The sequence below is a fragment of the Paracoccus zhouxuedongae genome (genome assembly GCF_041927815.1).
Taxonomy (GTDB): domain Bacteria; phylum Pseudomonadota; class Alphaproteobacteria; order Rhodobacterales; family Rhodobacteraceae; genus Paracoccus.
Genome location: NZ_JBHFHM010000004.1, coordinates 1 through 56773, shown reverse-complemented (window position 1 = coordinate 56773; position 56773 = coordinate 1). Strand labels below are relative to the sequence as shown.

The following is a 56773-nucleotide window of genomic DNA, read 5'->3' as shown; positions in this document are numbered from 1 at the left end:
GCCGCATTGCTGGTGAATTGCAGCAGCGCGCAACCGGCGGCACGGGCGCGGGATTCGGCATCACCCATCAGCGCCGCACCATGGCCCTGGCCGCGCAAGGCGCGGGCGACGCGCACCCCCTCGATCTGGGCGCGGCGGGCGGCACTCAGCGACAGGCCCGAGATGAAGGTGATCTGATAGCAGGCCACCACCTGCCCGGCCTGCTCACCGACGATCAGATGGTTCGCGCCCGCGTCCTGCATGGCGTCGAAGGCGGCAAGGTAGGGGGCGGGGTCGGCGGCCTCGCGCGTGGCACCCAGCACGTCGTCGGCCAGCAGCGCGATGACGGCGGGGATATCGGCGCGGGTGGCAGGGCGAAAGGCGATCATGCGCGGGCGGCGGCGATGAAATCCGCGATACGGGTGGCGTCCTTGACGCCCGGCGCGGTTTCGACGCCGGATGACACGTCGAGCTGGCGCGCGCCGGTCAGGCGGATCGCCTCGGCGACATTGGCGGGGGTCAGGCCGCCAGCCAGCATCCAGGGGCGCAGGAAGCGGCGGTTGGCGATCAGCCGCCAGTCAAAACTGACGCCATTGCCGCCGGGCAGATCGGCGCCCGGCGCGGGCTTGGCGTCGATCAGCAACTGGTCGGCGACGGTGCCGTAATCGATCAGGCGCGGCAGATCGTCCGGCCCGGCGATGCCCACCGCCTTCATCACGGGCAGGCCGAAGCGGGCGCGGACCTCGGCCACGCGGGCGGGCGTTTCGGTGCCGTGCAGTTGCAGCATGTCAATGGCGACGTGATCAGTGATCGCGGCCAGCGTCGCGTCATCGGCATTCACCGTCAGCGCGACCTTGATGACGCCGGGCGGCACCATCAGCGCCAGATCGCGCGCAAGATCCGGGCTGACGTGGCGGGGGGATTTGGCAAAGAAGACAAAGCCCAGATAGCTGGCCCCGGCCTCGACCGCCGCGCGAAGGGTGGTGGGGTCGGTCAGCCCGCAGATCTTGACGCGCACCGGCCCGGCATCGACCGGGCGCGTGACGAAGGCCGAAGCCGGCCTGCGATCACCGCTCATTCAGCAGGGCCAGGATGTCGTCGCGGCTTTTCTGCTCGGCAGGCAGGGTGTTGCGCGTCTCGGCCAGTTGCTGACGGGTGCGCTGCAACTCGGCCTGGGTGCGCGCCGCCTCGGCCCGCTGGCCGTATTCGCGCAGCCATTCCCAGACGAGGCCGATGACGAGGCCCAGCAGAACCGACATCAGGATGACCAGGAACAAGGGCATCCGCACCGACCAGTCAACGCCGATCCAAGCGGCCAAGGTGGCCGGCATCGCCTCCAGCAGGACCATCTCGCGGTTGGCGAAGGCCATGCCCAGAAGGACGATCAGCAAGGCCCCCAGAATCACCAGGTTCAACACACGCAGCATCGGGGTCTGTCCTTTCGGCGGTCGGCTATTCGGCGTTCAAACGGTCGCGCAAGAGCTTGCCGGTCTTGAAGAACGGCACATGCTTTTCGTCCACCGGAACGCTTTCGCCGGTGCGCGGGTTCCGCCCGGTGCGGGCATCGCGGCGCTTCACGGAAAACGCGCCAAAGCCGCGCAATTCGACCCGTTCGCCGCGCGCCAGGGCCTCGGTGATTTCATCGAAGATCGTGGCGACGATCCGTTCCACATCGCGCTGGAACAGATGCGGATTGGCTTCGGCGACTTTCTGGATCAGTTCGGATCGGATCATGGTCTTCCCTGTCGCAACGGTGACGGCCCTTGTGGCCGGGCCAAAGTGTCCACAAAAGGTATAAATAGCCTCTTGCGGCGCAAAGACAACTAGCATGACGCCGGGTTTCGGCCAAGAAAAACCCCGCCCCGGACACGCCGGGACGGGGAAAAAAGTTTGGTCAGGCCAAAATCCGCTTAGCGGTTCTTCAGCGCCGCACCCAGGATGTCGCCCAGCGAGGCACCGGCATCCGAGGAACCATACTGTTCCACGGCTTCCTTTTCCTCGGCGATTTCGCGCGCCTTGATCGACAGGCCCAGACGGCGGGTCTTGGTGTCGATATTGGTGACGCGGGCGTCAACGTGATCGCCGACCTGGAAACGCTCGGGGCGCTGATCCTGACGGTCGCGGGCCAGATCGCTGCGGCGGATGAACGACTTGGCGCCGTTGTATTCCACCTCGATGCCGCCATCCTCGATCGCCGTCACGGTGACGGTGATGACCGAGCCGCGCTTCACGCCCTCGACGGCCTCGGCCATCTGGTCGTTTTCCAGCGCCTTGATCGACAGGCTGATGCGCTCTTTCTCGACATCGACTTCGGTGACGACGGCTTTCACCATGTCGCCCTTGCGATAGTCCTGGATGGCTTCCTCACCGCGACGATCCCACGACAGATCCGACAGGTGGACCATGCCGTCGATGTCCTGGTCGAGGCCGACGAACAGACCGAATTCGGTGATGTTCTTGACTTCGCCTTCGATGACGGTGCCTTCCGGGTGGGTTTCGGCAAAGACTTCCCACGGGTTGCGCATGGTCTGCTTCAGACCCAGCGACACGCGGCGCTTGGCTTCGTCGATTTCCAGAACCATGACGTCGACTTCCTGGCTGGTCGAGACGATCTTGCCGGGATGGACGTTCTTCTTGGTCCAGGACATTTCCGAAACGTGAACCAGACCTTCGACACCGGCTTCCAGTTCGACGAACGCGCCGTAATCGGTGATGTTGGTCACGCGGCCCTTGTGCACCGATTCAATCGGGAACTTGGCAGCGACCGAATCCCACGGGTCGTTCTGAAGCTGCTTCATGCCCAGCGAAATGCGGTGGGTTTCCTTGTTGATCTTGACGACCTGAACCTTGACGGTCTCGCCGATCGACAGGATTTCCGACGGGTGGTTGACGCGGCGCCAGGCCATGTCGGTGACGTGCAGCAGGCCGTCGACGCCGCCCAGGTCAACGAAGGCACCGTATTCGGTGATGTTCTTGACCACGCCGTCGACGATCTGACCCTCGGTCAGGTTGCCGATGACTTCGGCGCGCTGTTCGGCGCGGCTTTCTTCCAGGATGGCGCGGCGCGACACGACGATGTTGCCACGGCGGCGGTCCATCTTCAGGATCTGGAACGGCTGCTTCAAACCCATCAGCGGGCCGGCGTCACGCACCGGGCGGACGTCAACCTGGCTGCCGGGCAGGAATGCCACGGCGCCGCCCAGATCGACGGTGAAGCCACCCTTGACGCGGCCGAAGATGGCGCCGTCGACGCGCTCTTCTTTCGCATAGGCCTGCTCCAGGCGATCCCAGGCTTCTTCGCGGCGGGCTTTCTCGCGCGAGATGACAGCTTCGCCACGGGCGTTTTCAACGCGGTCCAGATAGACTTCAACCTCATCGCCAACGGCGATCGAGGGCGTCTCGCCGGGGCCGGCGAATTCTTTCAGATCAACGCGGCCTTCCATCTTGTAGCCCACGTCGATGATGGCCTGGCCCGCCTCGATGGCGATGACCTTGCCCTTGACGACCGAACCCTCATCGGGGGTGTCGATCTCGAAGCTCTCGGCAAGAAGGGCTTCGAATTCTTCCATAGTCGCTTTGGCGCACATGCGGTTCAGTTTCCTTTGTCAGCGATTTTTCGGGCCATGCGGTTGGCTCCGCCGGTCTTTCGTTGCAAAAACCAAGCCGACCGCGGCGGGTGCCCGGTTGACAAGGTTGGCGGTGCTATAGGGGCAAAAGCCCGGCCCCGCAAGCGATTTGCAGGGCCGGGGAACGGACTGCCATCAATCCAGACGGGTGACCAGCCGGTCCAGCGGGCGGCGGACCTTGCGCAGGTCTTTCAGCCAGTCGCCCTGATCGGCGCGGTGCCCCAGCGGCAGCAGGACGACCGAGCGCAGGCCCAGCTCGCGCAGGGCCAGGATCTCATCGACGGCGGCGGGGTCGAACCCCTCCATCGGGGTGGCATCGACGCCTTCCTCGGCGGCGGCGATCAGCGCGGTGCCAAGCGAGATATAGGCCTGACGCGCGGCATGTTCGTAATTCACCGCCGGATCGCGCGGCAGATACATGGATTTCAGCCGGTCGTAATAGGCGGTGACCGCCTCGGCGGTGCCGCCGCGCTCGGCTGCCATCTGATCGACAAGGGCATCGATGCGCGCCTCGGTGTAGTTATCCCTGGCGGCAAAGACCAGAAGATGCGAGCCATCGGTGATCTGCGCCTGATCCCAGGCGACCGGGCGGATGCGGGCGCGCAGGTCGGGGTTGGTGATCGCGAACACATGGAAAGGTTGCAAGCCGCTGGAGCTGGCGGTCAACTGGATCGCACGCAGGATGCGGTCAACCTTGGCGGGATCGACCGGGCGGGCCGGGTCCATCTTTTTCGTGGCCTAGCGCCAGGTCAGCAGGTCGTGCAGGCTCATCATCTTGTCCTTTGGTGGCGGGCGGCAGGGCGACCCTGTCTGGGTGATCTGGGCAGGGTCGTCGCCTGCGCAAGAGGGCACCGCGCGGAAACCGGGGCGATCGTCACAGCCCGCGCGCGCTGCGCGCAGCGTCGATCAGCGCGATGGCGCGGCTGATCGCCTGATCGGCACTGAGGTTGCCGGTGTCGAGGATCACCGCGTCATCCGCAGGCCGCAACGGCGCATCAGTGCGGTTCATGTCGCGGTCGTCGCGGGCGATGGTCTGGGCCAGAACCTCGGCCGGATCGCCGCCGACCTCAAGCCAGCGACGGTGGGCTCGGGTTTCGGGGGGCGCTGTGACGAACAGCTTTACCTCGGCCTCGGGGCAGATCACGGTGCCGATGTCGCGGCCGTCCAGCACCGCGCCGCCGGGGCGGCGGGCAAAGCGGCGCTGGAAATCCAGAAGTGCCGCGCGCACCGCGGGGATGGCCGCGACCTGGCTGGCCGCCTGCCCTGCCGCCAGGCTGCGCAGGTCGTCGCGGGCCAGGTCAGCCTCGGTCAGCGAGGCCGCCGCCTGTGCGGGATCGCCGCCCTTCATGCCCGTCGCGCGATACAAAAGGCCCGTATCCAGATGCGCCAGCCCGAAATGCGCAGCGACGGCGCGGCTGATCGTGCCCTTGCCGGCGGCGGCGGGGCCGTCGATGGCGACGGTAAAGGCGTTGAGCATGCGGTTGTCCCCCGTGGATCTGTCGGATGCCTCCGGGGGGATATCTAGACTAAGACGAAAGGGCTGGCCAGTCGATAGGCGGCCAGCCCTTGTGTCGTGTTACAGGAATGCGTCCGGCACAGCGGCCTTCTTGCGCGCGACATAATCATCCAGCGCCTCGCGGATGGCGGGGTCGAGGTCGGGGGCCTGGTATTCGCCCAGCATCCGCGTGACGCGGGCGGCGGCCAGGGCCACGGTGTCGCGGCCGCCCTCCTCCTCCCATGTCTCGAAGGGTTTGTAGTCGAACAGGCTGGTGCGCCAGAAGGCGTCCTTGAAATTGGCCTGCGTATGGGCAGTGCCAAGGTAGTGGCCGCCGGGGCCGACCTCGCGGATGGCGTCCATCGCCTGCCCGTTGGCGCTGATGTCGATGCCGCCCGCCAGCCGGTGCAGCACGCCCAACTGGTCGGCATCCATGACGTATTTTTCGTAAGACGAGACCAGCCCGCCTTCCAGCCAGCCGCAGGCATGCAGCATGAAGTTGACGCCCGACAGAAGGCCGATGTTCAGGCTGTTGGCGGTTTCATAGGCGGCCTGCGCATCGGGAAGTTTCGAGCCGCAGAACGAGCCTGCGCTGCGATAGGGCAGGCCCAGGCGGCGCGCCAACTGGCCCGCGCCCAGGGTGATCTGCGCGGCCTCGGGCGTGCCGAAGGTGGGCGCGCCCGAATTCATGTCGATCGAGGTGACGAAGGCCCCAAAGATCACCGGCGCGCCGGGGCGCAGAAGCTGGCTGTAGGCGACGCCCGCCAGCACCTCGGCCAGAACCTGCGTCAGCGTGCCCGCCACCGTCACCGGGGCCATGGCGCCGCCGACAATGAAGGGGCTGATGATGCAGGCCTGATTTGCCTTCGCGTAGACCTCGAGCGCGCCCATCATCACGGAATCAAAGGTCAGCGGGCTGTTGATGTTGATCAGGCTGGTCATCACCGTGTTCTGATCGACGAAATCCGACCCGAACAGGATCTTCGACATCTCCACACTGTCGGCGGCGCGCGAAGGTTCGGTGACCGAGCCCATATAGGGCTTGTCCGACAGCGTCATATGGGCGTGCAGCATGTCCAGATGGCGTTTGTTGACCGGCACATCGGTCGGTTCGCAGACCGTGCCGCCGGAATGGTGCAGCCATTTCGACATCTGCCCCAGCTTCACGAAATTGCGGAAGTCGGCGATGGTGGCGTAGCGCCGCCCGCCCGCCTGATCGCGGACAAAGGGCGGGCCATAGACCGGGGCCAGCACCAGGTTCTTGCCGCCGATCACCACGTTGCGATCGGGGTTGCGGGCGTGCTGGGTGATGGTCTGGGGCGCGGTCGCGCAAAGCTGGCGGGCCAGGCCACGGGGGATGCGCACGCGCTCGCCCTCGATCTCGGCGCCGGCATTGCGCCACAGCTCCAGCGCGGCGGGGTTGTCGACGAAGTTCACGCCGATCTCGGCCAGCACGGTTTCGGCATTGGCCTCGATGATGGCCAGGGCCTCGTCGTTCAGCACGTCAAGATTGGGGATGTTGCGTTCGATATAGCGCGCGAACTCTTGCCGGACGGCGGTGCGTTCGGCGCGGCGGGCGGCACCACCGCCACCCCGGCGGCCACGGCTGGTTTCTTCGGACATGGGAACCCCGTCAGATTGTTTGATCCCGAATAGCAAACGCGCCCCAAAGGGGGCGCGCCTTTTGCGTCATCCTGCGCGCGATTGCGACATCAGCGCCACAGCAGCGACTGGCCGTCGGCAAAGATCTGCACCTTGTCGGGCGTCGTGGTCAGCGCGACATGGGCGTGGCGCAGGCTGGAATGGATGCCGGGGAACTTGGCGATCACGCCGGTCGCTGCGCCCGCCTCGGGGCGGAAGTAAAGCTGGGTGACCTCGCCCAAGGCCTCGGTGATCGCCACCTCGCCGGAATAGACGGGCTGGCCGGTGGTGGCGGGGGTGAAATCCTCGGGGCGGATGCCGACATTGACGACGCGGCCCATATCATCGCCGGTGGTCGGCACCATCGACTGCACCACACCGCCGCCGTTCAGGGTGACGGTGGTGACCGGGCCGGTGGCGGTGATGCGACCCGGCAGCAGGTTCATCGCCGGGCTGCCGATGAACTGGGCCACGAACTCATTGCGGGGGCGGGTGTAAAGCTCCAGCGGCGCGCCGACCTGGGCGATGCCGCCGCCCGCCAGCACGACGATGCGCGAGGCGAGCGTCATCGCCTCGACCTGATCATGGGTCACATAGATCATCGTGCGATCGGGCATCTGTTCCTTCATCTGCGCGATCTCGATCCGGGTGGCGACGCGCAGCGCGGCGTCAAGGTTCGACAGCGGTTCATCAAACAGGTAAACCTTGGGGTCACGCACGATGGCGCGGCCGATGGCGACACGCTGACGCTGGCCGCCCGACAGCGCCTTGGGCAGGCGGTCCAGATAGGGGGTCAGTTGCAGCGCGCGGCCCGCGCGGTCAGTCGCCTCGCGGATTTCCTCGGCGGATTTGCCGGCGATCTTCATGGCAAAGGCCATGTTGTCGCGCACCGTCATATGCGGATACAGCGCATAGGACTGGAACACCATGGCGATTCCGCGCTGCGCGGGCGGCACATCGTTCATCCGCACCCCGTCGATGAACAAGTCGCCGCCGGTGATGCGTTCCAGCCCGGCGATCATCCGCAGCAAGGTCGACTTGCCGCAGCCCGAGGGGCCGACGAAGACCACGAACTCACCCGAGGTGATGTCAAGGTTGATGTCCGACAGGACTTTCACTTCGCCATAGGCTTTCGACACGTTGCTGAGCTTCAGATCGGCCATGGCCCGTCCCCCTACCCCTTAAACATTGGTAATCGTCACCTGCCACGGCGCCAGCCCTTCGGCGGGAACATCGGACAGGTTGGCACTGATACGCAACGCCTCGTCACCCTCGCGGCGGGTGAAGCTGATGACATCGCCGGTCACGCGCATGTCGTCCTGACTGCCGGTGCGCAGCGCGGGATGGCGCGCGCGCAGGGCAAGGGCGCTGCGGTAGTGATGGAGCAGCGATCCCGCGTCGGCCTCTTGCAGATCGACGGTCAGATCGCGGTGGCTGGCCGGTTGCGGCAGCCAGGTCTTGTCGCCGGTCGAAAAGCCCAGGTGATCGTTGGCCTGTTCCCAGACCATCGGGGTGCGGCAGCCGTCGCGGCCCTTGAACTCGGGCCAGAACTCGATCCCATAGGGGTCGCGCAGGTCTTCAAAGGCGATGTCGGCCTCGGGCAGGCCCAGTTCCTCGCCCTGATAGAGGCAGGCCGAGCCGCGCAGACACAGCAGCAGCGTGGCATAGGCTTTGGCCGCGTCCAGCGACAGGTTCCAGCGGCTGATGTGGCGCTTCACATCGTGGTTGGACAGCGCCCAGCAGGGCCACGCACCGGGCGCGACCGCATTCAGCCGGGTGAAGGTATCGGCGACGCGCGCGGCGGTCAGCGGCGTATCCGACAGGAACTCGAACCCGTAGGACATCTGCATCCGCTTGGTGCCTGCAGTATATTCGCCAATGATTTCAAGCCCGCGTTCGCTGTCGCCCACCTCGCCCACGGCGGCGGCCTGATAGGGGTCCATCACCGCGCGCAGCCGTTCCAGGAACGGCAGCATCTCGGGCTGGGACTTGTCGTAAAGATGCGACTGATAATTATAGGGGTTCACGGCGGGCGCGGTATCGGCATTGCGCAACTCGGGCGCCAGGGCCGGATTGTCGCGCAGCTTCTGATCGTGGAAATAGAAGTTGATCGTATCCAGACGGAAGCCGTCAACGCCGCGATCCAGCCAGAACCGCGCGACATCCAGCAGCGCATCCTGCACATCGGGATTGTGGAAGTTCAGGTCAGGCTGGCTGGCCAGGAAGTTGTGCATGTAATATTGCAGCCGCTTGCCATCCCACTGCCAGGCAGGACCGCCGAAGATCGACAGCCAGTTGGTCGGCGGCGTGCCATCGGGGCGCGCATCGGCCCAGACATACCAATCGGCCTTGGCATTGTCGCGGCTGGCCCGGCTTTCCTTGAACCAAGGATGCTGGTCGGATGTATGCGACAGCACCAGATCGATCATGATCTTCAGCCCCAGCCCATGCGCCTTTTCGATCAGCGCATCGAAATCGGCCAGGCTGCCGAACATCGGGTCGACATCGCGGTAATCGCTGACGTCATAGCCGAAATCCTTCATCGGGCTGGTGAAGAACGGCGAAATCCAGACCGCATCCACCCCCAGGCTGGCGATATGGTCCAGCCGTCGGGTAATCCCTTTCAGATCGCCGACGCCATCGCCGTCACTGTCCTGATAGCTGCGCGGATAGATCTGATAGATCACCGCGCCGCGCCACCAATCGGGGTCTTTTTTCAGAAAGTTGGTCATTGATCTTCCGTTATTTGACCGAGCCGGCCAACAGGCCGCGCACCAGGTATTTCTGCATGGCAAAGAACACGAGCAAAGGCACCGAGATCGACAGGAAGGCCGAGGCCGCCAGAATCTCCCACTCGCCGCCCTTCGATCCCATCAGTTCGCGCAGGACGGCCGTCATCACCAGTTCTTCCTTCTTGTTGCCCAGGAAAACGGTGGCGACCAGCAGGTCGTTCCATGTCCACAGGAACTGGAAGATGGCAAAGCTGGCCAAAGCCGGAAACGACAGCGGCAGGATGATGCGGCGGAAGATCTGGAAATCGGTCGCGCCATCGACGCGCGCGCTTTCGATGATCTCGCGCGGCAGGCCGACCATGTAATTGCGCAGCAGATAGATCGCCAGCGGCAGCCCAAAGCCGGTATGGGCCAGCCAGATCGACAGATAGCCTTTGCCGATGCCGATGCTGTTGTGCAGCTTCAACAGCGGGATCAGCGACAGTTGCAGCGGCACCACCAGCAGGCCGACGACCGCGGCGATCAGCAGCGCGCGGCCCGGAAACTCCATCCAGGCCAGGGCATAGGCGGCAAAGGCGGCGATCAGGATCGGGATGATCGTGGCCGGGATCGTGACCGTCAGCGTGTTCAGGAAGGCGCGGCCCAGCCCTTCGGCACCGATCACCTTTTCATAATTGTCGGTGGTGAACTTGGGCGGGGTGGTGATGGCGCGAAAGATGCGCAGGCCCCGTTCGCCCGTTGGGGCGGTTGCGGCGCGCAGTTCATAGCTGCCGTCGGCCTGCACGGTCAGGCTCTGGCCCTCGCCCAGATCGGCGGTTTCGCCCGGCGCAAAGGCGGTGGGTTCGCGCGCGGTGATGCCCCAGGCGGTCAGTTCGCGCCCCTCCTCCGCGATGATGTCGCCGCGCAGCACGAAGGTGCCGCCCTCGGCCACGGCGGTGTTGGGCGCGGGGGTGCGGGCGAAATCGACCGATTCCGACCCCGACAGCGCATTCCACCAGCCCGAGGTGGCGATCTGGTCGGCATCGCGGAAGGATGACACCAGCAGCCCCAGCGTCGGGATCGTCCACAGGATGACCAGAAGCGCGGCGGCGATGTTCACAGCCCAGGTCAGGGCGGGCTTGTGTCCGGCCATCGTGTCCATCAGCGCATCTCCTTGCGGGCGTTGCGGATGTTCCAGATCATGATCGGCGTCACCAGGATCATCAGCACGATGGCGATCGCCGACCCGCGCGAGAAATCGCCCGCCCGGAATGACCAGTCATACATCATGTTGGCCAGCACCTGCGTGCCCCATTGCCCGTTGGTCATCACGAAGACGATGTCGAACACCTTCAGCACGGTGATGGTGATCGTGGTCCAGACCACGGCAATCGTGCCCCAGATCTGCGGCACCTTGATCCTGAAAAACACCTGCCAGGGGTTCGCGCCGTCCAGGATCGCGGCTTCGACGGTTTCCTCGGGGATGCCGCGCAGCGCGGCCGACAGGATCACCATGGCAAAGCCGGTCTGGATCCAGATCAGCACCACCATCAACAGCAGTGAGTTCAGCGACCAGTCCGACAGCGACAGCCAGGTTTGCGGCGTGCCGCCCAGCTTTTCGACGATGGCGTTCAGCAGGCCGATCTGGGTCTGGCCTTCGCCGCGGAACTCATAGATGAACTTCCAGATCACGCCGGCGCCGACAAAGGAAATCGCCATCGGCATGAAGATCAGCGACTTGCCGAAATTGCCCCAGCGGATGCGGTCGGTCAGTTGCGCGGCCAGCAGGCCGAACAGGGTCGACATGGCCGGCACGACCAGCAGCCACAGCGCGTTGTTGAACAGGCTTTCGCGGAACTTGGCATCGCCCGCCAGCCAGCGGTAATTCTCAAGCCCGATGAAGCCGCCCGCGCTGTTGTGGATGCTCAGCCAGACCGAATTGATGACCGGATAGACCAGATAGACGACCAGAAACAGGATCGCGGGCAGCAGGAACAGCCAGGGGCGAATGGCATTGGCCCGGCGGATGTTGTCGCCCGCATGGGGGCCGCGGGCGGGAAAGATCGCATCCAGCACCAGGTTTGATCCCCAGAACCAGGCGACGCAGCCGAACACGCCGACGACGATGGTTCCCAGGGCCAGAAAGGCCAGTTCCATGTTCCTCCCCCACGCAACCGTCACAGGCAGCGGGGCCGGATCGACCGGCCCCGTGCGCATCATCTTACTTGATCGAGTCCCAGGCGGCCTGGATCTGATCGCCCACCTCTTGCGCGGATTTGCCGCTGACGAAATCGACCATCCCGGTCCAGAAGGCACCGGCGCCGATCGCGCCCGGCATCAGGTCGGAGCCGTCAAAGCGGAAGGTGGTGGCATCCAGCAGGATCTGCCCCATCTTGCGGTTGGTCGGGTCGTCATAGGCTTCGGGATTGACGCCCTTGAAGGGGGTCACGAAGCCCGACTGCTTCATCCAGACCTCATGCGCGATCGGGGTTTTCAGGAACTCGACAAAGGCGTTGGCAACCGGGTTGTCACTCATCACCGCGAACATGGTGCCGCCGCCCAGCACAGGCTGGCCCAGTTTGCCATCGGCGGGCGCCGGGAAATAGAAGAAATCGGCATCTTCGCCCACCACCGTGCCTTCGGGGAAGAACGACGGAATGAAGCTGGCCATGCGGTGCATGTAGCACTGCGGCGGGCTGGCGAACAGGCCCTTGGGGCTGTCGCGGAAGTCGGTCGCGGCGACCGAACCGGTGCCGCCGGCCACGAACTTTTCGTTCTTCGCATACCAGCCGAATTCGTCGATCGCGGCCACGACCTTGGGATCGTTGAACTTCAGTTCGTTCTTCGTCCAGGCGTCATAATCGGCCGGCGACTGGGTGCGCAGCATGATATCTTCCACCCAGTCGGTCGCAGGCCAGCCGGTCGCGCCGCCCGAACCCAGGCCGATGCACCAGGGCGTGCCGCCATCGGCGACGATCTTTTCGGTCAGCGCCTTCAGCTCCTCGGTGGTTTTCGGGATCTCGTAACCCGCATCGGCAAAGTTGTCGGGCGAATACCAGACCAGCGATTTGACGTCGGCCTTGAACGGGAACATCATCACCTGCGGCTTGCCGTCCTTGTCGGCCGCCGTCGCAAGCGCGGCCCAGCTATCGCCTGCCGCATAGTTGTCGGCCAGCCACTTGCCGGTTTCCTCGCCCAGCGGGCGCAGATAACCCTTTTTCGCCAGATCGGCGGCCAGGCCCGGCTGCGGGAACACCGCCAGATCGGGGGCCGAGCCACCCTCGCTGTCGATGACGATCTGCTGTTCAAAACTGTCCGAGCCGGAATAGTTCACCGTCGCGCCGGTCGCGGCCTCGAAATAGGCGATCACGCTTTCAAACAGATCCTTGTCCGGGCCAAGCCAGGGGCCCATGATCGTCACCGTCTGACCTTTCAGGTCATTGGCCTTGAAAGCCTCGAAGCTGGCCCAGTTCAGCGTCGCATCCTCGCCGGGGGCAAAGACCAGATCGCGCGCAAGGGCCGCGCCCGGCAGCGTCGCCGCCGACACGCCAGCCAGCAGCGCGAGACGCAGAACGGTTGTCAGATGGGTCATGCGTTCCTCCCAGAACCAGGGTCGAATCGGCGCCTCCCGCCCATTCAAACCGCTTTGAATATACCAGTGGTGCCGATCCTTGCAGATCAAGTCAACCATTTGCTGTGCCTTGCCAGCATCATCCGAATATCGTGTGGAATATCAAGGGGGCTGGCGGAATGACCGATTGACGCAAGCCGCGCGGCAGGTCTAGGCTGGTTCCTCAAAGCGGTTTGGGAATAACTGCTGACCTTTTTCCCGCATGTCTGACACGGACCCGCCCGATGATCTCGCTCAAGTCGCTTGCCGCGCAGTTGCAGCTTTCGCCAACCACCGTCAGCCGGGCGCTGAACGGCTATCCCGAGGTGAACGAGGCCACCCGCCGCCGCGTGGCCGAGGCCGCCAAGCGGCTGGGTTACGCCCCCAACATGCGCGCCCGCGCCCTGGCCACCGGGCGCGCCATGGCCATCGGCCATGTGCTGACGTTAAGCGGACGGCATGAGTTGGTGAACCCGGTCTTTGCCGATTTCATCATGGGCGCGGGCGAGATCTACGCCCGCAACGGCTATGATCTGGTGCTGCATATCGCGCCCGATGACGACGATGCCCGCGCCTATCGGGATCTGCGGGCCAAGGGCAATGTCGATGGCGTCATCGTTCACGCGCCGCGGCTGAACGATCCCCGGATTGCGCTGCTGACCGACATCGGCCTGCCCTTCGTGCTGCATGGCCGGGCCGAGGGGGTCGAGCTGCCCTATTCCTGGACGGATGTGAACAATCTGCGCGCCTTTCGCCGCGCCACCGATTTCCTGCTGGATCTGGGGCACCGGCGGATCGCACTGATCAACGGCCCTGCCATCCTTGGCTTTGCGCAGCGCCGCCGCGCGGGCTTTGTCGAGGCACTGGCCGCGTGCGGCATCGCACCCAACCCCGATCTGATCGTGTCCGGCCCGATGACCGAGGCCCTGGGCGCCGAAAGTGCCGCGCATCTGCTGGACCTGCCCGATCCGCCGACCGCCTTCCTGACCGCCTCGCTGCTGCTGGCGCTTGGGGTGCGGCGCACCATCGAGGGGCGCGGGTTGCGCATGGGGCGCGACGTCTCGGTGCTGACCTTTGATGACGATTTCACCTATCTGAAGAATGGCGGCGAGGTGCCGATGTTCACTGCCACACGGTCATCGGTGCGCGAGGCGGGCGGGCGGGCGGCGCAGATGCTGCTGGACCTGATCGCCAGCCACGACCCTCAGCCCCGCCACGACCTGCTGGAGGCCGAGCTGATCGTCGGCCAATCGACCGGCCCGGCGCCCGCCGCCGGGGCACAGCCATGACCGCCCTGCCCCCACGGTCGGCCTTTCCGCCCGGCTTCCTGTTCGGGGCGGCGACCTCATCGCATCAGATCGAGGGATCCGAACAGGGCGGCGCAGGGCCGTCGCATTGGGACACATTCGCCGCGACGCCGGGCACGATCGTCGATGGCAGCGACGCGCGGCTGGCCTGCGATCACCTCCGTCACTGGCAGGGCGATCTGGATCTGGTGGCCGGTGCGGGTCTGGATATCTACCGCTTTTCAATCAGTTGGCCGCGCGTTCTGCCGCAGGGAACCGGCGCGATCAATGCCGAGGGGCTGGCCTTTTACGACAGGCTGGTCGACGGGATGCTGGCGCGCGGGCTGAAACCGGCGCTGACGCTGTATCACTGGGATCTGCCTGCGGCCCTGGCCGATCGGGGCGGCTGGACAAACCGCGACACCGCGCTGCGCATGGCCGATTACGCGGCGCTGATCGCGCGGCATCTGGGTGACCGGCTGTGGTCGACCGCGCCGGTGAATGAACCCTGGTGCGTGGCTTGGCTGTCGCATTTCCTGGGGGCCCATGCGCCGGGCCTGCGCGACATCCGCGCCGCCGCCCGCGCCACCCATCACATCTTGTTGGCGCATGGCCTGTCGATTGCCGCGCTGCGGGCCGAGGGGCTGGGCAATCTGGGCGCGGTCGTCAATCTTGAGCAGCCGATCCCCGCAGATGCCGCCGCGACCACGGCCACCGCGCGCTTTGACGCGATCATGAACCGGCTGTTTCTGGAGCCGATGTTTCAGGCGCGCTACCCCGACCTCGCGCTTGAGGGGCTGGCCCCGCATCTGCCGGATGGCTGGCAGGACGACATGGCCACCATCGCCGCGCCGCTGGATTGGCTGGGGATCAACTATTACACCTGCAAGCGCATCGCTGCGGCGCCCGGCCTCTGGCCCGCCTATGCCGAGGCCCCCGCGCAAGGCCCGCTGACCTCGATGGGCTGGGAACGTCACCCGCAGGGCCTGACCGCGCTGCTGGCCCGCGTGGCGCGCGATTATAGCGGTGCGCTGCCGCTTTTGGTGACCGAGAACGGCACCGCCGATCCGATGGGCGCGCCTGCGGGCACCGATGATGGTGACCGCATCGCCTATCTGGCCGCGCATCTGGATGCCGCGCGTCAGGCGATAGCCCAGGGTGTGCCGCTGGCGGGCTATATCGTCTGGTCGCTGATGGACAATTTCGAATGGGCGCTTGGCTATGGCCAGTGCTTCGGGCTGGTCGCGGTCGATCGCGCCAGCTTGCGCCGCACCCCCAAGGCATCCTATCACGCGCTCGCACAGGCTATGAGGCAATGATGGTGGAACAGGTTCTGGTCGCCGATGTGGGTGGCACCAACACGCGGGTCGCCCTGGCGCAGGGTGCGCGCGTCGACATGGCCAGCGTGATGCGCTTTGCCAATGCCGAACACGCCAGCCTTGATGCCGTGCTTGAAAGCTATCTGAAGGCGCGCGGCACCCCCCGCATCGCCGCCGCCGCCGCCGCTGTGGCCGGCCCGGTCGAGAACGGGCGCGGTCGGCTGACCAATCTGGATTGGGACATGGACGGCGACCGGCTGCGCGCCGTGACCGGGGCCAGTCGCGCCGTGGTGATGAACGATCTGGTCGCGCAGGGCCACGCGCTTGGCCATCTGGACGCCAAGGCGATGCGCCCGATCCTGCCCGGCACGGCGCAGGCTGGTGCTGTGCAACTGGTGATCGGCATCGGCACCGGGTTCAACGCCGCCCCGGTGCATGACGCCGCGACCGGACGGCTGGTCGCGGCCTCGGAATGCGGGCATATCACACTGCCGACGCTGACCGCGGCTGATCGCGCCCTGGCCGATGATATCGCCGCGCGCCACGACGGCTTTCCGGGCGTCGAGGAAGTGCTGTCGGGCCGTGGCATCCTTGGGCTTTACCACCGTGCTGGCGGCGATCCGGCGGCGCGTTCGGCCGATTTCGCCAAGGCACTGGCGGCGGGGCAGGCCCCTGCGGTGCAGGCCGCCGACACCTTCGCGCGGATTCTGGGCATGGTCGTGGGCGATCTGGCGCTTGTGCATCTGCCCTTTGGCGGCATCCACCTGATCGGCGGTGTCGCCCGCGCCGTCGCGCCGCGTCTGGCCGATCCGGCCACGGGTGCCGCCTTCCGCGACGGTTTCCGCCACAAGGGCCGCTTCAGCGATTTCATGCAGCGATTCGCGGTGAACCTGATCGAGGACGATTTCGCCGCCCTGACCGGCATGGCCGCGCATTTGCGCCAGTTTTAGGCCATCAACACCCCCAGTTCGCTAAAATACCCGCGAAAACAGTCCTGTCATCAAGCCTATCTTAACGCTTGGTCCTTATGCCTGACCGCATGTTGTTGGACCAAGTCAGGACCAGGCCATGATTGCAGCCAATGTTAAGATGACCAGCCGCGGGGTGCGGCGATGACCGCGGTGATGCTTGCCGAACGGCTTGACCTGCCCGCGGCCGCGCCTTTGGCGGACACGCTGCGTCAGGCCATCGCCGCCGCCCCGGATGACGACCTGATCCTGGACGGCACCCAGGTGACGCATCTGGGCGGCCTCTGCCTTCAGGTGCTTTTGGCGGCACGCCAGTCGCGCCAGCGCGACGGCCACGGCCTGCGCCTGCGGCAGCCCTCTGACAGCTTCACCCAGGCGGTCGCCGATTTCGGCCTGCCCGCCGACATCTTTCCCATTCAGGAGGACGGGGCATGAGTCTGTCGATCCTTGCCGTCGATGACAGCCGCACGATGCGCGACATGCTGCGCCTTGCGCTGTCGGGCGCGGGCTTTCAGGTCACGACCGCCGATGATGGCGTCCACGGGCTTGAGGTGCTGGGGGCGATGACGCCACCCGATGCCATCATCTCTGACATCAACATGCCGCGGATGGACGGCTTCGGCTTTATCGAGGCGGTACGCCGTCAGGATCGCCACCGTGCCATCCCGATCCTGGTGCTGACGACCGAAAGCGCACCCGAACTGAAGGCACGCGCCCGCCAGGCCGGGGCGACGGGCTGGATCGTCAAGCCGTTCGATCCGGTAAAGCTGATCAAGGCCATCCAGACGGTCTCGGGTTAAGGGGTATTGCCGATGACACATGATCCCATGGCCGAAATCCGCGCCTCGTTCTTCATCGAATGCGAGGAGTTGCTGGAGGCCCTTCAGGACGCGCTGACCGCGATGGACGATGCCATCGATAGCGGCGAGCCGGACCATGAAACCATCAACGTCGTGTTCAGGGCCGTCCATTCGATCAAGGGCGGTGCGGGGGCCTTCGGTCTCGACACGCTCGTGGCTTTCGCGCATCGCTATGAAACCGTGCTGGACGAATTGCGCTCCGGTCGACTGGTTGTCGCCGCGGATGGCATGAAGCTGTTCTTCCAGGCCGCCGACATGCTGCAAGATCACGTCCGCGCCGCCCGTGACGGCACCGCGCCGCCACAATCCGATGCGGTGCTGGCCGCGCTTGACGCGCTGATCGGCGCGACCGGCGACGAACCCGAGGAGGAGGTTGCGGATTTTCAGCCGATGGTTCTCAGCTTCGATTTCGACCTGGGCGGCGATGACCCGGCACCTGAGACCGCAGCGCCTGCCGCAGGTTTCGACATTCGCCTGACGCCGCAGGCAGCGCTCTATCTGTCGGGGAACGAAACTGCGCTTCTGCTGCGCAGCCTGCGCAACCTGGGCGAGGCGCAGGTAACCTGCCGGATCGATCAGCTGCCCGCGCTTGAGGATCTGGTGCCCGAGGAGAGCTATCTGGCCTGGACCGTGGCCCTGACGACCGAAGCCAGTGAAGGCGATGTGCGCGATATTTTCGATTTCGTCGAGGATGTCTGCACCATCAGCATCACGCCCCTTGGCGCCGCCGCTGCTGCAATGCCGGCCGATGCCGACCCGCTGATGTCCCTCGTCATCCCCGATGAGGAGGATGAGATCAGCGAACCCGTCACAGCCCCGCCGACAGCGGCCGCCGTCGCCACGCTCGGACCCGCCATGTCGCTAGAAGCGCCGACCCCCATGCCGATCGCGCAAACCTTGGCAGACACGCCCAACCCGCAGGCCGCCGCACCTGCCGTTGCCGCTGCTCCGGCACCACGCGCTACTGCGGGCGGCGGCCAGGGCGCAGCCGAGGCGCCTTCGGCGACGGTGCGCGTCGATCTGGACCGTATCGACCGACTGGTGAACCTTGTCGGCGAATTGGTCATCAACCAGGCGATGCTCTCGCAATCGGTGGCCGAAGCCGGCCTACCGCCCAATTCGGCGGTGATGAACGGGCTTGAGGCCTTCATGATGCTGACCCGCGACATCCAGGACAGCGTGATGATGATCCGCGCCCAGCCGGTCAAACCGCTGTTTCAGCGCATGGCCCGGATCGTGCGCGAAGCCTCGGCCGCCGTCGGCAAGGAGGTCCGCCTGATCACCGAGGGCGAGACCACCGAGGTCGACAAGACCGTGATCGAACGGCTGGCTGATCCGCTGACCCACATGATCCGCAATGCGGTCGACCACGGCCTTGAAAGCCCCGAGAAACGCCGCGCCGCCGGCAAGCCGAGCGAGGGCGTCATCACCCTGTCGGCGCTGCATCGGTCGGGCCGCGTGGTGATCGAGATCGAGGATGACGGCGCAGGCATCAACCGCCCGCGCGTCCGCGACATCGCCATCGAAAAGGGTCTGATCCCGGCCGATGCGCAGCTGACCGATGCCGATATCGACAACCTGCTGTTTCTGCCGGGCTTTTCCACCGCCAAAGAGGTCTCGGCCCTGTCAGGGCGCGGCGTCGGCATGGATGTGGTGCGCAGCGCGATCCAGTCGCTTGGCGGACGGATTTCGATTACCTCGGAACCCGGACGCGGCACCAAGTTCTCGATATCGCTGCCGCTGACGCTGGCGGTCCTTGACGGGATGGTCGTGAATGTCGCCGGTGAAACGCTGGTCGTGCCGCTGTCCGCGATCCTGGAAAGCGCGACCATCAACCCCGACGACATTCGCAGCCTTGGTCCGCGTAGCAACGTGCTGCATATCCGCGGCGCCTTCGTCCCGCTCTACGACCTTGGCGCCGAACTTGGCTATCGCCAACCCAAGACCAGCTATGACGGCGGCATCGTGCTGCTGACCGCCCAAGAGGACGGCCGCCGCTCGGCGCTGGTGGTCGATGCCATTCTTGAGCAGCGCCAGGTGGTGATCAAGGGGCTGGCCCAAAGCTACGGCCATATCCCCGGCGTCGCCGCCGCCACCATCCTGGGCGACGGTCAGATCGCCCTGATCCTCGACCCCGCCGATCTGGTCCAGAACGCCTGTGGCCATACCCGTCCCGCCGACCTTGCCCTTGCAGGATAATGCCATGAACATCGATACCAACATCCGCTCCAGCAACGATATCGAACTGCTGTCCTTTCGGCTGGCTGAACAGGAATACAGCGTCGACATCATGTCCGTCCGCGAGATTCGCGGCTGGACCCGCGCGACGCCCCTGCCGCATTCGCCAGCCCATGTGCGCGGCGTGATCAACCTGCGCGGCACGGTGCTGCCCGTGGTCGATCTGTCCGTGCGTCTGGGCATGGACAAGGTCGACGGTGACAGTCGCAACGTGATCATCGTCGTCCATATCGGCGGCCAGACGGCGGGCCTGCTTGTCGATGCGGTATCCGACATCCTGGCCCTGCCCCGCTCTGAACTTCAGCCGCCGCCCACGATCGGCAATGAGGATGCGAACGGCTTCGTCCAGGCGCTAACCATCGTCGACGGCCGGATGATCCGCGTCCTGGATCTGGCTGCGGTCCTGCCCTCTGGCATGACGGAGGCCGCATGAGCGCGCCCGCACAAGCCGGCGGTGCCATTGCGCCGCCGACCGAGAAGGAACTCGGCGCCATTTCGCGCCTCCTTTACGAAGGCTCGGGCATTGTTCTGGCCCCTGGCAAGGCGAGCATGGTTCAGGCCCGGCTTTCCAAGCGGATGCGCGCATTGGGCGTGGCCGATTTCGCAGGCTACCTGAACCTTTTCGATACCGATGCCGCAGCCGAGGAGTCGCGCCATCTGGTGTCGGCCCTGACCACCAATGTCACACAGTTCTTTCGGGAATCGCATCATTTCGATACGTTACGCACCGAGATACTGCCCGACCTGATCGCGCGTGCGCGGGCCGGCGGGCGTGTGCGCCTGTGGTCCGCTGGCTGCTCGAACGGGCAAGAGCCTTACACGATCGCCATGGAAATCGCGCAGGCGGCGCCGGACTTCGAAGCCTTGGACATTCGCGTCCTGGCGACCGATATCGACCCCGTCATGGTCGAGCGCGGGCGTAACGGCCATTACGAAGCGGCCGTGATTGCCGCCATCCCCGCGCCGCTGCGCAAGAAGTTCATGACCGAGGCCGGCACCGGCGCAACAATGTCCGACAGCCTGCGCCGCCTCGTCAGCTTCCGCGAACTGAACCTGCACGGCGATTGGCCGATGCGGGGCAAGTTCGACGTCATCTTTTGCCGGAACGTCGTGATCTATTTCGACGCGCCATCCCAGGACCGTCTGTGGCGCCGCTTCGAGGACAAGATGGCCCCCGGCGGCTGGCTGTTCGTCGGACATTCCGAGCGCGTAACCGCCCATCCCCAATCCCGACTGACCACTGCCGGGATCACCACTTACCGTTTGCCCACCGCCTGAGCAGGAGCTGGAAATGAGCCTCAAGGATCAACTGCGCATCATGGTTGTCGACGACATGTCGACCAGCCGCGGCCTCATCGTTCAGGCGCTGGATGCCATGGGCATTACCCAGGTCGGCCATGCCACCGACGGCGCCTCGGCGATCGGCGCGCTGGACAAAGCGCCGGTGCACCTGGTGATTTCGGATTACAACATGCCGGGCATGGATGGGCTGCAACTGCTTCAGCATCTGCGCGGCAACCCCAAGACGAAGGGCGTCGGCTTCATCCTGATCACCGGCCGCGCTGACAAGGAGATCGTCGATACCGGCAAGCAGTTGGGCATGAACAACTTCATCAAGAAGCCCTTCACGCCGGCGGATCTCAAGTCCTGCATCGAAGCCGTCGTGGGACGGCTTTGATGATGGCGCAAGGGGCAGCCAAAGAAGGTGCCTTGCAGGTGCCTCTTTCGGTCCTGTGCGACGGGGCAAGCGCCGAACTGCGGGCAGCCGCCGAACTTGCCCTTGCCCTGCAAGAGACGGTCTCGCATCTGCTGATCACCGCCCGACCCGGACGGGGGGATCTGGTGCAGATACAAAACCTGGACCGCCTGACGCAGGTCTTGCAGGACCTCGCCGAGTTGCTCACCGCCTTGCCAAGCGCGATCAGGTTGGGCGATGGCGACCGGGCGATGCCATGGCAGGGCCAGGTCGAAACTGGATCCGGCACGGGAGCGGACGGCTTGCAGCCCCGAGGTGGCGGCTATTGGAGAGAGGACATTACCGATATCCGCGTCGACACGGCTGCTGCCACACGTCACCTGCGACTTCGTGAAGTGGCCGCTGCCGTCACGGGCGACGTTCTGACCTTGGATCACAGCCAGGCTGACGAAAGTCAGCATGTTGACTGGTTATAGGGTGCGTGCCCGATCGGGGGACGAGGGCCGCGACGGTATGAGAGTGTGCATTGGTCAAAGCTTGCGGTGGGGTTTCGGTCGGTCCCTACCCGGGCCAACGAAGAACGACTGATCGGGTTGCGTCGTCCGGGCCGACACGTGCCGCTGATCAGGCATCGCGTCGTGGAGGTGGAGGCGGCAAACGTGCGGTGCCGCACGGCACATCCCGCGCCGGAGAAATGGACCAAGAGTAGGCTTCGGCGCACGACCTGCCGATGCCCATCCGATTTACCAGCCACTACGTCGGACACCGCTCGCCGTCGGTTTCCAAACCCGCGCGGCCGCGCGTTGGACGCCAGCGATCTTGGCCATTCTCCCCATATGTGTCGAGGGCCGGGGTCATTTTCCGCTCTGATGAGAATCTGAATCCTGTCACCGATCTGACAGCGGCGCCGATCCATGCCCCGACCTTGTGATCATCCGCATCCGTCACACGATCTGACGAGAATCCACACCCTTCCGACGATCTGGCGAGGATCCATACTCTTTGGACGCTCCGGTGAAGGTCTATATTCGGTCGCAGATTTGATGACGCTCCACCCTCTGCCCGCGATAGGCCGATGATACCCCTGCGTTCCCCGATCTGATGACGGCAAGGCAAATCGGCAATGACCCGATTGAAGATCCGGCGCTGACGGAGATCAGCTTTCGATGCGGCCGATCATGCGGGCCAGGTCGACGGCGTTGCGGGCCTGCATCTTTTCCAGCACGCGCGCGCGGTGGACCTCGACGGTGCGGATGGTGATGTGCAGGCGATCGGCGATTTCCTTGTTCTGAAGGCCAGCGACCATTGCCTCCATCACCTCGGCCTCGCGCGGCGACAGGCTGCTGCGGGCGGATTGCAGGCGTTCGCGCAGCGCACGGTCGGTGTCGCGGGCGGCCGCTTGCGCCAGAACCGCCAGCACGCGATCGACCAGCATATTCGATTGAAAGGGCTTTTCGATGAAATCGGCCGCCCCCAGCTTCAGGCAGTCGACCGCCATCGGGATGTCGCCATGGCCGGTCAGAAAAATCACCGGATGGGCGATGCCGCGCGCCTGCAATCGGGCAAAGACCTCGCGCCCCGACATGCCCGACAGGCGCATGTCCAGCAGGATGCAGTCGCCGGGCGCGGGCTGCCAGCCGGCCAGGAAGGCCTCGCCCGAGGCCCAGACCCGCACATCGACGGCACGCGACCGGAACAGCCACATCAGGGAATCGCGGATCGCGTCATCATCATCGACGATCTGGACGGTCATCGGGCACCTGCATCTTGGCGGATTTTCGGCAGGCTGGGAACGTGGCGGCGCGGCAGCGTGACCATGGTCAGGGAGGGTACGGCACCGCGGCGACAACGGGCGCGTCCGCCCTGATCCGTCGCTGGGCCCGTCCACCCAGACCTACCGCAGGTGTCCCGCTCCCCTTGGCGGGTCGCAAGCCCGCGCCGGATGCGTCTGCCTCGATCCCCTGCCCACGGCGCCCGCCCGCGTCTGGCGCAAGTGGCCCAAATCCCTTGCCGGACCGCCAGCACGCGTCTGCCACACGTGCCACTTACTCCTGCCCAAGCCGCCGGCCCGCGGCTGCCGCATATATCCCGATGCTCCGGCCCCGCCGTCAGCCCCCGCCTGTCACGTCCGTTCCGATCCCCTGTCCAAGCCGCCCGCCCCCGGCTGCCGCATATATCCCGATGCTCCGGCCCCGCCGCCAGCCCCTGCCTGTCAGGTCCGTTCCGATCGGCTGCCCAAGCCGGCCGCCCGCGGCTGCTGCAAGTGTCACAAATCCCTGGGCGGACCGCCAACCTGCGCGTGCGGCGTATGCCCCGAGCCCCTCCCTTGAAAACCACCGCGCACCTGCCGAGTACGTCGCGCCCCCCTGCCCCGATCTCCAGCGCGCACCTGCCGCGTATGTCCAGAAACCCTCCCTCGGCAACAAGCCCGCACCTGCCGCAAGTGTCTCGCTCCGCTGTCCAAGGCAACAGCCCGCGCCTGCCGAAAGTGCCACAGACCCCTGCCCTGGCCGTCAGCCCACGCCTGTCGCGTATTTGCAGATCGTCCGGCCCCGCCGTCCGTCCACGCCTGCCCAGACCGTCCCGACCCTCGGGCCCGACCTCCGCCCCGCGACTGCCGCAAGCATCCCAAACCCATGGGCGGGCCGCCAGCCTGCGCCTTCCGGGCATGTCCCGACCTCCTGCCTCGGCCACCACCCCGGACCTGGCGCTTCCGTCCCAATTCTCTGCCCTAGGCGCCACCCCGCGCCCGCCACAGATACCCCGCGCCCCATCCCCGCCGCCCACGCAGCTGTCCCCATCCTGCGGCAGCGAAGCGCGCCGCGTGATCCGGGCTTCGGCGCGGCGGTCTGGGTCGCGGGCGGTGTCGGCTGCCGCGTGCGGGGCAGCCCCAATCGTCGCGTCGCCCTGTGATGCTTCGCCCGAGGCCACGGCCAGGCCCCGGGGTCCGGGCGCCGCCAGCGGCAGGGTCATGTCGAACAGGCTGCCGCCCCCCGGTCGCGGGGCATAGGTCAGGCGGCCGCCGTGGCTTTCCAGGATCGAGCGGCAGATCGACAGGCCCAGGCCCATGCCCTCGGGCTTGGTGGTCTGGAAGGGCGCGAACAGGTCGGCGACGCGGGCGGGGGCGATGCCGGGGCCGGTATCGGCCACGGTGATGCGGGCCATATCCGCACCGGCCGTGACCTGCACCAGGATGTCGCGCGCCTCGGGCGGGGTCGCGGCAAGCGCGTCCAGCGCGTTGCGCACCAGATTGATGACCGCCTGTTCGATCAGCACCGGATCGGCCAGCAGCAGCAAGGGCTGCCCCGGCAGATCGGCGCGCACCGGAACGCCGCGGGTCCGCGCCTCGTCCTCGATGAAATGCAGCGCGGTTGCCACAACCGCGGCCAGATCGACCGGTACCCGCTGGCTGGTGCGTTTGCGGGCGAAATCCTGCACCCGGTGCAGGATCGCCCCGGCGCGCGCCGCCTGGCCCTCCAGCTTTTCCAGGACGGGGGCCAGATCGGCACTGTCGGCCCCGGCGGCCAGCAGGTTGCGGCTGCCCGCGGCGTAACCGGCGATGGCGGCAAGCGGCTGGTTCAGCTCATGCGCGAGGGTCGAGGCCATCTCACCAAGCGTCACCAGACGGGCGGCGTGTTGCAGCCGCTCGGCCTCTTGCGCGCGCTGAACCTCGGCCAGCTTGCGGTCGGTGATGTCGACGACCGAGCCCATCCAGCCCAGATGCGCCCCGTCCGGGCCGATCAGCGGCGCCTCATAGACAAGGGCGTCAACCCGGCTGCCATCGGGGCGCTGAAAGCGGGTCTCGAAGCGGCGCGGCACCGGACCCGAGTCGATCAGGCTGCGGTGTCGGGCCATCCCCTCATCCGCAACCTCGGGCGCCCAATAGGCATGGGGCGGCTTCAGCCCGACGATCTGATCCTCGGGGCGGCCGACCATGCGGCAGAACTCGGGGTTCACATAGATCACCGTGCCGTCGCGGGCGCGGGCGCGCATGCCGATGGTCAGCGATTCCTCCATCGCCTTGCGGAACGCATGTTCGGCGCGCAGCCCGTGTTCGGCGGCGGCGCGGTGGCGCGACTGGCGGGCGACGGCGGCCAGGCTGACAGCGACCAGCACCAGAAGCCCCAGGATCGCCGCGATCAGCGCCATCGGGCCGATGCCGGTGCGGCTGTCAAAGGCGGTCAGGCGCACAAAGGTGCCGGGCAGCGGCGGATCGAAGGACATCGTATGCGCCGCAGCCCCCTCCGGTGCCGGGATCGAGGACCGCGCCGCGATCACCGCGCCCCCGGTATCGGTCAGCGCGACGTGATAGCGCCCTGCGATCCACCAGGGCACGTTCTGCGCCAGCAGGTCGGCCAGACCGACGGTCATCGCGAGCACCCGCCCGTCACCGGTGGCCACGCCGATATCTGCGACCCAAAGCCCGCCCGGATCACGGCGCGGCGCGGCATGAACGGGCGCCAGGCTGCGGCTGGCCGCCCTTGCCAGATCGTCCAGGCCGGGCGGCGCGGCACCGACCTGCCCCGGCACGTCCGACATTATCGCGCGGCCAGCGGCATCGGCCAGCACCAGCCCCTGCACCTCGGGATGGGTGTCGACCATCAGCGCCCCGGCCGAGGCCATGATCGCCGCCCCATCGCCGCGCGCGATGTCATGGGCGACCCCCTCCAGCTCGCGCTCATAGGTGGATAGCTGAAAGCGCAGGTATTGCTCGACCCACAGCGCATCTGTCGTCAGCTTCTGGCGGGCCTCGGCGGCGCGATCGCGCGCCACCAGCGACAGCAAGAGCCCGACCAGCACCACCACCGCCACAAGGGCCGCCACCGGCAGCATCAACAGCCGGTCGCGGCGCGGCGCAGGCAGGATCGCGGCCGCGCCGGGCAAACCGGCGCCCGGCAAACGCCCGGCGGGGCGATCGGATCGAAACGGCAATCGGATCATCGACATGGCCCGATCATGCCGCCTTATTGTGGGAATCCACAATAGGCAGGCCGCCCGTTCCGCCCTAGTCAGAACGCAGGAAGGGCCGCGCCCGCGCGTCGCGCCCCATCCAGCAACGGATCATCGGGAGGACACCATGACCATTCACCGTTTCATCACCACCGGCCTGGCCGCGGTCATCGCCCTGGGGATGGGCACCGCCGCCTTTGCCCAGGACATCACCATCAAGTTCAGCCATGTCGTCGCCCCCGACACGCCCAAGGGCAAGGGTGCGGAAAAGTTCAAGGAACTGGCCGAGAAATACACCGAGGGCAAGGTCAAGATCGAGATCTACCCCAACAGCCAGCTTTACAAGGACAAGGAAGAGCTGGAGGCCCTGCAGCTGGGCGCCGTGCAGATGCTGGCGCCTTCGCTGGCGAAGTTCGGCCCGCTGGGCGTCAGCGATTTCGAGGCCTTCGATCTGCCCTATCTGTTCGACGGCTATGACCAGCTTCGCAAGGTCACCGACGGCGATGTCGGCCGCGCCATGCTGGCCAAGCTGGAAGACAAGGGTATCAAGGGCCTGGCCTTCTGGGACAACGGCTTCAAGGTGATGTCGGCCAACAGCCCGCTGCATTCGCCCGACGATTTCCTGGGCCTGAAGATGCGCATCCAGTCCTCGAAAGTGCTTGAAGCCGAGATGAACGCGCTGGGCGCGGTGCCGCAGGTGATGGCGTTCAGCGAAGTCTATCAGGCGCTGCAAACCGGCGTCGTCGACGGCACCGAAAACCCGCCCTCGAACATGTTCACCCAGAAGATGCACGAGGTGCAAAAGCACGCGACGCTCAGCAACCACGGCTATCTGGGCTATGCGGTGATCGTGAACAAGGCGTTCTGGGACGGCCTGCCCGAGGATGTGCGCGCCAATCTGGAAAAGGCCATGGCCGAGGCCACCGTCTATGCCAACGGCATCGCCAAAGAGGAAAACGACAAGGCGCTGGAGGCGATGAAGGCCGCCGGCACGACCGAGTTCCACGAGATGACGGCCGAGGAAAAGGATGCCTGGAAAGCCGCCCTTGCCCCCGTGCATGACGAAATGGCCGAACGCATCGGCGCCGATCTGATCGCCCAGATCAAGGCTGCCACCGCGCAGTGACCGGTCGGGGCCGGGCCTTCGGGTCCGGCCCCTTTCCAACGGGATCGCAGAAAAAAGGGGGGGACAGATGCGCGCCTTGGACAGGCTTGAGGAAATCCTGATCGCCACGTTGATCGCCGCGGCGACCACGCTGATCTTTGTCGCGGTGATCCAGCGCTACACGCTGGGGTTGACCGCCGATGTGTTGAAATACGCCCGCAGCAACGAAATGGAGGGCCTGGCCGCCTTTGCGCGATCTGCCTATGGCACGCTGAAGGGGCTGAACCTGGTCTGGGCGCAGGAGCTGACCATCATCCTGTTCGTCTGGATGGCCAAGTTCGGCGCCGCCTACGGCGTGCGCACCGGCATCCATGTCGGCATCGACGTGCTGATCAACCGGCTGGAACCGGGCAAGCGCAAGATCTTCATCCTGTTCGGCCTGCTGGCCGGGGCGTTCTTCACCGGCGTGATCGCCACGATGGGCGCCAATTTCGTTTACCACATGTATCACGCCTCGGCGATTTCGCCTGACCTGGAAGTGCCGATGTGGATCGTCTATCTGGCGATCCCGCTGGGTTCGGCGCTGATGTGCTTTCGCTTCCTACAGGTCGCCCTCAGCTTCCACCTGACCGGCGAACTGCCCCATCACGACCACGGCCATGTGGACGGGATCGAGGATATCGAGGGCGTCGAGGAAGTGGCCGAAGCCTTCCGCGACAGCCCGCTGACCCCATCCGATCGCGGCATCGCCCCCGCCGATCCGACCGCCGAAGGCAGCGCCAGCGTGGACGGAAGCCCCGCCAAGCGCGCCGACACCGACAAGACCGAGGGTTAAGGCCATGAGCGCACTTATTATTTTCGGTCTTCTGACCATGCTGATGCTGACCGGGATGCCGATTTCCATCGCGCTTGGTCTGACCGTTCTGACCTTCCTGTTCACCATGACCCAGGTGCCGATCGACACCGTGGCGCTGAAGCTGTTCACCGGCATCGAAAAGTTCGAGATCATGGCGATCCCGTTCTTCATCCTGGCGGGCAACTTCCTGACCCATGGCGGCGTCGCCCGGCGGATGATCAACTTTGCGACCGCGATGGTCGGGCATTGGCATGGCGGCTTGGGGCTGGCGGGCGTGATCGCCTGCGCACTGTTTGCCGCTGTGTCGGGCTCGTCGCCCGCAACCGTGGTCGCCATCGGTTCGGTCATCCTGCCGGCGATGGTGCAGCAGGGCTTTCCCAAGCAGTTCGGCGCGGGCGTCATCACCACCTCGGGCGCGCTGGGCATCCTGATCCCGCCGTCGATCGTGATGGTGATGTATGCCGTCGCCACTTCGGGGATGCAGGTGCAGGGGCCGGACGGGCAGATCGTCGATGCCGCATCCGTGGGGCAGTTGTTCATCGCAGGCGTCATTCCGGGTCTGATGCTGGCGGGCTTCCTGGCCTTCACCACCTGGAACCGGGCACGCAAGTTCGGCTATCCGCGGCTGGCCAAGGCCGATTGGCGCCAGCGGCTTGCCGCACTGCGCGAAGCCCTGTGGGGGCTGTTGCTGATCGTCATCGTGATCGGCGGCATCTATACCGGCGTCTTCACGCCCACCGAGGCCGCGGCCATGTCGGCGGTCTATGCCTTTGTGATCGCTGTCTTTGTCTACAAGGACATGAAGCTGGCGGACGTGCCGCGGGTGCTTCTGTCCTCGGCCAACATGTCAGCGATGCTGCTGTACATCATCACCAATGCGGTGCTGTTCAGCTTTCTGATGACCTCCGAGGGCATCCCGCAGGCGCTGGGCAACTGGATGGTGGACGCCGGGCTGACCTGGTGGGTGTTCCTGATCATGGTCAACCTGATCCTGCTGGCCGCCGGGAACTTCATGGAGCCGTCCTCGATCGTGCTGATCATGGCGCCGATCCTGTTCCCCGTCGCGGTGCGGCTGGGCATCGACCCGGTGCATTTCGGCATCATGATCGTGGTGAACATGGAGGTCGGCATGTGCCACCCGCCGGTGGGCCTGAACCTCTATGTCGCCTCGGGCATCACCAAGATGGGCATCACCGAGCTGACCGTGGCCGTCTGGCCGTGGCTGCTGACGATGCTGGTGTTCCTGGTGCTGGTCACCTATGTGCCCGCGATTTCGCTGTGGCTGCCCACGATGCTGGGGATGATGTAGCGACACGCGGGGGCTGTCTGCTCCCGCACCCCCGAGGATATCTGCGCCAAGAAGAAAGGGCCGTCCGCTGGGGCGGCCCTTTCGGTTGCAGAAAAGGCACGGGCGTTCGCCGGCGCGAGAACTGAGCCACATACCGCTCCGGTCAGCTTTCGCCCATGCCGGCGCGCGCCGGGCAATCGCCCGGCTCCGACAGACAAACCCGTGCCGCCATGTGCTTGGGCCGATCCAGTGCGAACGGCCTGTCTTGATTGGCCTGTCGGCGGCCCGAAGAACGTCAGAAGGTTATGACGCCGCTACGAACGCACGCGCCCGCCGTGTCGCCAGGCAGAGACAGCTCTTCGCGGAGAAAGCCCTTTGCACCCTTTTCATCGCCCGGCAGCGGCGCGGCTGAAGCACGGGCGGGATGTGCCCCGGCACGTGTCCCGAGCACACGCAGATCAGCTTTTTCCGTCGGGGGGACTGGCATCTTGTGCCACCCCGCTGGCTCGACCCGTGACCTGCGGCTGTGATCCCGCGAATGCTTCACCGGCCCTCAGCCGACCTTTGCCTTCCCCCCTCGGGCAATGTCGACGAATGGAAGTGCCTCTGTTGGAAGGATGGCCGATCTGGCGGACATCGCCACGCACCGTCGCCGGCCCCATCTGCCCGCAGCGACAGAGCGTCCTTCAGCGTGCGCATGTGCCGTCTGAGCGGAGGACTTATGTCCCGCGGCCAGCCTTTCCGGGCTGAGCAAAGGCGTTATCCGCTGGTCCGGCGTCGGTTCGCCGCATCGGGATCGCCCAACAAACAAAAGCTCGTGCCGAAAAGCGGCTCTCTGCCGTTCCATCATCGCGCGCCGCGATCGTGGGAGCGGGCCACGCTTCACCACGCGCATGCGCGCCACCTTGCGTTTTGTCACCACCCGCATGCACGCCACCTTGCGTTTTGCCAGGGCAGAGCGCGGAATTACGTCAAGCCCCCCGCCCTGCGCCGAGGCGTCAGGGACTGGCAAGACGAACGCGCCACCGAATCTTTGGAGGCGTCTCCTCGCCCGCTTTCGGGTCGGCGCAAAGACAAAAGGCCGCCCCAAAGGGCAGCCCTTAGCCTTCCGTGGCTCGCGGTCGCCCAAACAGGCGTCCCGCAGCGACCGCGCCGATCAGCTTGCGCTTTTGCCTTCGCGCTTGGTCTCGGCATGGATCAGCAGCGGCTTGGCGGCGGGGGAATCCACCGCCTCCTCGTTGACGACCACTTCCTCGACCGACTCCAGGCCCGGCAGTTCAAACATCGTGTCCAGCAGGATGTCTTCCATGATCGAGCGCAGGCCGCGCGCGCCGGTCTTGCGCTTGATGGCGCGGCTGGCGATGGCTTTCAGCGCGTCATCGGTGAAGGTCAGCTTGACGCCTTCCAGATCGAACAGGCGCTGATATTGCTTGACCAGCGCGTTCTTGGGTTCGGTCAGGATGGTGATCAGTGCGGCCTCATCCAGGTCGGTCAGGGTGGCGATCACCGGCAGGCGGCCCACGAATTCGGGGATCAGGCCGAACTTCAGCAGATCCTCGGGCTCAAGTTCCTTGAACAATTCGCCCACGCCGCGGTCGTCGTTTTCCTTGACCTGCGCGCCAAAGCCCATCGCCGTGCCCTTGTTGCGCTGCGCGATGATGCGTTCCAGCCCGGCGAAGGCGCCGCCGCAAATGAACAGGATGTTGGTCGTGTCGACCTGCAGGAACTCTTGCTGGGGGTGCTTGCGCCCGCCCTGCGGCGGCACGGACGCCACCGTGCCCTCCATGATCTTCAGCAGGGCCTGCTGCACCCCCTCGCCCGAGACGTCGCGGGTGATGCTGGGGTTGTCGGACTTGCGCGTGATCTTGTCGACCTCATCGATATAGACGATGCCGCGCTGCGCGCGTTCGACATTGTATTCGCTGGCCTGCAACAGCTTGAGGATGATGTTTTCCACATCCTCGCCGACATAGCCCGCCTCGGTCAGCGTGGTCGCATCGGCCATGGTGAAGGGCACGTCGAGAATGCGCGCCAGCGTCTGCGCCAGCAGCGTCTTGCCGCAGCCGGTCGGGCCGATCAGCAGGATGTTCGACTTGGCCAGTTCGATGTCGGTCTTGGACGCATGGTTCAGGCGCTTGTAATGGTTGTGCACCGCCACCGACAGCACCCGCTTGGCGTGCATCTGGCCGATGACGTAATCGTCCAGCACCTTGCAGATGTCGCGCGGCGTCGGCACGCCGTCACCGGTCTTCAGCCCCGAGGTCTTGGTCTCCTCGCGGATGATGTCCATGCACAATTCGACGCATTCATCGCAGATGAACACGGTCGGCCCTGCAATCAGCTTGCGGACCTCATGCTGGCTTTTGCCGCAAAAGCTGCAATAGAGCGTGTTCTTGCTGTCGCTGCCCTGGCTGTTGGCCATGCCTGTTCCCTTGTTCCTGCGCCGCGCGGTGGCGGCGCCTCAGCATCGGCGGGCGGTCACCCGCCCGTCGTCGGTCTGTCGCCCCGATGTTAGGGGCTGGCCCGGCGGGCCACAATCGCAAATCGTCCGCCGCCACGCGGCCCGCCATGGGGGCCGCGCGCGGCGACCGGTCATTTCTTGTCGTCAGACTTGCCGCGCGGTTGCAGGATCTGGTCGATATGGCCCCATTCCAGCGCCTCTTCGGGGCTCATGAACTTGTCGCGCTCCAGCGCGGTCTCAACCTCGGCATAGCTGCGGCCGGTATGTTTCACATAAATCTCGGTCAGCCGCTTCTTAAGGCTCTCGCTTTCGCGGGCGTGGATCATGATGTCTGTCACCTGGCCCTGGAAACCGCCGGACGGCTGGTGGACCATGATCCGCGCATTGGGCAGCGCAAAGCGCATTCCCGGGTCGCCCGCGACGGCGATGACCGAACCCATCGAGGCGGCCTGACCGATGATCAGCGTCGACACCTTGGGCTTGATGTATTGCATCGTGTCATAGATCGCGAGACCCGAGGTCACGATGCCGCCGGGGCTGTTGATATAGATCGAGATTTCCTTGTTCGGATTTTCCGCCTCAAGAAACAGCAGCTGCGCGCAGATCAGGCTGGACATGCCGTCGTGGAACGGCCCGGCCAGAAAGATGATGCGTTCCTTCAGCAGGCGCGAATAGATGTCATAGGCGCGTTCCCCGCGCGAGGTCTGTTCGACGACCATCGGCACCAGGGTGTTCATGTAAAGGTCGATCGGGTCTTTCATCGCGTCCTGCCTTCTGATTGCTCAGGCGCCCTTCTAGCGCGCCAACCGTTAACAGAGTCTTATTGTCGCCCGACCGCCACCGCAAGACCGCGCCGGTTGCGCATGAAAAACGCGGCAAATGTGATCCATTCGTTCAGCACCGGGCCGTGGTGCCAGAATCAGCAGCCCGCCCCTGTCGGGCGACCGCGCATATGAAAGGGCCGCGCCAAGGATCTGGCGCGGCCCTGCATCCTGGCTGGCGGGATGGCTTAGCGCATCTCGCGCCGTTCACCGATCAGGCCGACGACGATCGCATAGCAGGCCGCCAGCAGCACGATGGTGAACGGAAAACCGGTCGAGACCGCCATCGCCTGCAACGCCGCAAGGCCGCCGCCCAACAGCAGGGCGATCGCCACCAGCCCCTCGAAGGTGCACCAGAACACCCGCTGCGGGGTCGGCGCGTTCACCTTGCCGCCCGCCGCGATGGTGTCGATCACCAGCGAACCGCTGTCGGACGAGGTGACGAAGAACACCACCACCAGCACGATGCCGATGAACGAGGTGATCGCGGTCAGCGGCAGTTGCGACAGCATGGCAAACAGCTTCAGTTCCAGCACCGCGTCCTGCACGCCGGTATAGCCCTCCTGCACGAACTGGGCGATGGCGGTGTGGCCCATCGCGGTCATCCACAGCACCGAGATCAGCGAGGGCACGATCAACACCGCGATCAGGAACTGGCGCACCGTGCGCCCGCGCGACACGCGCGCGATGAACATGCCGACGAACGGCGACCAGGAGATCCACCAGGCCCAATAGAAGGCCGTCCAGCCGCCCATGAAATTGGTGTCCTCACGCCCGAAGGGGTTCGACAGCGCCGGAAGCTCGGTCAGATAGGCGCCCAGATTGCCGAAGAACCCGGTCAGGATCGCCATCGTCGGGCCGACGATGATGATGAAGGCCAGCAGCGCGAAGGCCAGAACCATGTTCAGTTCCGACAGCCGCTTGACGCCGCTGTCCAGCCCGGCAACGACCGATATCATGGCGATCATCGTGATGACCACGATCAGCAGGATGATGGTCGTCGTGGTCGCGGGCAGGCCGAACAGGAACTCAAGCCCCGCCGCCGCCTGACCGGCGCCCAGACCCAGCGAGGTCGCCAGGCCGAACACCGTGGCAAAGACCGCCAGGATGTCGATCACATGGCCCGGCCAGCCCCAGATGCGTTCGCCGAAGATCGGGTAGAAGGCCGACCGCATGGTCAGCGGCAAGCCCTTGTTATAGCTGAACAAGGCCAGGGCCAGGGCCACAACGGCATAGATCGCCCAGGGGTGCAGGCCCCAGTGGAAGATCGTCGCGGCCATGCCCAGACGCTCGGCGCCCACGACATCGCCCGCAGCCCCGCCCAGCGGCGCCCAGTCGGTGCGCATACCGTTTTCGAGGACCGGCCCCTCCAGTGCGGTGGTGAAATGGGTCATCGGCTCGCTGACGCCATAAAACATCAGGCCGATCCCCATACCGGCCGCGAACAGCATCGCGAACCAGCCGGTCAGCGAATAATCCGGCGTCGCCTCGGGTCCGCCCAGGCGCACCTTGCCCAGGGGCGTGACGATCAGCACCAGGCACAGGATCACGAAGACGTTGCCCGCCGACAGGAAGAACCAGCCCAGATTGCCGGTCAGGAAATCGCGCAGGCCGGTGAAGACCGGCTCAAGCACGGTCTGAAAGGCCAGCGTGCCGATCGTAAACACCATGATCGCCAAGGCCGAGATCAGGAACACCGGCTTGTGGATGTCGAACTCGATGGTGAAGGATTCCGACAGGTTATCCTGGCCGATTTCGTAATCGGTCTCGATCACCTCGGTGGGGCCTTCGGGGGCGGGGATCGGCTCGACCTCATCCTCGGGGGGGCTTTCGGCGGTCTGGTCCGCGATCAGCACCTGATCGGAAATATCATCCGGGGCGCCGTCGCGCCGATTGTCCTGTGTCATCCTGTCTCCGTTCATCTGGGGCGCATCGCGGCCCGCCGCGTCGGCAGACCAGGCCCGTTCGTCCAACCCGTAATCGGGGTTTGCGGCCAACCGGTAACGATCGGCGGAGGATTTGGTTCAACCGGATCACGATCCCGACAGATCCGCCCGGCAAGACGCGCCAATAACGACATTTTAATGTCGTTTTCAACCCATCATATGCAAAAATGCGGTTTTCGCGCGGCTTTCCATGTGCAGCCGGGCCGCCTATAAGCGGGATAACAGCTTGAATGGGCACAAGGATCACGCGATGCGCCGCGCCGAAATCAGCCGCACGACCCACGAAACCGATGTCAGCGTGACGCTGAACCTGGATGGCACCGGGCGTTACGACATGCAGACCGGGGTCGGCTTCTTCGATCACATGCTGGATCAGCTTGCGCGGCATTCGCTGATCGACATGACCATTCGCGCCAAGGGCGACACCCATATCGACGATCACCATACGGTCGAGGATACCGGCATCACGATCGGCCAGGCGCTGACGCGCGCGCTGGGCGACAAGCGCGGCATCCGGCGCTATGGCGAATGCGCGCTGGCGATGGATGACACGCTGGTGCGGGCGGCGCTGGATCTGTCGGGGCGACCCTGGCTGGGCTGGAACCTGCCGATGACGGCCGAGCGGATCGGCAGCTTCGACACCGAACTGGTGCGCGAGTTCTTTCAGGCTTTGTCCACCCATGGCGGCATCACCCTGCATGTCGATCTGGTGCGCGGCGTGAACAGCCACCATATCGCCGAGGCCGCCTTCAAGGCCGTCGCACGCGCGCTGCGGATGGCGGTGGAACCCGACCCGCGGATGGGCGACGCGCTGCCCTCGACCAAGGGCGCGCTGTGATGCTGACCGTTCTGGTCGATTACGACAGCGGCAATCTGCATTCCGCCGAGAAGGCGTTTCAGCGCATGGCGCGCGAAACCGGGGCGGGCACCGTGCTGGTCAGCGACCGGGCCGAGGATGTGGCCCGCGCCGACCGCATCGTGCTGCCCGGCGATGGGGCCTTTCCGGCCTGCCGCGCGGCACTGCTGGCCAAGCCGGGCCTGGATCAGGCCCTTCGCGAGGCCGTTGATGCGCGCGCGGTGCCCTTCATGGGAATCTGCGTGGGGATGCAGATGCTGGCGACGCTTGGCACCGAATACCGCGACACCGAGGGCCTGGGCTGGGTGCCGGGGCGCGTCGTGGGGATCGACGCGCCCGCGCCGCTGAAGGTGCCGCATATGGGCTGGAACGATCTGGTCATCGACCACCCGCATCCGGTGCTGGCGGGCGTGGCGACGGGCGATCACGCCTATTTCGTGCATTCCTATCACTTCGTCGTGGACGACCCGGCGCATCGGCTGGCGCATGTCGATTATGCGGGCGATGTGACGGCGATCGTCGGGCGCGGCACGGTGGTCGGCACGCAGTTCCACCCCGAGAAATCGCAGGCCACTGGGCTGCGGATCATCGCCAATTTCCTGGCCTGGCGCCCCTGATCCGCCGCGCCGGGGGCTGTCTGCCCCCGGACCCCCGAGCGCATTGGGGCAAGAAAGAAGCGCTATGCCATCTTCGGGTGTGGAAAAGGGCGGCCTCGATGGGCCGCCCCTATGGTCTGTGCGGCAGCGGTCTTACTTCACCTTGGCCCAGGTTTGCGACTTGCACAGCAGGCCGCCCGCGACGCAGCCCGACAGCGACATCGACCCGCCGTTCAGCGCGATCTTGCCGGAATAGACCTTGTTGTTCGAGGGCCGCCAGACCTTGCCCTCGTATTTGCCGCCGCCCTGGGCGGCCATATCGATGACGATCTGCTTGCCGATGTTTTCGGACTTGTATTCTTCCTTGCCCTTGAAGGTGCGGGTGATGGTCCCGCAGAAGTTCGGCCCGCAGGGGGCGATCTGGACATGGGCGAAAGAGCCGTCATCGGGTTGGGTTTGCCAGATGCCTTCGATCGGGTCGGCGGCAGCCGCACCGGCGATCAGCGCAAAGGCGGCGGCGATGGCGAAAGATTTCATGGTGGTGGTCCTCCCTCAGGCGGCATTCCCCGGCCGCTGGGGGATCATCGCCTTGCCGGTGGCCTTGCGGCAAGCGTGACGTTAGGTCCGGGTCGGGCGCGGCTGCGCAACTTTCCTTTACCGGCGCGCTGTGGCAAAGGGGCGCGAACCCATCCAAGCAGAGGCCGCCATGATCCTGTATCCCGCCATCGACCTGAAAGACGGCCAATGCGTGCGCCTGTTGCGGGGCGAGATGGCGGCGGCCACGGTGTTCAACGATGATCCCGCCGCACAGGCGCAGGCCTTTCAGGATGCGGGCTGCGACTGGGTGCATCTGGTCGATCTGAACGGCGCCTTTGCCGGGGCGCCGGTCAATGCCGCGGCGGTCGAGGCGATCCTTGCGCGGGTCAGCGTGCCCTGCCAGCTGGGAGGCGGCATCCGCGACATGGCCACCATCGAGGGCTGGCTGTCGCGTGGTCTGGCCCGCGTCATTCTGGGCACCGTTGCGGTCGAGAACCCCGATCTGGTGCGGCAGGCGGCGCGCGCCTTTCCCGGTCAGGTCGCGGTCGGTATCGACGCCCGCGCGGGACGGGTCGCGACAAAGGGCTGGGCCGAGGAGACCGACGTGATGGTCACCGATCTGGCCCACCAGTTCGAGGACGCGGGCGTGGCCGCGATCATCTATACCGACATCGACCGTGACGGCGCGATGGGTGGCCCGAATATCGCCGCGACCGAAAGCCTCGCGCGGGCGGTCAGCATTCCCGTCATCGCGTCGGGCGGGGTATCGTCGATGGCGGATCTGATCGCGCTGCGCGATACCGGGGTAATCGCCGGGGCGATTTCGGGGCGCGCGATCTATGACGGCGCGATCGACCTGACGGCGGCCTTGGCGGCGCTGCACTGAACCCGGCGTCAGCGCGGGATCACGATTTCGGCCTTAAGCCCGCCCAGGGCCTCGCTTTCGCCCAGCCGAAGCGTGCCGCCATGGCTGCGCGCAATATCGGCGGCGATGGCCAGCCCCAGGCCGACCCCCTGCCCCCGGTCCTGATTGCGCGACGCATCAAGGCGCGAGAACGGCCGCAGCGCCTCGGCCCGGCGGTCGGCGGGAATGCCGGGGCCTGCATCCTCGACCGCGACGACCAACGCCTTGGGGCTGATCGTAGCGCCGACCCGCGCGCGCTGGCCATAGCGCAAGCCGTTGCCGATCAGGTTGTCCAACGCGCGACGCAACGCCAGCGGGCGGCAGCGCACCAGACCTTCGGGCAGCGGAGCGGCCAGATCGACATCGGCCCCGGCGCGGCGGCGATCCTCGACCAGGCGGTGCAGGAAGGGGGCGATGGCGACATCCTCGACCGGCTCGGTCGCGGCCTCGTCGCGGGCGAAATCCAGAAAGGCATCGACCATCTGCCCCATCTCGGCCACGTCGCGTTCCATCGCCGCGATCTCGTCGGGTTCGGGCGGCAGGTCGGGGGTCAGCATCGACAGGCCCAGCCGCAGCCGCGTCAGCGGCGTGCGCAAATCGTGGCTGACGCCCGACAGCATCAGGGTGCGGCTTTCGATCTGGCGTTCGATCCGGGCACGCATGTCCAGAAAGGCGGCGCCGGCGGCGCGCACCTCGGTCGCGCCCGAGACGCGATAGGGCACCGTCTGGCCGCGCCCGAAGGCCTCGGCGGCGCGCGCCAGGCGGCGGATCGGGCGAAGCTGATTGCGCAGGAAGATCACGGCGATACCCGTCATCAACAGGCTGGTCGCCACCATCAGCACCAAAAGTTGATGCGGGTTCGAGGCGCTGACGCGGCGACGATCGAAGGACAGCTCCAGCGGTCCTTGCGCGGTGGCCACCCCCACCCGAACCTGGCGCGACCCGGACAGATCGACACCGCTGATGCCGGGCAGCCGGTCATGCAGCACCTTGACCACGATGCGGCCCGAAAAGTCATACCAGATGCGGCGATCCCTTGGGGCCTCGGCCCCCGGTCGGGCGACGGTGATGCCCAGCGGCTGCGCCACTGCGCGCGCCGCCGCCAGTGCCTCGGGCAGGGTTCGCGCGGCCTCGGCGCGGGCGATCACCAGCGCCAATTCGCGCGCTGCGGTGTCCGACATCTGCCGGGTCACGTCCTCGAAATGCCGTTGCAGGAACATCACCGACACGACCAGCTGGATGACCACCACCGGCAGGATCAGGATCAGCACCGCACGGCCATAAAGACCGCGGGGCAGCAGGTTGCGCATCAGGTCATGTCCCATGCTAGGATGCTACCCGCGCCGACTGCCGGAAGGAAGCCCATGCAGACTGACCCCACGCCGCTGCCTGATGGGCTGCGCCTGATCCGTGCCGACAATCCGGGGCCGCTGACCGGGCCGGGGACGAACAGCTTCATCCTGGGGCGTGGGCGGGTGGCGATCGTCGATCCCGGCCCGGATGATCCTGCACATCTGGCGGCGATCCTGGCGGCGCTGACCCCGGATGAAAAGGTCGCGGCGATCCTGTTGACCCATGCGCATCTGGATCATTCCGCTTTGGCCCCGCGCCTGTCACGCGCCGTGGGCGCGCCGGTGATGGCCTTCGGTGGCGCGACCGACGGGCGCTCGGCAGTGATGCAGGCCCTGGCGCAGGCCGGGCTGGCGGGCGGGGGTGAGGGTTTGGACAAGGATCTTCGCCCCGACCGCTGTCTGGCCGATGGCGAGACCATAAGCCTTGGCGGGCTGAGCGTGACGGCGCTGCATACGCCCGGCCATGCGGCGGGGCATCTGGCCTTTGCCTGCGATGATCCGGCGATCGGCATCCTGACCGGGGATGTGGTGCTGGGCTGGGCCTCGACGCTGATTTCACCGCCCGATGGCGATCTGGGGGATTACCTGCGCACGCTGGACCGGCTGGCGGCGCGGGGGGCGCGGGTGCTGCGTCCGGCGCATGGCGGCCCGATTACCGACCCGGCCGCACGGCTGGCGGAACTGGCCGCGCATCGCGCCCTGCGGATGGATCAGATCCGCGCCCGGCTGGCCCAAGGCCCCGCGCGCCCGGCCGAGCTGGTGGCCGCGATCTATACCGAAACGCCGCCCGCGCTGTGGCCTGCCGCGACGCGCAATGTGCTGGCGCATCTGATCTTTCTGGTGGAACAGGGCGAGGTCACCGCCCGCCCTGCCCTGTCTGCCGATGCGGTCTTTGCGCTGACCGCATAAACCCGCCGGTCAGATCAGCGGCTTGTCGTTGGTCAGGTGACGCACCGCCAGCTTGCGGCCCATCCGGCCAGATGCCAGCGGGCGCGCGGCGTCGGGCAGGGTGTCGTCATCGGCCAGGTCGGGGAACAGCGCGAAGATTTCGTCCCGCGCGGCGGCACCGATGGATTGCAGCGCCTGCGGGCCGGTGAACAGCGATTCCGTCGGCGCACCTTCGGTCAGGATCACCTCGTGCCGATCAAACAGCAGGTGGAAGTAATCCACATCGCCGCTGACCTCGGCATAGTCGATGCCCGGCAGCTGGCACAATTGCTTGGCGGCTACCAACACCTCGCGCGTGCCGAACATGCGCTGCGCGATGGCCGAGGAGACCAGCACCCGGTGCTGCGGCGACACGAACAGATCGCGCAGCGGCAGACCCGCGCCCAGGGCACCGGCGGAAATGCGGATCGGCCGAAGGCGGCGGTCGTCCGCGACCACCTGCGCGCGCACCCGCGCCATGCCGATCCAGCGCAACGGCTGCGGGCCGTTGTCACGTGTCGTGACCAGATCGCCGACGGCCAGATCCTCGACCTTGACCGGGCCACCGGGCGTCGCAACATGGGTGCCACGCACCAGACAGGGCGCGGGTAGTGGCTCTTGCAGAACGCTGCTGTCGACGCCGAAATCCTCATAGATGACGGACCCACCACTGTAGGACAGCCGATATGAGGTATCCGGGGTCAGCGGGATCGTGCTCATCACCCCGATGATCGACAGAAGATTGCCGCGGGAATCGACGATGCCAACCGGATAAAGGTCGAAATCATCGCCATTGGCATCAACGCCGCGAACGGCATAGGGCACGTTCACCAGCGTGCCTCGGGGATAGTCGGTGCCAAACAGCGTGGCGGGCGCGACCAACGGCACACCCTGTTGCACAGCGGTGTCGATATCATCCCAGGCGCCGTCACGAAGCTGGAACGATCCGACCTTGTAATTGTCATCCAGCTTGACGGTGCCGCGCGTATATTGCGCGACCGTGGCGGTATTGGCCGAGGGATCAAGGGGCAGGCCGGTCCGTGTCCGGGGGCTTGAACCACTGGTCGAGAAAAAGAAGTCCAACGAATTCACGTCGTACATGTAAAAGGTCGTCATCGTCATCTCCGCTGTGCGGGGGCAAGCGCCGCCGACCTTGCGAAGACACCGCGACCCACAGTCCGAGGTCGAAAGGTTTCGACCGACAAGCTGCCAACAGGGCCTGGTCAGGCTATGACGAATCACCCCCAACCGAAAGTCAGAAAACGACATCAATAGTCGTATTTTTCAGTGCCTTGCGAAGGCCGGGTGCAAACTAAAAACGCGTTTCAATTGCAGATTGCAAAGCACCTGGGCCAACGCCTGATTTCTGGGCAGAGCATAACTTCCGGGGCGAAAGACGCTGCGGCGGCAAGGCCTTGAAAGATCACGAAATCCGGATTTTTGCCGCGCGATCAGTTTGATTTTAATGATTTTCTGAAAATTTCCCCCCTTGAGTGAAACCGCGACACATCGTTTACGCTTGTTGTCAGCTGCGCCGCGTTGGTTTGCGGCGACTTCGCGCGACAGCGCATCGAACGGGATCGTCCCGTCTGACAGGGGTTTCAATGGGTAACGATGATCTTTCCGTAGACCGGAAACCGGCCCCGATCCGAACAGGCCGCTTTGACCGACCGTGGGGCAGCACATGCCCCGCCACGACCAACCCGACAAACTGGATCTACACCGGCGGCGCGATGGCGGCCCCGGTTGCCGCTTTCTGGAGTTAACGAATGACTACCTTTTACATGTATAGCGCGTCGTCGCTGAACTATGTGTTCTCGACCGGCGGCTCGAACCCCAGCACGATGACCTCGCTTCCGGTCGACCCTTCGGCGAACACCTATAGCCAGTATTCCACCGGCTCGGTGACGCTGGCGACCAATTACCAGACCGGGTCGATCGTCATGCCGAATGGCACCTGGGATCCAATCGACACGGCGGTGCAATATGGCACCAAACTGCCAGCGACCACGACGCTGTTCGGAACCACCTACCCGAAGGACACGCTGCTGAACGTGCCCTATGCCATTCGCGGCGTTCTGGCCAATGGCACAGAGTTCGACATGTATCCTGTGGTCGTCGTCGACTCGTCCGGTGTGGTCAAATCCATCGTCGGGGTGATGAGCTCGGTATCCCTGACGCCCGGGACCAAATACACGCTGAGCTATGGCGGCGACTCGGTCATCTATGAAGATTTCGGCGTGGCAAGCTCGAACTTGCAGCAACCGCTGGACCCGAAAAACGGCATCGTCGAGGGCACGGCCGGGAACGACACGATCGACGGCAGCTATACGGGCGATCCGCAGGGCGACAAGATCGACAATGCCGACAACACCCTGGCCGGGGTGGCGGCGGGCGGCACCGCCGGGTCGAATGACGACCTGGTGCAGGGTTTTGCCGGCAACGACACGATCCGGTCGGGTGCGGGCAATGACACGGTCTATGCCGGTGCAGGCGCCGATACCGTCGATGGTGGCGCGGGCAATGATGTCATCTTCGGCTTTGGCGACACGCTGAACGGCGCCGATGACGGTGCGAATGACACGCTGCTGGGCAATACCGGCAGCGACAAGCTGTATGGCGGTGCGGGCAATGACGTCCTTTATGGTGACGACACGCTTGGCAACTCCACGGTCAGCCCCGGCAACGACACGATCGACGGCGGTGCGGGCAATGATACCATCATTGGCGGCCAGGGCGGCGATTCCGTCTCGGGTGGCGATAATGACGACCTGATCTATGGCGACACCACGACGCCGACCGACACCGCCGGCGGGGCCGACACGCTGCTGGGCGGGGCGGGCAAAGACACGATCTATGGCGGTGCTGGCAACGACACGATCGACGGCGGCACCGACAATGACACGCTGTACGGCGGCGGCGGCGATGACACCGTGTCGGGCGGCGACGGCCACGACTTCATCAACGCGGACTCAGGCAATGACCTTGTGTTCGGCGGCGCAGGTGATGACAGCATCCTGGGCGGTGCCGGCAACGACACGATGTATGGCCAGGATGGCAGCGATACGATCATCTCGGCCGCGGGCGATCTGTCGGACGGCGGCGCCGACAACGATGTGTTCAACCTCAACACCACCACCGGTGGCACCTCGACCATCGTGGGTGGCGAAACCACGACCACCGGGATTGATTTCGACACGATCAACGGATCGACCCTGACCGGTCCGGCGACCGTCAGCTTCACCGCCGATGAGGCCGGCACCTATGCCAGCGGCGGCCTGACCACGACCTTCACCCAGATCGAGGGCGTGGTCACCGGCAGCGGCAACGACACGATCACCGCCGCAACAGGTGTCACCAAGTCGATCACCGCCAATACCGGCGCGGGCAATGACCTGATCACCACCGGCGGCGGGGACGACAGCATCAATGCCGGGGCCGGGTCGGATACGATCAACGGCGGCAACGGCAATGACACGATCATCGCGGGCGACGGCGATGACGACATCACCTTTGGCGCGGGCGATTCCGTGTCGGGCGGCGCGGGCGATGACGATTTCACCTTTGCCCCCGGCCAGACCGGCAGCGGCAGTTTCACCGTCATCGGCGGCGAGACGAGCGAAGGCACGCCCGAGGACACCAGCAACAATGCCGATGATGGCGGCGTGGCGGGCGACAAGCTGGATGGCTCGGCGCTGACCACTGGCGTCGCCGTGACCTATACCACCTTCGAGGGGGCGAATGTCACCGGCGGCGCCACCGGCACCTTCAGCGAAATCGAAAAGGTCATCACCGGCAGCGGCAACGACACGATCGACGCCAGCAATGCCTCGCTGACCAATACCGGCGGCAGCATCGGTATCAACATCGACACCGGCGCGGGCAATGACCTGATCACCGGCAGCGGCGGCGCCGACAGCATCATCGCCGGGGCCGGGTCGGACACGATCAACGGCGGCAACGGCAATGACACGATTGCCGCCGGTGACGGCGATGACGACATCACCTTTGGCGCGGGCGATTCCGTGTCGGGCGGCGCGGGCGATGACGATTTCAAGCTGGACCCGGCGCAGACCGGCACCGGCGGCTGGACCGTCATCGGCGGCGAGGCGAACGAGGGCACCCCCGAGGACATAAGCAACAACGCCGATGATGGCGGCATGGCGGGTGACAAGCTGGATGGCTCGGCGCTGACCAACCCGGTCACCGTCACCTATACCACCGTCGAGAACGGCGGCGTGACCGGCGGCACCACCGGGACGTTCAGCGACATCGAGAAGGTCGTCACCGGATCGGGCGATGACGTGATCGACGCCGGCAATGCGGCACTGACCAACGGCGCGGCCGGCATCAATGTCGACACCGGCGCGGGCAATGACCAGATCACCGGCAGCGCCGGGGCCGATACGATTGCGGCGGGCGCAGGCAATGACGTCATCAGCGCCGGGGCTGGAAACGACCTGATCGACGCAGGCACGGGCAACGACAAGATCGATGGCGGCGCGGGTGCCGACACGATGACCGGCGGCGACGGGTTTGACACGTTCAGCGTCACCTCGGGCGATGTCATCACCGATTTCAACACCGCGACCGGTGGCAACATCACTGATGGCAATTTCAACAACAACGATCTGGTCGATCTGAGCGGCTATTACAACGCCGCCAACCTGATCAAGATCAACGCCGCGCGCGAAGCCGCCGGGCTGCCGAAATATGCCTCGCCGTTGCAGTGGTTGCGCAAGGATCAGGCCGATGGGGTGCTGAACGACATCAGCACTGCGAATGGCTTTGCCAGCGACTTCACACTGACGCTTCAGGGCGTGACCGGCGCGCAACTGACGACCGACAACACCAAGGTCGTCTGCTTCACCGAAGGCACGTTGATCGACACCGCCCGCGGCCCCGTGGCGATCGAGGATCTGGGCATCGGCGATCTGGTCATGACGCGCGACCGTGGCGCCCAGCCGATCCGCTGGATCGGTCAGCGCGCCATCGAGGCCGATGAGCTTGAGGCAAACCCGAACCTGCGCCCGGTCCGCATCCGCGCAGGGGCGCTTGGCGCGGGCCTGCCTGCCGCCGATCTGGTGGTCAGCCCGCAGCACCGGGTGCTGGTGCGATCGCGCATCGCGCAGCGCCTGTTTGGCACCGATGAGGTGCTGGTCGCGGCCAAGCAGCTGTGCCAGGTCGACGGCATCGACATCGCAACCGACCTGACCCGCGTGGTCTATGTCCACATGCTGTTCGACCGGCATGAGGTTGTGACCTCGAACGGTGCGGAAAGCGAAAGCCTGTTCACCGGGCCGGAGGCGCTGAAATCGGTCGGCGCAGCGGCGCGCGACGAGATCCTGGCGATCTTCCCCGAACTGGCGGACCGCGACTATCAGGCGATCCCGGCGCGCACCCTGGCCTCGGGCCGGATGGGCCGCAAGCTGGCGGTGCGCCACATCCAGAACGGCAAGGCGCTGGTGCAATAGACCGGCGCAAAGGCGACGGCGAAAGGGGCACCATGGCGGTGCCCCTTTTCATTTGACCGGTGTGGAACCGTAGAATCGCGCAGCCGGAACCTGTGCCACAGGCACCGGTTCGTCCATCGCAACTGTCTGATGAAATTGGCGCACCCGACAGGATTCGAACCTGTGACCTCTGCCTTCGGAGGGCAGCACTCTATCCAGCTGAGCTACGGGTGCGCTGTGCCTTGGTCCATACCAGCACGGCCCGGCGGCCTCAACCGAAAAGATCGCGGCAGAGATCCAGGGCCGAGACAAGGGCGTCGACCTCATCGCGGGTGTTGTAAAGGCCAAAGCTGGCGCGCGCGGTCGCGGTCAGGCCCAGGTGATCCATCAGCGGCATGGCGCAATGGCTGCCCGCCCGCACGGCCACACCGCGCTTGTCCAGGATCGTGGCGATGTCATGGGGATGCGCGCCCGGCATGGTCATCGAAAAGATCGCGCCCTTGCCCGGCGCCGTGCCTTGCAGCGTCAGCCAGTTGCGGTCGGCCAGTTGCGCCGCCGCATAATCGCGCAGGTCGCGTTCATGCGCGGCGATCTTTTCCATGCCGATGGCGCTCAGGTAATCCAGCGCCACGCCCAGGCCGATCTGGTTGACGATGCCCGGCGTGCCCGCCTCGAACCGCATCGGCGGGTCGGCATAGCTCACCGCGTCGCGGCTGACGGTGCGGATCATGTCGCCGCCACCCAGAAAGGGGCGCATCTCGGCCCGGCGTTCCGGGGCGATCCAGATCGCGCCGGACCCCGACGGCCCATAAAGCTTGTGGCCGGTGATCGCATAGAAATCGGGGGCGATCTCGGTCAGGTCGATGGGCATATGCACCGCCGCCTGACTGCCATCGACCAGCACCGGCACGCCCTGCGCGCGCGCGCCCGCGCAGATCGCCGCGACATCGACCAGCGTGCCCAGCACATTCGACATATGGGTGACGGCGACCAGCCGGGTGCGCGGTCCGATGGCGGCCAGCACCTTGTCGGCAGGCAGGCTGCCATCGGCCTCGGGTTCAACCCATCGCAGCACGATCCCCTGACGTTCGCGCAGGAAATGCCAGGGCACGATATTGGCGTGATGCTCCATCACGCTCAGCACGATCTCATCGCCGGGCTGAAGCCGGGGCGCGGCCCAGGCATAGGAGACCAGGTTGATCGCCTCGGTCGCGCCGGTGGTGAAGACCACGCCGTCCTCATCGGGGGCGTTCAGAAAGCGGGCGATCTTGCCGCGGACGGCCTCGTATTTCTCGGTCGAGATGGTGGACAGCGTATGCAGCCCGCGATGGACATTGGCGTAATCCATCGCATAGCCCTGCACCACCGCGTCGATCACCGCCTGCGGCTTTTGCGCGCTTGCGCCATTGTCGAGATAGACCAGGGGCTTGCCGTTCACCTGCCGCGACAGGATCGGGAAATCGGCGCGGATCGCATCGACGTCATAGGTCATTGCGGCATCGCCTCAAGCGGCGGCAGGATACCGAGCGAGGCGAGTGCCAGGCTGAGGATCAGGCTGGCCACGATCAGCGTGCCGACGGCGCCGATGGCGACCAGGCCGATATGGGCAAAGCCGTGCAATTCCTTGGTGAAAGACACGACCAGCCAGAAGAACAGGCCGACCGCGACCAGGCCCAGAACCTCGGCGGTCAGCGGGAAGATCAGCATCAGCAGCACCTGCGCGACCTGGATCACCAGCATCATCGCATCGATCCAGACGATCAGCCACAACGCATCGGCAAAGCTGCCCTTGCCGCCGAACAGCTGGCCCACGCGCGCGACCATGCCCGACACGACGATCAGCACCACCAGCTGCACCCCCGCCATGGTCAGGGGCGATCGAGTCAGCGGCGACCAAGGCGTGTCGACCGGCACCGGGAATAGCTGGCTGGCAAGCCAGGCAAGGATCGCCGACAGCGCCACCACCACCGCCGCCGCCATCCAGCGGCCCTCGACCGGGGGGGCGAGGTTCAGGATGCGCGGCACCGCCTGCGCGGGCCGCGTCACCGCATCCCGCGACAAGGCCAGAAAATCGTCAAAGCCGAAAGCCATCACGCCCCCTTCAGCGCGGCGGCAATGCCGGCCGCCCAGAATATCCCAAAGCCGATCCCGGCGACGGCGCGCGTCAGCGTCAGGCCCGGACCCGGCCCGATATAGCCCTGAACCAGCCCGGCCAGCAACATCGCCGGCGCCACCGCCAGCATCGCCCAGAACAAAGCGACGCGCAGCCGCAAGCCGTCGACACCGCGCCGCCCCGCCAGCCACAGGGCCAGATGCGACAGGGCGGCCATCGCATAGGCGAGCAGCGGCAGCATGAACATCGTCGCCAGCAGCGCGCCGCCGATCCGGGCATCCAGCGGCACCAAGGGGTCCAGATGCGCGGCCCGCGCATGCCCCGGCCATTGTGCGACAAAGAACAGCCCGCAGGCGGACAGCAAAGTGGCAAGCGCCGCCGGTTCGGACAGGCGCAGGCCCATCACCTCGGCCGCGACACGGCGCGGCGCGATCCACATCCGCGCCATCCGCGCCACGACCGACATGTCAGCCCTTCCGGTGAGGCGCGGCCGGATGGCGGTTCAGCCAATCCTCAAGCCGGGTCACGATCTCGGATTTCAGGTCGTCATCCTCGATCTCGTCGATGGCATCGGCCAGGAAGGACAGCACCAGCATCGCGACCGCCGCATCCTCGGGGACGCCGCGACTGCGCAGATAGAACAAGGCCGTCGGATCAATCGCCCCGGTCGTCGAACCGTGGCTGCATTTCACGTCATCGGCATAGATTTCCAGTTCGGGCTTGCCAAGGAACTGGCTGTTCTCATCCAGCAAAAGTGCCTGGCTGATCTGATAGCCATCGGTCTTTTGCGCGCCCGGCTTGACCAGAATCTTGCCCTGAAACACGCCGACCGCGCCGTTCTTCAGCACCTTCTTGAACACCTGACGGCTTTCGCAGCGCTCCGCCGCATGGGTCACGAACACGGTGTCATCGTGGTGGAAATCGCCGGTCGCCGCATCGCCAAGGGCCGCGCCCGCGACATGGGCCACGGCATCATCGCCCTGAATGTCCAGCACGGCCTCATTGCGGGTCAGCGTGCCATTGGCGGCCAGAGTGAAGGATTTGAACAGAGCGGCCTCACCGATGCGGGCGAAGATCGCGGTGGCGACCAGCCGTTGACGGCCCGGACCCTGGGCGCGGATATGGTGGAACCGCGCGGCTTTGGGCAGGTCGATCTCCATCACGGTATTGGCGCGCGCGCCGGGCAGGCCGGTTTCCAGGATGGTCACCTCGGCGCCCGGATCCAGCTTGACAACGTGTCGCAAGAACACCTCGCAAGCCTCGGAATTGCGGCGATAAAGGATGTGCAGCGGGCGCGCGATGCGGCCCGTGACACGGATCGCCGCCCCCTCATCCGCGCGAATGCCGTTCAGCGCCGCCAGAGGGCGACCCACGGGCTTCTGGCCCTCGGCCTCAAGCGTGCCGACAAAGCCCGCCACCCAATCGGGCGCGGCCGACAAGGGCGCGATCTCGATGCCTTCGGCTCCGGTCAGGTCGGACGCCTCCGCATCAAAGACCCCATCGGTGAAAACCATCACGAACCGGTCGCGGGTTGAAAACAGCGGCGGCTCGGCGTCCTTCGGGGGCAGCGGCGCAGGCGGCACCTCATCGGCCAGAAGCGCGCGCGGATCGGTATAGCGCCAGTATTCGTCGCGCCGGGTCGGCAGGCCGCCCTGGGCGTCCAGCCGCGCCTGCGCGCCCGCCTTCAGATCGTCCAGCGCCATCAGCCGACCTCCGCCAACAGATCGCCGTAACCGTTCTGTTCGACCTCGAGCGCCAGTTCCGGCCCGCCCGATTTCACGATCCGGCCATCGGCCATGATATGCACGACATCGGGTTTGATATGGTCCAACAGGCGCTGATAATGGGTGATGACCAGGAACGACCGGTCCGGCCCGCGCAGCGCATTCACGCCCTCGCTGACCAGCCGCATGGCATCGACATCAAGGCCCGAGTCGGTCTCGTCCAGGATGCACATCTTCGGTTCCAGCATCGCCATCTGCAGGATTTCGTTGCGCTTTTTCTCACCGCCCGAAAAGCCGACATTGACCGGACGCTTCAGCATCTCGGCGTCGATATTCAGCGATTTGGCCTTTTCGCGCACGACCTTCAGGAACTCGGCCGAGGACATCTCGTCCTGCCCGCGCGCCTTGCGCTGCGCGTTCACGGCGGTGCGCAGGAAGGTCATGTTGCCGACACCGGGAATTTCGACCGGGTATTGGAAGGCCAGGAACAGCCCCGCCGCCGCCCGTTCTTCGGGTTCCTGTTCCAGCAGGTCATCGCCATTCAGCGTGGCGCTGCCCTCGGTCACGACATAGCCGTCGCGGCCCGACAGCACATAGGACAGGGTCGATTTCCCCGACCCGTTCGGCCCCATGATCGCGTGAACCTCGCCCGCCGGAACGGTCAGGGTCAGGCCTTTCAGGATCTGCTTGTCTTCTTCCTCAAGCTTGACGTGCAGGTTTTCGATTTTCAGCATGTGTCTTCCTTGGATCGTCTAGCCCTGCGCCGCGGCGGCAGGCTTGGGGTTCACTTTGGCCAGGTAGGCAGCCAACAGTCGCCGGTCGAGGCCGATATGGTCGTCAAGAATGGTCAGACAGCGCAGCACCACATCCAGGCTGCCCAAGACGCTGTCGGCAAGCAGCGCCAGATGCTTGACGGCCTCGACGTCGGCGGGCGTCGATTTGCGCAGGATCATGTCGCGGCGCAGAAACACCGCATCGCCATCCACCGCCTGGGAGGCCATCATCGACGGGTCAAGCCGTTCGCCCAGTCGGCTGCGCAGCGCGTGCGATTTGGTGAACAGCATCTTGTGGAACTCGAACCCCTGCTTGCGCAGCGACGCCATCTGGTCACCGATCAGCGGCTGCTGATCGTAAAGCGGCACAAAGGCCACCTCGGTGATGATTGCGCCCGTCCCGGCAAGGGTTCTGGCGCCATGGTCAAAGACCTTAGTCTCGCCGCCCTGAATGTCGATCTTCAGCAGGTCCGGCGTCGGCAGATCCGTCAGGTCATCCAGCCGCTGCGTGTTGAAGGGCAACTGCCCGACCTGGCGCAAGGCCTGACGGAAAAAGCCAAGATAGCGTTCGACAAAGCCCGAGTTGGCATCCAGCGTCGAGTTGAAACCGTCCACGGCAAACAGCCGCAACACGGCATCCTTTCCGTCGCCCACAGCCGCGCGAATGTAATGCTCGCGCGGACCCTTGGTGACCTGAAGCTTTTCAAAAGCCTCGGGCGCGGGTTCAAAGCCCCAGATCTCGCACAGGCCGGCCTTGTGCATCAGCGCATAGGGCGGCGGATTGACCGGGTTGGCCCCGACGTCCAGGATACGCGTCAACGGCGTCGGCGCGACCAACTCATGCAACAGTCGCAGACGCTCGACCTTGGCGTCGACCATCACCCCACGCTCCCCTCAAGGCTGATCGCCACCAGGCTCTGCGCCTCCATGGCGAATTCCATCGGCAGCGCCTGCAAGACCTCGCGGCAGAAGCCGTTGACGACCAGGGCCACGGCCTCTTCCTCGTCCATGCCGCGCGACCGGCAGTAGAACAGCTGATCGTCATCGACCTTGCTGGTCGTCGCCTCATGTTCGACGCGCGATGAGGTGTTCTTCACCTCGATATAGGGCACGGTATGCGCGCCGCATTGATCGCCGATCAGCAGGCTGTCGCATTGGGTATAGTTGCGGCTGTTCTCGGCGCGCGGGTGCATTGTCACGAGGCCACGATAGGTGTTCTGCGCGCGGCCCGCCGAAATCCCCTTGGACACGATCCGCGACCGTGTGTTCTTGCCCAGATGGATCATCTTGGTGCCGGTATCGGCCTGCTGCATGTTGTTGGCGATGGCGATCGAATAGAACTCGCCCTGGCTGGCCTCGCCGCGCAGGATGCAGGACGGGTATTTCCAGGTGATCGCCGATCCGGTTTCCACCTGCGTCCACATCACCTTGGCCCGGTCGCCCCGGCAATCAGCGCGCTTGGTGACAAAGTTGTAGATGCCGCCCTTGCCCTCTTCATCGCCGGGGAACCAGTTCTGGACGGTCGAATACTTGACCTCGGCATCCTTCAGGATGACGATTTCCACCACCGCGGCGTGCAACTGATTGGTGTCGCGCTTGGGGGCGGTGCAGCCCTCAAGGTAGCTGACATAGCTGCCCTCGTCGCAGATGATCAGGGTGCGTTCAAACTGCCCGGTATTTTCGGCATTGATGCGGAAATAGGTCGACAGTTCCATCGGGCAGCGCGTGCCCGGCGGGATATAGACGAACGACCCATCCGAAAACACCGCGCTGTTCAGCGTGGCGAAAAAGTTGTCGCTGGGCGGGACGACGCTGCCCAGGTATTTCTGCACCAGCTCGGGATGCTCGCGGATCGCCTCGCTGATCGAGCAGAAGATCACCCCGGCCTTGGCCAGTTCCGCCTTGAAGGTAGTGCCGACGCTCACGCTGTCGAACACTGCGTCCACCGCGACCTTGCGGCCCTCGGCAGGCGCGCCCTCGGCGCCCTCGATCCCGGCCAGGATCATCTGTTCCTTCAGCGGGATGCCCAGCTTTTCATAGGTCGCCAGCAGCTTCGGGTCGACCTCATCCAGCGACTTCGGCTTTTCCGCCATGCTTTTCGGCTGGGCGTAATAATACTGATCCTGATAGTCGATGACCGGATAATTCAGCATCGCCCAACTGGGTTCGGTCATGGTCAGCCAGCGGCGATAGGCCGCCAGCCGCCAGTCGGTCATCCATTCGGGTTCGCCATTCTTCTGGCTGATCAGCCGGACGATATCCTCATTCAGCCCCTTGGGGGCGTATTCCATCTCGATGTCGGTTTCCCAGCCGTATTTGTAACTGCCCATGTTCTGAACAGTTTCCACGGTTTCACGGTCCACCCCCTCGCGGATGTCGAGGTCTTGCGTCATTGCGTCTCCCTGCCCCGGCGGGGCCTCAGCCATGGCGCGCCCGGTGTCGCCGGTGCGCGCTTTCCCATGCGCGCAGGAAGCGGTCAACCTGGTCGCGCGTCGTCCCTATTCCCAATGAGATGCGGATGGCCGAGGCCACCTGCATCTCGTCATACCCCATCGCGCGCAACACCCGGCTGGCACGCACCTTGCCCGATGAACAGGCCGACCCCGCGCTGATCGCGAAACCGGCCAGATCCATCTGCATGACCTGGGTTTCACCCTTCCAGCCGGGCGAGATCACGCAGGTCGTGTTGGGCAGGCGCGGGGCCGCTTCGGCACCCGACCCCGGAAACATAGCATTTTCGTCGGATTCTGCCAGCCCATTTTCAAGAATCGTTCTAAGTTCGGCAACCCGATCCCAATCGCCATCGGCCAGATGCTGCGCGGCCCGGCGCGCGGCGGCGGCAAAACCCGCGATGCCGATCAGGTTTTCGGTCCCTGCGCGCCGCCCCATCTCTTGCCCGCCGCCGCGCAATTGCGCCGCAATCTCGGTTCCGGGGCGCAGGATCAGCGCACCCACACCCTTTGGCCCGCCCAGCTTGTGCGCGCTGACCAGCCCCATGGTGATGCCCAGCCAGTTGAAGGCAAAGGGGATCTTGCCGAAACCCTGGGTCAGGTCGCTGACCGCCAGCCCCTCGGGCAGGGTCTGAACCACGCCCGTCTCGGAATTGGCCAGTTGCAGCGCGGCACGCCCCGGATCGGCCACCGACACCCGCCCCGCCGCATCGACCGGCAGGCCGTCGCGGCACCAGGCCGCCACCGCGTCATGCTCGACGCTCGCGCAATCCAGATCGCGACCGGCCAGGGCCAGGGCGGCCGCCTCGGTCGCGCCCGAGGTGAACACGACATCGCACCCATCCGCGCCCAGCGCCGCAGCCACATCCGCGCGCGCCGATTCGATCAGTGCCTTGGCAGCCCGCCCTTCCGCATGAACCGAGGACGGATTGCCCACCACATCCATCGCCGCCATCATCGCGGCCCGCGCCTCGGCCACCAAGGGCGTGGTCGCGTTATGATCCAGATACACCCGCATCCCGACTCCTTACGCGCGTCGCGCCCCGTGGCCGCCGTCGGCAAGGTGGATGTTCATCCCAAGAAGAAAGCGGCTTTCTTCGTGGTCCAAATATCCCCCGCGGACCGTCCCGCAGCCGGGCAGGCGCGCGCCGTCAGTCATCGACGACCGAGAACAGACCGGGCACCGCCGGACAGGGCTTCAGCCGATTGCCGATCACATCGGCCAGCGTCGTTTCATAAAGGAAAACATAGACATGCGCCGACAGGCTTTCCCACAGCCGGTTCGACAGGCTTTGCGCGCGCGTGCCCGATACGCCGCCCGTCACACCGGCACCGGTATGCATCGCGCTGACGGTTTCATCCACCGCCTCCAGCACATCGGCCAGCCGCAGATCCTCGGGGGCGCGGGCAAGGCGATAGCCGCCGCCGGGGCCACGCACGCTGTCCACCAGCCCGGCACGGCGCAGGCGAACGAAAAGCTGTTCCAGATACGGCAGCGAGATATCCTGCCGGCGCGAGATCTCGGCCAGCGAGGTCAGATGTTCTGGCCCCGCCAGCGCCAGATCGCACAGCGCAACCACCGCATAGCGTCCCTTGGTGGACAGTTTCATCGCATCCCCCTTGCATCTCCGCGCGGCCTCGACCGGACGGGCGCGCGCCACCCTGAACCGCGCTTGGCGATTGACGCGCGGCGCGCGGCGGACTACCTGATCCTGTCGCGGCCTCTTGCAGGCCGCTGACCGCAACACGATCTAAGGACAGGCCCGGCCAGCGTCAAGCCGGACCGCCCCCCGGCCCGCGTGGCCCCGACATAAGGCAAATCTGATGCCCGAAGTGATTTTCGCCGGCCCCGAAGGCCGTCTTGAGGGCCGCTATCACGCCCAGCCCCAGCCCGATGCCCCGATTGCCATCATCCTGCATCCGAACCCGCAGTTCGGCGGCACGATGAACAACCGCGTCGTCTATAACCTGCATTACGCCTTTCACCGGCTTGGGTTTACCGTTCTGCGGTTCAACTTCCGCGGCGTCGGCCGCAGCCAGGGCGAGTTCGATCAGGGCATTGGCGAACTCAGCGATGCCGCCTCGGCGCTGGATTACCTGCAAGCGATGAACCCGAACTCCAAGCATTGCTGGGTTGCGGGCTTCAGCTTTGGCGCCTGGATCGGAATGCAACTGTTGATGCGCCGCCCCGAGATCACCGGCTTCATCAGCGTGGCCCCGCCCGCGAACATGTATGATTTCAGCTTTCTGGCGCCCTGCCCGGCCTCGGGCCTGATCATCAACGGCAGCGCCGATCGTGTCGCGCCGCCCAAGGATACGCAGGCATTGGTCGGCAAGCTGCGCGAACAGAAGGGCATCACCATCACCCATCAGGAAATTGATGGGGCCGATCATTTCTTCAAGGATGATCAAGCACATATGGGCCCGATGATCGATCACGTCTCGACCTATGTGCGCCGCCGCCTGACGGAGACCACGCGCTGATCGGGGCGCGTTAGGGCGACGTCAAGTGGCCGGATGCTAAGCGAAACCTGGACACCACAAGGAAAGGATGTTCAGGTGATTCGGATGATGATGATGGCGGCGGCGCTGACAGCGCCCGCCGTGGTGCCCGCACGGGCACAAATCGGCTCGGCGGACGTCGGCGGGCCGGTTCAGTCACACAGCTTCGCGCAGGCGCGAATGATCGGTGACGATCCACAGATCAGCACGCAGGGCGGTGTGGTCGCTGCGGGGGCCGAAGGTGCCGGTGCGGCAGGCGCCTTTGCCGTTGCCGGGCAAGCGGGCTCCGCGCGATCGGATGCCGGCATCCCGGCGCGCTATCGCCACGGCGGGACCGGTCGTAGTTTCTGGGACGGCGGTGATGATCCGCTGACCGCCGGGGGCGGTGCCATCGGTCGCGCCGCCAACGTGGACAGCGGCGATGACGCGGGCGCGGCGGCGGATGCCGGCGGCGACGCCGGATCCACCCCGCAGGACAACGACAAGAACGGCGATGGCATCTCGGATGACTATGATTGGGATGACGTCAGCACCTGGGACGACGAACCCTTCCCCGACGACGGCGATGGCGGCGACGGTTCTGACGGTGACAGCGGTGATGATCCGGCTGATGTTCCCGATGACGATCCCTTTGACGATGCGGATGGCGCGGGCGATGAAACGGCCGATGACATGGGGGGCGATGAGGACGCTACATCCGATGATGCAGGCGGCGAATTGACCGGCCAAGGCGCGGCTTGACCTTGGCCCTGCCAGCGCCCATCCTGGGTGCTGGCAGGTCTTCGTGGTGGCGTCCTGCGTCGCCCCGCTGACCCTTTGCATCAACGCATCCATCGCTGCGGGACAAAGACCCGATGACAGATCCCGAAGCCGCGGCCCGGCGTCTTGACCGGCAGATCGCCTTTTTGACCGAGGCCGATCGGCTGAAAACCGTCCTTCGCGCCACACCGATCACCGATCGGTCACGCCCGGAAAACTCGGCTGAACATAGCTGGCACCTGGCGCTTTACGCCCTGATCCTGGCCGACCACGCCCGGCCCGGCGTCAATATCGACCGCGTGATCCGGATGCTGATCCTGCATGACCTGGTCGAGATCGACGTGGGCGATGTGCCGATCCACGCCAATGGCGGCCAGTCGCACGCCAGCCACGCCCGGCTGGCCGACGAGGCCGCCGCCGCCGATCGCATCTTCGGCCTGCTGCCCGATGACCTGGCCACTGATCTGCGCGCCCTGTGGGATGAGTTCGAGGAGGCCCGGACAGAGGATGCAATCTTTGCCAAATCGCTGGACCGTGTTCAGCCGGTGCTGATGAACCTGGCATCGGGTGGCGGGTCGTGGCGCGATTATGCGGTGACGCTGGACCAGGTCGAAACCCGCGTCGGCACCAAGGTCGCCCGCGGCGCACCCCGGCTGTGGCAGGCCTTGCAGTTGCGCCTGAAGCAATTTTTCAACGCGTGAACGATTATCCAGCCGGGACGACCTGCACGACCGGGCGAGGACCGCAAGCCGGACCGGTTGCGCGCACCACCAAGCCGCTGGTGGCCCACGCCGCTCCGTCCGGGAAATGGCGGGCGCCGCAGGCCCTGCTAGGGTCAGGACTCATTGATCTTCCGGATGCGGCCTGATTCAGGCTCCGCAAGGAGACTGGATAATGAGCAACCTTTTCTGGCTGACCGAGGCGCAGATGGCGCGCCTCGCGCCGTTCTTTCCGAAGAGCCACGGCAAGCC

At 65.6% G+C, this 56773-nt stretch carries 52 protein-coding genes, 1 tRNA gene and 1 pseudogene (1 of these 54 cut by a window edge); 22 read left to right on the top strand and 32 right to left on the bottom strand.

The features are described from left to right. From ACEYYA_RS06300 to ACEYYA_RS06240, 13 genes are all read right to left on the bottom strand, one after another. Positions 1-368, bottom strand: partial view of a GNAT family N-acetyltransferase gene (locus tag ACEYYA_RS06300; RefSeq protein ID WP_374798740.1) — the 5' portion only. It extends 76 nt beyond the left edge of the window; the window shows 368 of its 444 coding nt (coding positions 1-368); its start codon is at positions 366-368; its stop codon lies off the left edge, out of view. Continuing rightward, the gene (locus tag ACEYYA_RS06295; RefSeq protein ID WP_374798738.1) at positions 365-1057 is read right to left on the bottom strand and encodes a phosphoribosylanthranilate isomerase; all 693 of its coding nucleotides are present in this window, start codon (positions 1055-1057) and stop codon (positions 365-367) included. Before ACEYYA_RS06295 ends, ACEYYA_RS06300 begins: the two co-directional genes overlap by 4 nt. Further along, on the bottom strand, positions 1047-1406 hold the full coding sequence (locus ACEYYA_RS06290; protein WP_374798736.1) for a lipopolysaccharide assembly protein LapA domain-containing protein: 360 nt from the start codon (positions 1404-1406) through the stop codon (positions 1047-1049). The genes ACEYYA_RS06295 and ACEYYA_RS06290 overlap by 11 nt, the downstream gene beginning before the upstream one ends. Positions 1407-1431: 25 nt before the next feature. Next, a complete protein-coding gene (ihfB, locus tag ACEYYA_RS06285) occupies positions 1432-1809 on the bottom strand; it encodes an integration host factor subunit beta (protein WP_374798734.1) in 378 nt (125 codons plus the stop codon). Between the two features lie 80 nt (positions 1810-1889). Further along, positions 1890-3566: a 30S ribosomal protein S1 gene (gene rpsA / locus ACEYYA_RS06280; protein ID WP_374798732.1), complete on the bottom strand. Its 1677-nt coding sequence runs from the start codon at positions 3564-3566 to the stop codon at positions 1890-1892. A 174-nt stretch (positions 3567-3740) separates the two neighbouring features. Next, positions 3741-4331 (bottom strand): nitroreductase family protein, encoded by a 591-nt coding sequence (locus ACEYYA_RS06275; RefSeq protein ID WP_374798730.1) that lies wholly within the window; start codon positions 4329-4331, stop codon positions 3741-3743. Between the two features lie 148 nt (positions 4332-4479). Further along, on the bottom strand, positions 4480-5082 hold the full coding sequence (locus tag ACEYYA_RS06270; protein ID WP_374798728.1) for a (d)CMP kinase: 603 nt from the start codon (positions 5080-5082) through the stop codon (positions 4480-4482). Between the two features lie 99 nt (positions 5083-5181). Then, a complete protein-coding gene (locus ACEYYA_RS06265; RefSeq protein ID WP_374798726.1) occupies positions 5182-6723 on the bottom strand; it encodes a trimethylamine methyltransferase family protein in 1542 nt (513 codons plus the stop codon). Positions 6724-6812: 89 nt separating this feature from the next. Continuing rightward, on the bottom strand, positions 6813-7904 hold the full coding sequence (locus ACEYYA_RS06260) for an ABC transporter ATP-binding protein (RefSeq protein ID WP_374798724.1): 1092 nt from the start codon (positions 7902-7904) through the stop codon (positions 6813-6815). A gap of 18 nt (positions 7905-7922) precedes the next feature. Further along, positions 7923-9473, bottom strand: a complete 1551-nt coding sequence (locus ACEYYA_RS06255) for an alpha-amylase family glycosyl hydrolase (protein ID WP_374798722.1) — start codon at positions 9471-9473, stop codon at positions 7923-7925. A 10-nt stretch (positions 9474-9483) separates the two neighbouring features. Continuing rightward, positions 9484-10614, bottom strand: a complete 1131-nt coding sequence (locus tag ACEYYA_RS06250) for a carbohydrate ABC transporter permease (RefSeq protein WP_374798720.1) — start codon at positions 10612-10614, stop codon at positions 9484-9486. Beyond that, the gene (locus tag ACEYYA_RS06245) at positions 10614-11609 is read right to left on the bottom strand and encodes a carbohydrate ABC transporter permease (RefSeq protein ID WP_374798718.1); all 996 of its coding nucleotides are present in this window, start codon (positions 11607-11609) and stop codon (positions 10614-10616) included. Before ACEYYA_RS06245 ends, ACEYYA_RS06250 begins: the two co-directional genes overlap by 1 nt. Before the next feature lie 64 nt (positions 11610-11673). After that, positions 11674-13044: an ABC transporter substrate-binding protein gene (locus ACEYYA_RS06240; RefSeq protein WP_374798716.1), complete on the bottom strand. Its 1371-nt coding sequence runs from the start codon at positions 13042-13044 to the stop codon at positions 11674-11676. Positions 13045-13310: 266 nt separating this feature from the next. On the opposite strand from ACEYYA_RS06240, the gene ACEYYA_RS06235 reads away from it, so the two are divergent. From ACEYYA_RS06235 to ACEYYA_RS06190, 10 genes are all read left to right on the top strand, one after another. Continuing rightward, complete coding sequence (locus ACEYYA_RS06235; RefSeq protein ID WP_374799110.1) at positions 13311-14351, top strand: LacI family DNA-binding transcriptional regulator; 1041 nt, start codon at positions 13311-13313, stop codon at positions 14349-14351. Beyond that, positions 14348-15667: a GH1 family beta-glucosidase gene (locus ACEYYA_RS06230; RefSeq protein ID WP_374798714.1), complete on the top strand. Its 1320-nt coding sequence runs from the start codon at positions 14348-14350 to the stop codon at positions 15665-15667. The genes ACEYYA_RS06235 and ACEYYA_RS06230 overlap by 4 nt, the downstream gene beginning before the upstream one ends. Next, entirely contained in the window at positions 15667-16617 is a 951-nt protein-coding gene (locus ACEYYA_RS06225; RefSeq protein WP_374798712.1) for a glucokinase, read from the top strand. The genes ACEYYA_RS06230 and ACEYYA_RS06225 overlap by 1 nt, the downstream gene beginning before the upstream one ends. Before the next feature lie 162 nt (positions 16618-16779). Beyond that, positions 16780-17070 (top strand): STAS domain-containing protein, encoded by a 291-nt coding sequence (locus ACEYYA_RS06220; protein WP_374798710.1) that lies wholly within the window; start codon positions 16780-16782, stop codon positions 17068-17070. Then, a complete protein-coding gene (locus tag ACEYYA_RS06215; protein WP_374798708.1) occupies positions 17067-17435 on the top strand; it encodes a response regulator in 369 nt (122 codons plus the stop codon). The genes ACEYYA_RS06220 and ACEYYA_RS06215 overlap by 4 nt, the downstream gene beginning before the upstream one ends. A 12-nt stretch (positions 17436-17447) precedes the next feature. Beyond that, on the top strand, positions 17448-19694 hold the full coding sequence (locus tag ACEYYA_RS06210; protein WP_374798706.1) for a chemotaxis protein CheA: 2247 nt from the start codon (positions 17448-17450) through the stop codon (positions 19692-19694). A 4-nt stretch (positions 19695-19698) separates the two neighbouring features. After that, positions 19699-20166: a chemotaxis protein CheW gene (locus tag ACEYYA_RS06205; RefSeq protein ID WP_374798704.1), complete on the top strand. Its 468-nt coding sequence runs from the start codon at positions 19699-19701 to the stop codon at positions 20164-20166. Further along, positions 20163-21011, top strand: coding sequence for a CheR family methyltransferase (locus tag ACEYYA_RS06200; RefSeq protein WP_374798702.1), 849 nt, complete (start codon positions 20163-20165; stop codon positions 21009-21011). The genes ACEYYA_RS06205 and ACEYYA_RS06200 overlap by 4 nt, the downstream gene beginning before the upstream one ends. Positions 21012-21024: 13 nt before the next feature. Next, positions 21025-21411: a response regulator gene (locus ACEYYA_RS06195; protein ID WP_374798700.1), complete on the top strand. Its 387-nt coding sequence runs from the start codon at positions 21025-21027 to the stop codon at positions 21409-21411. After that, positions 21411-21905: a hypothetical protein gene (locus ACEYYA_RS06190; RefSeq protein ID WP_374798698.1), complete on the top strand. Its 495-nt coding sequence runs from the start codon at positions 21411-21413 to the stop codon at positions 21903-21905. Before ACEYYA_RS06195 ends, ACEYYA_RS06190 begins: the two co-directional genes overlap by 1 nt. Positions 21906-22585: 680 nt before the next feature. Here the strand turns inward: ACEYYA_RS06190 and ACEYYA_RS06185 are convergent. Together ACEYYA_RS06185 and ACEYYA_RS06180 are read right to left on the bottom strand one after the other, a co-directional pair. After that, a complete protein-coding gene (locus ACEYYA_RS06185) occupies positions 22586-23182 on the bottom strand; it encodes a response regulator transcription factor (RefSeq protein WP_374798696.1) in 597 nt (198 codons plus the stop codon). Then, positions 23179-26376: a sensor histidine kinase gene (locus ACEYYA_RS06180; protein WP_374798694.1), complete on the bottom strand. Its 3198-nt coding sequence runs from the start codon at positions 26374-26376 to the stop codon at positions 23179-23181. Before ACEYYA_RS06180 ends, ACEYYA_RS06185 begins: the two co-directional genes overlap by 4 nt. A gap of 184 nt (positions 26377-26560) precedes the next feature. On the opposite strand from ACEYYA_RS06180, the gene ACEYYA_RS06175 reads away from it, so the two are divergent. The 3 genes from ACEYYA_RS06175 (at position 26561) to ACEYYA_RS06165 (ending at position 29649) form a co-directional block, all read left to right on the top strand. Further along, a complete protein-coding gene (locus ACEYYA_RS06175; protein WP_374799108.1) occupies positions 26561-27505 on the top strand; it encodes a TRAP transporter substrate-binding protein in 945 nt (314 codons plus the stop codon). A 67-nt stretch (positions 27506-27572) separates the two neighbouring features. Beyond that, the gene (locus tag ACEYYA_RS06170) at positions 27573-28319 is read left to right on the top strand and encodes a TRAP transporter small permease (protein ID WP_374798692.1); all 747 of its coding nucleotides are present in this window, start codon (positions 27573-27575) and stop codon (positions 28317-28319) included. 4 nt (positions 28320-28323) lie between these two features. Beyond that, positions 28324-29649, top strand: coding sequence for a TRAP transporter large permease (locus ACEYYA_RS06165; protein ID WP_374798690.1), 1326 nt, complete (start codon positions 28324-28326; stop codon positions 29647-29649). Between the two features lie 1135 nt (positions 29650-30784). Here ACEYYA_RS06165 and clpX read toward each other — a convergent pair. The 3 genes from clpX to ACEYYA_RS06150 all read right to left on the bottom strand — a co-directional run bounded on the left by clpX (position 30785) and on the right by ACEYYA_RS06150 (position 34760). After that, a complete protein-coding gene (gene clpX, locus ACEYYA_RS06160) occupies positions 30785-32050 on the bottom strand; it encodes an ATP-dependent Clp protease ATP-binding subunit ClpX (RefSeq protein WP_374798688.1) in 1266 nt (421 codons plus the stop codon). Positions 32051-32220: 170 nt separating this feature from the next. Further along, on the bottom strand, positions 32221-32850 hold the full coding sequence (locus tag ACEYYA_RS06155; RefSeq protein WP_374798686.1) for an ATP-dependent Clp protease proteolytic subunit: 630 nt from the start codon (positions 32848-32850) through the stop codon (positions 32221-32223). A 248-nt stretch (positions 32851-33098) separates the two neighbouring features. Beyond that, positions 33099-34760 (bottom strand): BCCT family transporter, encoded by a 1662-nt coding sequence (locus ACEYYA_RS06150; RefSeq protein ID WP_374799106.1) that lies wholly within the window; start codon positions 34758-34760, stop codon positions 33099-33101. A gap of 346 nt (positions 34761-35106) precedes the next feature. On the opposite strand from ACEYYA_RS06150, the gene hisB reads away from it, so the two are divergent. After that, complete coding sequence (gene hisB, locus ACEYYA_RS06145; protein ID WP_374798684.1) at positions 35107-35694, top strand: imidazoleglycerol-phosphate dehydratase HisB; 588 nt, start codon at positions 35107-35109, stop codon at positions 35692-35694. Beyond that, complete coding sequence (hisH, locus tag ACEYYA_RS06140) at positions 35694-36329, top strand: imidazole glycerol phosphate synthase subunit HisH (RefSeq protein ID WP_374798682.1); 636 nt, start codon at positions 35694-35696, stop codon at positions 36327-36329. The genes hisB and hisH overlap by 1 nt, the downstream gene beginning before the upstream one ends. 132 nt (positions 36330-36461) lie before the next feature. Here hisH and ACEYYA_RS06135 read toward each other — a convergent pair whose 3' ends face one another. Continuing rightward, positions 36462-36845 carry a DUF2147 domain-containing protein gene (locus tag ACEYYA_RS06135; protein ID WP_374798680.1) on the bottom strand — a complete coding sequence of 128 codons (384 nt, stop codon included), beginning with the start codon at positions 36843-36845 and terminating at the stop codon, positions 36462-36464. Between the two features lie 169 nt (positions 36846-37014). Between ACEYYA_RS06135 and hisA the strand changes: the two genes are divergently transcribed. Continuing rightward, positions 37015-37731 (top strand): 1-(5-phosphoribosyl)-5-[(5-phosphoribosylamino)methylideneamino]imidazole-4-carboxamide isomerase, encoded by a 717-nt coding sequence (gene hisA, locus ACEYYA_RS06130; protein ID WP_374798678.1) that lies wholly within the window; start codon positions 37015-37017, stop codon positions 37729-37731. Between the two features lie 8 nt (positions 37732-37739). Here the strand turns inward: hisA and ACEYYA_RS06125 are convergent, their stop codons facing one another. After that, a complete protein-coding gene (locus ACEYYA_RS06125) occupies positions 37740-39074 on the bottom strand; it encodes an ATP-binding protein (RefSeq protein WP_374798676.1) in 1335 nt (444 codons plus the stop codon). Between the two features lie 39 nt (positions 39075-39113). On the opposite strand from ACEYYA_RS06125, the gene ACEYYA_RS06120 reads away from it, so the two are divergent. Next, positions 39114-40010, top strand: a complete 897-nt coding sequence (locus tag ACEYYA_RS06120) for an MBL fold metallo-hydrolase (protein ID WP_374798674.1) — start codon at positions 39114-39116, stop codon at positions 40008-40010. Positions 40011-40019: 9 nt separating this feature from the next. On the opposite strand, the gene ACEYYA_RS06115 is transcribed toward ACEYYA_RS06120, so the two are convergent. Together ACEYYA_RS06115 and ACEYYA_RS06110 are read right to left on the bottom strand one after the other, a co-directional pair. Next, positions 40020-41144 carry a Hint domain-containing protein gene (locus tag ACEYYA_RS06115; RefSeq protein ID WP_374798672.1) on the bottom strand — a complete coding sequence of 375 codons (1125 nt, stop codon included), beginning with the start codon at positions 41142-41144 and terminating at the stop codon, positions 40020-40022. Positions 41145-41312: 168 nt separating this feature from the next. Continuing rightward, on the bottom strand, positions 41313-41633 hold the full coding sequence (locus tag ACEYYA_RS06110) for a hypothetical protein (RefSeq protein WP_374798670.1): 321 nt from the start codon (positions 41631-41633) through the stop codon (positions 41313-41315). A 164-nt stretch (positions 41634-41797) separates the two neighbouring features. Here ACEYYA_RS06110 and ACEYYA_RS06105 point away from each other — a divergent pair, with 164 nt between their 5' ends. Then, positions 41798-45502, top strand: a complete 3705-nt coding sequence (locus tag ACEYYA_RS06105) for a Hint domain-containing protein (protein ID WP_374798668.1) — start codon at positions 41798-41800, stop codon at positions 45500-45502. Positions 45503-45638: 136 nt separating this feature from the next. Here ACEYYA_RS06105 and ACEYYA_RS06100 read toward each other — a convergent pair. The 10 genes from ACEYYA_RS06100 to iscR form a co-directional block, all read right to left on the bottom strand. Continuing rightward, a tRNA-Arg gene (locus ACEYYA_RS06100) sits at positions 45639-45715 on the bottom strand. A 37-nt stretch (positions 45716-45752) separates the two neighbouring features. Then, positions 45753-46973, bottom strand: a complete 1221-nt coding sequence (locus ACEYYA_RS06095; RefSeq protein ID WP_374798666.1) for a cysteine desulfurase — start codon at positions 46971-46973, stop codon at positions 45753-45755. Next, positions 46970-47572 (bottom strand): YIP1 family protein, encoded by a 603-nt coding sequence (locus ACEYYA_RS06090; RefSeq protein WP_374798664.1) that lies wholly within the window; start codon positions 47570-47572, stop codon positions 46970-46972. The genes ACEYYA_RS06095 and ACEYYA_RS06090 overlap by 4 nt, the downstream gene beginning before the upstream one ends. After that, positions 47572-48060, bottom strand: a complete 489-nt coding sequence (locus ACEYYA_RS06085) for a hypothetical protein (protein ID WP_374798662.1) — start codon at positions 48058-48060, stop codon at positions 47572-47574. Before ACEYYA_RS06085 ends, ACEYYA_RS06090 begins: the two co-directional genes overlap by 1 nt. Position 48061: 1 nt before the next feature. Then, entirely contained in the window at positions 48062-49297 is a 1236-nt protein-coding gene (locus tag ACEYYA_RS06080; RefSeq protein WP_374798660.1) for a SufB/SufD family protein, read from the bottom strand. Then, positions 49297-50052 carry a Fe-S cluster assembly ATPase SufC gene (sufC, locus tag ACEYYA_RS06075; protein WP_374798658.1) on the bottom strand — a complete coding sequence of 252 codons (756 nt, stop codon included), beginning with the start codon at positions 50050-50052 and terminating at the stop codon, positions 49297-49299. The genes ACEYYA_RS06080 and sufC overlap by 1 nt, the downstream gene beginning before the upstream one ends. Positions 50053-50070: 18 nt before the next feature. Beyond that, a complete protein-coding gene (locus tag ACEYYA_RS06070) occupies positions 50071-50970 on the bottom strand; it encodes an FkbM family methyltransferase (protein WP_374798656.1) in 900 nt (299 codons plus the stop codon). Further along, the gene (gene sufB, locus ACEYYA_RS06065; RefSeq protein ID WP_374798654.1) at positions 50970-52484 is read right to left on the bottom strand and encodes a Fe-S cluster assembly protein SufB; all 1515 of its coding nucleotides are present in this window, start codon (positions 52482-52484) and stop codon (positions 50970-50972) included. The genes ACEYYA_RS06070 and sufB overlap by 1 nt, the downstream gene beginning before the upstream one ends. A 25-nt stretch (positions 52485-52509) precedes the next feature. Then, positions 52510-53559, bottom strand: a complete 1050-nt coding sequence (locus ACEYYA_RS06060; RefSeq protein ID WP_374798652.1) for a cysteine desulfurase family protein — start codon at positions 53557-53559, stop codon at positions 52510-52512. 133 nt (positions 53560-53692) lie between these two features. Continuing rightward, positions 53693-54151 (bottom strand): Fe-S cluster assembly transcriptional regulator IscR, encoded by a 459-nt coding sequence (gene iscR, locus ACEYYA_RS06055; RefSeq protein WP_374798650.1) that lies wholly within the window; start codon positions 54149-54151, stop codon positions 53693-53695. 214 nt (positions 54152-54365) lie between these two features. On the opposite strand from iscR, the gene ACEYYA_RS06050 reads away from it, so the two are divergent. From ACEYYA_RS06050 to ACEYYA_RS06035, 4 genes and pseudogenes are all read left to right on the top strand, one after another. Continuing rightward, positions 54366-55025 carry an alpha/beta hydrolase gene (locus ACEYYA_RS06050; protein WP_374798648.1) on the top strand — a complete coding sequence of 220 codons (660 nt, stop codon included), beginning with the start codon at positions 54366-54368 and terminating at the stop codon, positions 55023-55025. 75 nt (positions 55026-55100) lie between these two features. Beyond that, positions 55101-55784 carry a hypothetical protein gene (locus tag ACEYYA_RS06045; protein ID WP_374798646.1) on the top strand — a complete coding sequence of 228 codons (684 nt, stop codon included), beginning with the start codon at positions 55101-55103 and terminating at the stop codon, positions 55782-55784. 113 nt (positions 55785-55897) lie between these two features. Next, complete coding sequence (locus tag ACEYYA_RS06040; protein ID WP_374798644.1) at positions 55898-56503, top strand: HD domain-containing protein; 606 nt, start codon at positions 55898-55900, stop codon at positions 56501-56503. Between the two features lie 193 nt (positions 56504-56696). Then, positions 56697-56773: pseudogene (locus tag ACEYYA_RS06035) on the top strand (IS5/IS1182 family transposase); the annotation flags it as partial.

Bases quoted from the DNA above. Each gene is read 5' to 3' on its own strand.
- ACEYYA_RS06230 (WP_374798714.1), top strand. From the start codon at position 14,348: ATGACCGCCCTGCCCCCACGGTCGGCCTTTCCGCCCGGCTTCCTGTTC.
- ACEYYA_RS06180 (WP_374798694.1), bottom strand. From the start codon at position 26,376: ATGTCGATGATCCGATTGCCGTTTCGATCCGATCGCCCCGCCGGGCGT.
- ACEYYA_RS06215 (WP_374798708.1), top strand. From the start codon at position 17,067: ATGAGTCTGTCGATCCTTGCCGTCGATGACAGCCGCACGATGCGCGAC.
- ACEYYA_RS06275 (WP_374798730.1), bottom strand. From the start codon at position 4,331: ATGGACCCGGCCCGCCCGGTCGATCCCGCCAAGGTTGACCGCATCCTG.
- ACEYYA_RS06090 (WP_374798664.1), bottom strand. From the start codon at position 47,572: ATGGCTTTCGGCTTTGACGATTTTCTGGCCTTGTCGCGGGATGCGGTG.
- ACEYYA_RS06245 (WP_374798718.1), bottom strand. From the start codon at position 11,609: ATGGAACTGGCCTTTCTGGCCCTGGGAACCATCGTCGTCGGCGTGTTC.
- ACEYYA_RS06135 (WP_374798680.1), bottom strand. From the start codon at position 36,845: ATGAAATCTTTCGCCATCGCCGCCGCCTTTGCGCTGATCGCCGGTGCG.
- sufB (WP_374798654.1), bottom strand. From the start codon at position 52,484: ATGACGCAAGACCTCGACATCCGCGAGGGGGTGGACCGTGAAACCGTG.
- ACEYYA_RS06190 (WP_374798698.1), top strand. From the start codon at position 21,411: ATGATGGCGCAAGGGGCAGCCAAAGAAGGTGCCTTGCAGGTGCCTCTT.
- ACEYYA_RS06155 (WP_374798686.1), bottom strand. From the start codon at position 32,850: ATGAAAGACCCGATCGACCTTTACATGAACACCCTGGTGCCGATGGTC.
- ACEYYA_RS06070 (WP_374798656.1), bottom strand. From the start codon at position 50,970: ATGGTCGACGCCAAGGTCGAGCGTCTGCGACTGTTGCATGAGTTGGTC.
- ACEYYA_RS06050 (WP_374798648.1), top strand. From the start codon at position 54,366: ATGCCCGAAGTGATTTTCGCCGGCCCCGAAGGCCGTCTTGAGGGCCGC.
- ACEYYA_RS06260 (WP_374798724.1), bottom strand. From the start codon at position 7,904: ATGGCCGATCTGAAGCTCAGCAACGTGTCGAAAGCCTATGGCGAAGTG.
- ACEYYA_RS06295 (WP_374798738.1), bottom strand. From the start codon at position 1,057: ATGAGCGGTGATCGCAGGCCGGCTTCGGCCTTCGTCACGCGCCCGGTC.
- ACEYYA_RS06250 (WP_374798720.1), bottom strand. From the start codon at position 10,614: ATGGACACGATGGCCGGACACAAGCCCGCCCTGACCTGGGCTGTGAAC.
- ACEYYA_RS06195 (WP_374798700.1), top strand. From the start codon at position 21,025: ATGAGCCTCAAGGATCAACTGCGCATCATGGTTGTCGACGACATGTCG.
- clpX (WP_374798688.1), bottom strand. From the start codon at position 32,050: ATGGCCAACAGCCAGGGCAGCGACAGCAAGAACACGCTCTATTGCAGC.
- ACEYYA_RS06040 (WP_374798644.1), top strand. From the start codon at position 55,898: ATGACAGATCCCGAAGCCGCGGCCCGGCGTCTTGACCGGCAGATCGCC.
- ACEYYA_RS06085 (WP_374798662.1), bottom strand. From the start codon at position 48,060: ATGTCGGTCGTGGCGCGGATGGCGCGGATGTGGATCGCGCCGCGCCGT.
- ihfB (WP_374798734.1), bottom strand. From the start codon at position 1,809: ATGCTAGTTGTCTTTGCGCCGCAAGAGGCTATTTATACCTTTTGTGGA.
- ACEYYA_RS06115 (WP_374798672.1), bottom strand. From the start codon at position 41,144: ATGACGACCTTTTACATGTACGACGTGAATTCGTTGGACTTCTTTTTC.
- iscR (WP_374798650.1), bottom strand. From the start codon at position 54,151: ATGAAACTGTCCACCAAGGGACGCTATGCGGTGGTTGCGCTGTGCGAT.
- ACEYYA_RS06265 (WP_374798726.1), bottom strand. From the start codon at position 6,723: ATGTCCGAAGAAACCAGCCGTGGCCGCCGGGGTGGCGGTGGTGCCGCC.
- ACEYYA_RS06105 (WP_374798668.1), top strand. From the start codon at position 41,798: ATGACTACCTTTTACATGTATAGCGCGTCGTCGCTGAACTATGTGTTC.
- ACEYYA_RS06270 (WP_374798728.1), bottom strand. From the start codon at position 5,082: ATGCTCAACGCCTTTACCGTCGCCATCGACGGCCCCGCCGCCGCCGGC.
- ACEYYA_RS06290 (WP_374798736.1), bottom strand. From the start codon at position 1,406: ATGCTGCGTGTGTTGAACCTGGTGATTCTGGGGGCCTTGCTGATCGTC.
- hisH (WP_374798682.1), top strand. From the start codon at position 35,694: ATGCTGACCGTTCTGGTCGATTACGACAGCGGCAATCTGCATTCCGCC.
- ACEYYA_RS06120 (WP_374798674.1), top strand. From the start codon at position 39,114: ATGCAGACTGACCCCACGCCGCTGCCTGATGGGCTGCGCCTGATCCGT.
- ACEYYA_RS06175 (WP_374799108.1), top strand. From the start codon at position 26,561: ATGGGCACCGCCGCCTTTGCCCAGGACATCACCATCAAGTTCAGCCAT.
- ACEYYA_RS06095 (WP_374798666.1), bottom strand. From the start codon at position 46,973: ATGACCTATGACGTCGATGCGATCCGCGCCGATTTCCCGATCCTGTCG.
- ACEYYA_RS06220 (WP_374798710.1), top strand. From the start codon at position 16,780: ATGACCGCGGTGATGCTTGCCGAACGGCTTGACCTGCCCGCGGCCGCG.
- ACEYYA_RS06185 (WP_374798696.1), bottom strand. From the start codon at position 23,182: ATGACCGTCCAGATCGTCGATGATGATGACGCGATCCGCGATTCCCTG.
- sufC (WP_374798658.1), bottom strand. From the start codon at position 50,052: ATGCTGAAAATCGAAAACCTGCACGTCAAGCTTGAGGAAGAAGACAAG.
- ACEYYA_RS06200 (WP_374798702.1), top strand. From the start codon at position 20,163: ATGAGCGCGCCCGCACAAGCCGGCGGTGCCATTGCGCCGCCGACCGAG.
- ACEYYA_RS06205 (WP_374798704.1), top strand. From the start codon at position 19,699: ATGAACATCGATACCAACATCCGCTCCAGCAACGATATCGAACTGCTG.
- ACEYYA_RS06170 (WP_374798692.1), top strand. From the start codon at position 27,573: ATGCGCGCCTTGGACAGGCTTGAGGAAATCCTGATCGCCACGTTGATC.
- rpsA (WP_374798732.1), bottom strand. From the start codon at position 3,566: ATGTGCGCCAAAGCGACTATGGAAGAATTCGAAGCCCTTCTTGCCGAG.
- hisB (WP_374798684.1), top strand. From the start codon at position 35,107: ATGCGCCGCGCCGAAATCAGCCGCACGACCCACGAAACCGATGTCAGC.
- ACEYYA_RS06125 (WP_374798676.1), bottom strand. From the start codon at position 39,074: ATGGGACATGACCTGATGCGCAACCTGCTGCCCCGCGGTCTTTATGGC.
- ACEYYA_RS06225 (WP_374798712.1), top strand. From the start codon at position 15,667: ATGGTGGAACAGGTTCTGGTCGCCGATGTGGGTGGCACCAACACGCGG.
- ACEYYA_RS06060 (WP_374798652.1), bottom strand. From the start codon at position 53,559: ATGCGGGTGTATCTGGATCATAACGCGACCACGCCCTTGGTGGCCGAG.
- ACEYYA_RS06255 (WP_374798722.1), bottom strand. From the start codon at position 9,473: ATGACCAACTTTCTGAAAAAAGACCCCGATTGGTGGCGCGGCGCGGTG.
- ACEYYA_RS06080 (WP_374798660.1), bottom strand. From the start codon at position 49,297: ATGGCGCTGGACGATCTGAAGGCGGGCGCGCAGGCGCGGCTGGACGCC.
- hisA (WP_374798678.1), top strand. From the start codon at position 37,015: ATGATCCTGTATCCCGCCATCGACCTGAAAGACGGCCAATGCGTGCGC.
- ACEYYA_RS06165 (WP_374798690.1), top strand. From the start codon at position 28,324: ATGAGCGCACTTATTATTTTCGGTCTTCTGACCATGCTGATGCTGACC.
- ACEYYA_RS06240 (WP_374798716.1), bottom strand. From the start codon at position 13,044: ATGACCCATCTGACAACCGTTCTGCGTCTCGCGCTGCTGGCTGGCGTG.
- ACEYYA_RS06210 (WP_374798706.1), top strand. From the start codon at position 17,448: ATGACACATGATCCCATGGCCGAAATCCGCGCCTCGTTCTTCATCGAA.